37 protein-coding genes, 4 pseudogenes and 1 other annotated feature are annotated in these 50,274 nt (G+C 42.5%); of the genes and pseudogenes, 30 read left to right on the top strand and 11 right to left on the bottom strand.

Annotated features, from left to right (window positions below; genetic code table 11):
- A pseudogene (locus J7E85_RS31275) lies at nucleotides 1-296 on the top strand (IS110 family RNA-guided transposase); the annotation flags it as partial.
- A gap of 10 nt (nucleotides 297-306) precedes the next feature.
- On the opposite strand, the gene J7E85_RS31280 reads toward J7E85_RS31275, so the two are convergent.
- Both J7E85_RS31280 and J7E85_RS31285 read right to left on the bottom strand, forming a co-directional pair.
- Entirely contained in the window at nucleotides 307-492 is a 186-nt protein-coding gene (locus J7E85_RS31280; protein ID WP_215163913.1) for a hypothetical protein, read from the bottom strand.
- A 178-nt stretch (nucleotides 493-670) separates the two neighbouring features.
- Nucleotides 671-1,938, bottom strand: a pseudogene (locus J7E85_RS31285) (IS110 family RNA-guided transposase).
- A gap of 700 nt (nucleotides 1,939-2,638) precedes the next feature.
- Here J7E85_RS31285 and J7E85_RS31290 point away from each other — a divergent pair.
- A complete protein-coding gene (locus J7E85_RS31290) occupies nucleotides 2,639-2,788 on the top strand; it encodes a hypothetical protein (protein ID WP_215163914.1) in 150 nt (49 codons plus the stop codon).
- Nucleotides 2,789-2,965: 177 nt separating this feature from the next.
- On the opposite strand, the gene J7E85_RS31295 is transcribed toward J7E85_RS31290, so the two are convergent.
- Nucleotides 2,966-3,412 (bottom strand): ArsR/SmtB family transcription factor, encoded by a 447-nt coding sequence (locus J7E85_RS31295; RefSeq protein WP_215163915.1) that lies wholly within the window; start codon nucleotides 3,410-3,412, stop codon nucleotides 2,966-2,968.
- Between the two features lie 209 nt (nucleotides 3,413-3,621).
- Here J7E85_RS31295 and J7E85_RS31300 point away from each other — a divergent pair, with 209 nt between their 5' ends.
- From J7E85_RS31300 to xerS, 5 genes and pseudogenes are all read left to right on the top strand, one after another.
- Nucleotides 3,622-3,894, top strand: a complete 273-nt coding sequence (locus J7E85_RS31300; RefSeq protein WP_215163916.1) for a hypothetical protein — start codon at nucleotides 3,622-3,624, stop codon at nucleotides 3,892-3,894.
- A gap of 54 nt (nucleotides 3,895-3,948) precedes the next feature.
- Nucleotides 3,949-4,224, top strand: a complete 276-nt coding sequence (locus tag J7E85_RS31305; protein ID WP_215163917.1) for a hypothetical protein — start codon at nucleotides 3,949-3,951, stop codon at nucleotides 4,222-4,224.
- Between the two features lie 50 nt (nucleotides 4,225-4,274).
- Nucleotides 4,275-4,547 (top strand): hypothetical protein, encoded by a 273-nt coding sequence (locus tag J7E85_RS31310; protein ID WP_215163918.1) that lies wholly within the window; start codon nucleotides 4,275-4,277, stop codon nucleotides 4,545-4,547.
- Between the two features lie 101 nt (nucleotides 4,548-4,648).
- Complete coding sequence (locus J7E85_RS31315) at nucleotides 4,649-13,177, top strand: RHS repeat domain-containing protein (RefSeq protein ID WP_215163919.1); 8,529 nt, start codon at nucleotides 4,649-4,651, stop codon at nucleotides 13,175-13,177.
- Nucleotides 13,178-13,676: 499 nt separating this feature from the next.
- A pseudogene (gene xerS, locus J7E85_RS35220) lies at nucleotides 13,677-14,648 on the top strand (tyrosine recombinase XerS); the annotation flags it as partial.
- Between the two features lie 387 nt (nucleotides 14,649-15,035).
- Here xerS and J7E85_RS31325 read toward each other — a convergent pair.
- Nucleotides 15,036-15,785, bottom strand: a complete 750-nt coding sequence (locus J7E85_RS31325) for an SDR family oxidoreductase (RefSeq protein WP_215163920.1) — start codon at nucleotides 15,783-15,785, stop codon at nucleotides 15,036-15,038.
- Between the two features lie 299 nt (nucleotides 15,786-16,084).
- Between J7E85_RS31325 and J7E85_RS31330 the strand changes: the two genes are divergently transcribed.
- The 11 genes from J7E85_RS31330 (at nucleotide 16,085) to J7E85_RS31380 (ending at nucleotide 26,166) form a co-directional block, all read left to right on the top strand.
- Nucleotides 16,085-16,660, top strand: a complete 576-nt coding sequence (locus tag J7E85_RS31330; RefSeq protein ID WP_215163921.1) for a TetR/AcrR family transcriptional regulator — start codon at nucleotides 16,085-16,087, stop codon at nucleotides 16,658-16,660.
- 231 nt (nucleotides 16,661-16,891) lie between these two features.
- Entirely contained in the window at nucleotides 16,892-17,428 is a 537-nt protein-coding gene (locus J7E85_RS35020) for a transposase (RefSeq protein WP_353049596.1), read from the top strand.
- Between the two features lie 82 nt (nucleotides 17,429-17,510).
- On the top strand, nucleotides 17,511-17,780 hold the full coding sequence (locus J7E85_RS31340; RefSeq protein WP_251036186.1) for a hypothetical protein: 270 nt from the start codon (nucleotides 17,511-17,513) through the stop codon (nucleotides 17,778-17,780).
- 661 nt (nucleotides 17,781-18,441) lie between these two features.
- Complete coding sequence (locus tag J7E85_RS31345) at nucleotides 18,442-19,113, top strand: response regulator transcription factor (RefSeq protein ID WP_215163923.1); 672 nt, start codon at nucleotides 18,442-18,444, stop codon at nucleotides 19,111-19,113.
- Between the two features lie 69 nt (nucleotides 19,114-19,182).
- Entirely contained in the window at nucleotides 19,183-20,928 is a 1,746-nt protein-coding gene (locus tag J7E85_RS31350; RefSeq protein ID WP_215163924.1) for a DUF885 domain-containing protein, read from the top strand.
- Between the two features lie 19 nt (nucleotides 20,929-20,947).
- Nucleotides 20,948-22,219: a sensor histidine kinase gene (locus J7E85_RS31355; RefSeq protein WP_215163925.1), complete on the top strand. Its 1,272-nt coding sequence runs from the start codon at nucleotides 20,948-20,950 to the stop codon at nucleotides 22,217-22,219.
- A gap of 392 nt (nucleotides 22,220-22,611) precedes the next feature.
- Nucleotides 22,612-23,832: a S8 family serine peptidase gene (locus J7E85_RS31360; RefSeq protein ID WP_353049597.1), complete on the top strand. Its 1,221-nt coding sequence runs from the start codon at nucleotides 22,612-22,614 to the stop codon at nucleotides 23,830-23,832.
- 155 nt (nucleotides 23,833-23,987) lie between these two features.
- Complete coding sequence (locus tag J7E85_RS31365; protein ID WP_215163927.1) at nucleotides 23,988-24,323, top strand: hypothetical protein; 336 nt, start codon at nucleotides 23,988-23,990, stop codon at nucleotides 24,321-24,323.
- Nucleotides 24,323-24,508 (top strand): peptidoglycan DD-metalloendopeptidase family protein, encoded by a 186-nt coding sequence (locus tag J7E85_RS35025; RefSeq protein WP_215163928.1) that lies wholly within the window; start codon nucleotides 24,323-24,325, stop codon nucleotides 24,506-24,508. The genes J7E85_RS31365 and J7E85_RS35025 overlap by 1 nt, the downstream gene beginning before the upstream one ends.
- A 204-nt stretch (nucleotides 24,509-24,712) precedes the next feature.
- Entirely contained in the window at nucleotides 24,713-25,216 is a 504-nt protein-coding gene (locus tag J7E85_RS31375; RefSeq protein ID WP_215163929.1) for a hypothetical protein, read from the top strand.
- 143 nt (nucleotides 25,217-25,359) lie between these two features.
- On the top strand, nucleotides 25,360-26,166 hold the full coding sequence (locus tag J7E85_RS31380; protein WP_251036184.1) for an aldose 1-epimerase family protein: 807 nt from the start codon (nucleotides 25,360-25,362) through the stop codon (nucleotides 26,164-26,166).
- 261 nt (nucleotides 26,167-26,427) lie between these two features.
- On the opposite strand, the gene J7E85_RS31385 is transcribed toward J7E85_RS31380, so the two are convergent.
- The gene (locus J7E85_RS31385) at nucleotides 26,428-26,730 is read right to left on the bottom strand and encodes a Rossmann-fold NAD(P)-binding domain-containing protein (RefSeq protein WP_215163930.1); all 303 of its coding nucleotides are present in this window, start codon (nucleotides 26,728-26,730) and stop codon (nucleotides 26,428-26,430) included.
- A gap of 284 nt (nucleotides 26,731-27,014) precedes the next feature.
- Here J7E85_RS31385 and J7E85_RS31390 point away from each other — a divergent pair, with 284 nt between their 5' ends.
- From J7E85_RS31390 to J7E85_RS31425, 8 genes and pseudogenes are all read left to right on the top strand, one after another.
- Nucleotides 27,015-28,754 (top strand): ABC-F family ATP-binding cassette domain-containing protein, encoded by a 1,740-nt coding sequence (locus J7E85_RS31390; protein ID WP_215163931.1) that lies wholly within the window; start codon nucleotides 27,015-27,017, stop codon nucleotides 28,752-28,754.
- 706 nt (nucleotides 28,755-29,460) lie between these two features.
- Nucleotides 29,461-29,751 carry a hypothetical protein gene (locus J7E85_RS31395; RefSeq protein WP_215163932.1) on the top strand — a complete coding sequence of 97 codons (291 nt, stop codon included), beginning with the start codon at nucleotides 29,461-29,463 and terminating at the stop codon, nucleotides 29,749-29,751.
- Nucleotides 29,726-30,208: a YdcF family protein gene (locus J7E85_RS31400; protein WP_215163933.1), complete on the top strand. Its 483-nt coding sequence runs from the start codon at nucleotides 29,726-29,728 to the stop codon at nucleotides 30,206-30,208. The genes J7E85_RS31395 and J7E85_RS31400 overlap by 26 nt, the downstream gene beginning before the upstream one ends.
- The gene (locus J7E85_RS31405; protein WP_215163934.1) at nucleotides 30,208-30,447 is read left to right on the top strand and encodes a hypothetical protein; all 240 of its coding nucleotides are present in this window, start codon (nucleotides 30,208-30,210) and stop codon (nucleotides 30,445-30,447) included. The genes J7E85_RS31400 and J7E85_RS31405 overlap by 1 nt, the downstream gene beginning before the upstream one ends.
- Nucleotides 30,448-30,501: 54 nt before the next feature.
- Nucleotides 30,502-30,745, top strand: a binding site (T-box leader).
- A 121-nt stretch (nucleotides 30,746-30,866) separates the two neighbouring features.
- Nucleotides 30,867-32,747, top strand: coding sequence for an alanine--tRNA ligase (locus J7E85_RS31410; RefSeq protein WP_215163935.1), 1,881 nt, complete (start codon nucleotides 30,867-30,869; stop codon nucleotides 32,745-32,747).
- Nucleotides 32,748-33,188: 441 nt separating this feature from the next.
- A pseudogene (locus tag J7E85_RS34425) lies at nucleotides 33,189-33,354 on the top strand (IS3 family transposase); the annotation flags it as partial.
- Nucleotides 33,355-33,817: 463 nt separating this feature from the next.
- Entirely contained in the window at nucleotides 33,818-34,402 is a 585-nt protein-coding gene (locus tag J7E85_RS31420) for a sigma-70 family RNA polymerase sigma factor (RefSeq protein ID WP_215163937.1), read from the top strand.
- Nucleotides 34,392-35,141, top strand: coding sequence for a DUF3600 domain-containing protein (locus tag J7E85_RS31425; protein WP_215163938.1), 750 nt, complete (start codon nucleotides 34,392-34,394; stop codon nucleotides 35,139-35,141). The genes J7E85_RS31420 and J7E85_RS31425 overlap by 11 nt, the downstream gene beginning before the upstream one ends.
- A gap of 1,045 nt (nucleotides 35,142-36,186) precedes the next feature.
- Here the strand turns inward: J7E85_RS31425 and J7E85_RS31430 are convergent.
- The 5 genes from J7E85_RS31430 to J7E85_RS31450 all read right to left on the bottom strand — a co-directional run bounded on the left by J7E85_RS31430 (nucleotide 36,187) and on the right by J7E85_RS31450 (nucleotide 40,098).
- Nucleotides 36,187-37,035 carry an S-layer homology domain-containing protein gene (locus tag J7E85_RS31430; RefSeq protein WP_215163939.1) on the bottom strand — a complete coding sequence of 283 codons (849 nt, stop codon included), beginning with the start codon at nucleotides 37,033-37,035 and terminating at the stop codon, nucleotides 36,187-36,189.
- Nucleotides 37,032-37,193 (bottom strand): MerR family transcriptional regulator, encoded by a 162-nt coding sequence (locus J7E85_RS31435; protein WP_215163940.1) that lies wholly within the window; start codon nucleotides 37,191-37,193, stop codon nucleotides 37,032-37,034. Before J7E85_RS31435 ends, J7E85_RS31430 begins: the two co-directional genes overlap by 4 nt.
- A gap of 292 nt (nucleotides 37,194-37,485) precedes the next feature.
- Complete coding sequence (locus J7E85_RS31440) at nucleotides 37,486-38,433, bottom strand: NAD(P)-dependent oxidoreductase (protein ID WP_215163941.1); 948 nt, start codon at nucleotides 38,431-38,433, stop codon at nucleotides 37,486-37,488.
- Between the two features lie 63 nt (nucleotides 38,434-38,496).
- Nucleotides 38,497-38,841 (bottom strand): phosphate acyltransferase, encoded by a 345-nt coding sequence (locus tag J7E85_RS31445; protein ID WP_353049599.1) that lies wholly within the window; start codon nucleotides 38,839-38,841, stop codon nucleotides 38,497-38,499.
- 258 nt (nucleotides 38,842-39,099) lie between these two features.
- Nucleotides 39,100-40,098, bottom strand: a complete 999-nt coding sequence (locus tag J7E85_RS31450; RefSeq protein WP_215163943.1) for an aldo/keto reductase — start codon at nucleotides 40,096-40,098, stop codon at nucleotides 39,100-39,102.
- Nucleotides 40,099-40,324: 226 nt separating this feature from the next.
- Between J7E85_RS31450 and J7E85_RS31455 the strand changes: the two genes are divergently transcribed.
- Nucleotides 40,325-40,984 (top strand): TetR/AcrR family transcriptional regulator, encoded by a 660-nt coding sequence (locus J7E85_RS31455; protein WP_215163944.1) that lies wholly within the window; start codon nucleotides 40,325-40,327, stop codon nucleotides 40,982-40,984.
- 143 nt (nucleotides 40,985-41,127) lie between these two features.
- Here J7E85_RS31455 and J7E85_RS31460 read toward each other — a convergent pair whose 3' ends face one another.
- Entirely contained in the window at nucleotides 41,128-41,541 is a 414-nt protein-coding gene (locus J7E85_RS31460; RefSeq protein WP_215163945.1) for an IS3 family transposase, read from the bottom strand.
- 1,001 nt (nucleotides 41,542-42,542) lie between these two features.
- Between J7E85_RS31460 and J7E85_RS31470 the strand changes: the two genes are divergently transcribed.
- The 3 genes from J7E85_RS31470 (at nucleotide 42,543) to J7E85_RS31480 (ending at nucleotide 50,040) form a co-directional block, all read left to right on the top strand.
- A complete protein-coding gene (locus tag J7E85_RS31470; RefSeq protein WP_215163947.1) occupies nucleotides 42,543-46,862 on the top strand; it encodes a cellulose binding domain-containing protein in 4,320 nt (1,439 codons plus the stop codon).
- Nucleotides 46,846-49,032, top strand: a complete 2,187-nt coding sequence (locus J7E85_RS31475) for an RHS repeat domain-containing protein (RefSeq protein WP_215163948.1) — start codon at nucleotides 46,846-46,848, stop codon at nucleotides 49,030-49,032. The genes J7E85_RS31470 and J7E85_RS31475 overlap by 17 nt, the downstream gene beginning before the upstream one ends.
- A gap of 78 nt (nucleotides 49,033-49,110) precedes the next feature.
- Nucleotides 49,111-50,040: a hypothetical protein gene (locus J7E85_RS31480; protein WP_215163949.1), complete on the top strand. Its 930-nt coding sequence runs from the start codon at nucleotides 49,111-49,113 to the stop codon at nucleotides 50,038-50,040.
- The last annotated feature ends 234 nt before the right edge of the window (nucleotides 50,041-50,274 follow it).

A 50,274-nucleotide genomic window follows, 5' to 3' on the forward strand; every position in this document is an offset into this window, starting at 1 on the left:
CAGGGAGATCACGCTCCAAACAGTGGGTGAATGAAAAAGCAACGCAACTGGAACAAATACTTGATCCTTGGAGAGAGAGCCGTTCTAGTTCGTCTCAAAGCAAGGCCCTGCTTGGGATGGTAACTTTATTGCTAACGATAAGGCGGCAGCTTGACGAGTTGGAAAAACAGATGGAGGAAATGGCGGCAAACCTGCCCGAAGTTGAACTCGTGAAAAGCATCCCGGGAATCGGAACAAAACTGGCCGCAGCCATTGTAGCTGAGATGGGAAGCCCTATCATTTCTCCCTCAGAATGATGAGATTTTCTTACGTATGCTCGCTTGTTCGCAGGATTTCACATCTCATAGAAGTGGTGAACGAAAGAATCAGATAGTGGTGGGAGTCCCTTAGAAACATGAGGGCATGCGGGAACAGAGGAATAGTCATCAATTCCCATATCGTTCCATATCCTGCACACTGCTCCATGCTGCCCTCGGTGGTTCTCCCTCCCATGACTCAACGGGTCATTGTACCCTGTCATTCCATCGTTATACCTATCCAAGGGATGGAGGCTGATCTGCTTCGTTCACGGGTCTGTGCCCTTAAGGAATGAGAATTCAGTACTCGGGTGCTTTCTTTGTCCGAAATCCTGCGAACAAGCCAATTTGCGTTATTATTAAGCGCATTCTACTTAAGCTGCAGTTGTAGCAGTAACAACTTTCTCAGGAATGTAAGTTTGTTCTTGACGAACAATGCCTACCAGAATTCGTGCCAGCTTCCCACATAGTTTTATGATAGAATGAACCTTTTTCATCTTATTCGTTCGAGTGTAGTGATGGTGGAGCGATCGAAATTCCTCATTGTTTACAACGAGGTTCAATACAGCTAAGTACAAGAACTTTCGGAGACAGGAGCGCCCTCGTTTGGTAATCCGAACCTGACCCTTATGCTTGCCGGAACTATCTTCACCTAGATGCAGCCCCGCGAGTCGGAGCACTTGTTGGCCATGGCGATACATGCTCAAATCCCCAGTCTCTGCTAAAATGCCGGCTATTGTGATTTTACCGATGCCTGGAATGGTCAATAAGCTTTGAGCTTGAGGAATATCTTTCATAAGGGAAATAGCTTCTTGTTCAAGCTGTGCCAGTTGCGTTGACAATCGTTCATACTGATCTAGTAGAAATAAAAGGGAACGTTTCACTTGCTCTGGAGCGACATTCTGAGCAATGGATTGCTGCGCTTGTTCCACTAGTGCTTTAGCGAACGATATACTTGCCCTGCGTTTCATATGAGGTTTCCACCCGGCATAGATTTCTTCCGGAGAAAGGATCTTTAGTTCTGATGGTAATGGGAACAATCTAAGGGTTACTAGAGAGGTTTTACAGCTCCAATCTTTGAATACTCGATGGTACTCTGGGAACCAGATATCCAGCCAGCGATGAATCTGATTCTGGATCGAGATGAACTGTTTAATGACAAACTCACGGTCGCTCATTAAAACACGTAGTGCTTGATAATCTCCTGTTGGCAACCGTAAGGGTGAGTAATAACCATTCTTCACCATATCGGCTATAACCAGTGCATCTTTCAGATCACTTTTGGTGGGAGAATTATCTCGATTCTCCTTGTTGCTCTTAACGTGATAAGGATTAACGGTCACTACTTCAAAACTTCTAAAAGCCACCAGGCGAGGTTAAACCAGTAATGACCTGTTGGCTCCATACCGATAATAACACCGGTCTTGTTATGTTGTTTTTGTAACGATTTAACCCAACTTAAAAGTTTTTGATAACCCACATCGTCATTTTTAAACGAACAGGGCTTGCCAAGCTCGATACCACGGTAAGTTACAGCTCGAGCAACTTGGGTCTCTTTGGCAATGTCGATACCGACAACAAGGTGATTACTGGTGATACGTTCTATCCGTTGATTTTGAGCATCATGTTGTTTAAACTTCATAGTAGATCCTCCTCCTAGATAGTGAAGGGCAATTGACCCTGTGCACAATTCCATCTTACGAGGGGGCTTCACTTTTTTCAAAGCGGAAAATTAACGCTCTACAGGAATGCTAACGGGACACGAAAGTAATATGCAACAGCAATGGCAGCGATCACTTAGATCAGCTGCCTTTGCTAATTGATTTTTACAATCGGGTAAAGTACGAGTTCTTGTCATCAACCGCCGACAGAGTTGTCGAGTGACAAGAACATATATCGTTTGCCGATTAAGGACAAGAACACATATTGTTTTACGTAAATGAAAATGATTTTCAATTATATCGAATTTTCATGTACCTTTGCTTGAGCCGACCCAATGTGGGGCTAAATATTCATCAATCTTATGCGTTCAAGAGAAGATTGAAATCAGCGTGTATCGCCATGGAGATTATTCTCAGTTGTCGTCCGTCCACTTCGCTATCGCCTCTTTGATAGCGAAACTTTTGAACCTCCGGCAGACGAACGTCTTCGGCTGCTAACAATATGTTCAGGGGCGGGAAAAGGGGCAGCAGTCTTCAAAGAGTCTCATGGATATACAAGCGTACAAGAGATAGAAATCGAAGAAGATTGTGCAGAGGTACTTAAACACAATTTTCCTCACTCCCCGAGGCAGATTATAAGATCATTTGAGACTGTTTATAGCTTAATTATTAGACAACCAGATGGCAGCGAAGTCCTTGATACATAAGGATTTTGCTGCCATCTGGTTCATGTTCTACTGTTCATCGCCTGATTATCTGGCGGAAAAATGCCAGCTATTCGCCATTTGGATTGGCGGAGCCAATGCAAAGCTTTTGCCGACAATAGCCTAATCCCTTTTCTACAGTGACGGGGGATTAGGCTATTGTTGTCAATAAAATAAAAATGCTCTCGTACCTTTGGCGAGGAACAGCGGGAGCATTAACGAACATGACTAAAATAATTCAATTTGGTCGTTCTTGCAAGGCTTCGAAACGTGGTCACAAAGTTGAACTGTTCGTTTCAACAACTTAAGAACGTGAAATATTTTTTTCCTCTTCCAGCATAATTTTAAGCCGCTGCAATCGTTGGTCCCACTTCACTCCGATTTCTTGGATCCATTGCTCGAGCTCGTTCAAAGGCTCCGTCCGGAGTAAATAACGTTTATCCCGACCTTTCTGGTCTACATACACCAACCCAGCCTGCTCCAACACTTTAAGATGTTTGAGAATCCCCTGTCGAGTAATCGTAAACTCATTTGCTAGTTGAGTAGCCGTTTTCGGGCTGTTTTTTACGAGGTTTTCCATCAACCGCCGTCGGATTGGTTCTGCATGCACGGTGAAAATCGGTTCAGCGCTCAATGAGGAATTCTCCGTCCTTCCAATAGGTGCTTTGAGGTTCTCGAGAGACAAGGTATAACCTTCACCCTCATCTGTGTCAGCAGCAGGAAGTGTATCGTAGCGACCCTGGATTCTCATCAGGTACCTCCGTACAAAATTTAGGTGTCAAAGTCAGGATGTTCTGTCATAAAATCACAAAAAATCAATATGATTATTGTATGTTTTATGATACAAAAATGGCCTCTTAACGTGTGATAAATTCGTTTGAGGTATTATGTTTCATAAAACAGTCGTTTTTGGAATATGCCCAATTTGTGGCAAATTATGAAAAAAGGAGTGATGTTTTTATGGCGTTAGTATTCAATAATGCAAATGTCGAACATGGGAAGTCTCACACTTTCACGTTCAACCAGAGGGTTACTAATGTAACCGTGGGAATTCAGGGTTATTCCGTGAAATATCCTAATAGTGACAACCATGTTAGGGCAATCGATGTCAACGCAAACATTGCAAGTATATCTGGACAACAGGTGACAGTAACTGCAAACTGTGTAATGTATGACGATTCCAAAAACTATGCCTATGGAAGTGTTGATATTACATGTATAGCAGTTGTATGATACCTCCAGCATGTTCCTCGTTTATGTATAAAATCAGAAAAGGAGTGGAGTGAAATGACCTTTAAGAGTCTGAGTAAAACAGTATCAAATGGTACCACACATACCTTTATGTTTCCATCAAAGGTGTCAAGTGCCAGTACATTAGTGCAAGGATATACGATGGAATATTCTGATAGAGACCACCATGTCAGAGAACAGAAAGTCAAAGCATCAATTACTTCCGTATCGGGAAATACTGTATCGGTATCTGCTACATGTGAGATGTTTGATGATTCCAACAAGCGTGCCTCTGGAAGTGTTGATATATTATGCATGGCTGAGCTTGAATAAACAAGGGCGGCCTAACCTGCTATAAATAACAAGTAAAGGAGTGGAATATAATGGCGATACAATTTGCAAGTCAGACTGTAAGCAACGGAAATTCCCATACATTTATATTTGAAAAAAAATTGATAAGCGCAACGGCATTTGTACAAGGGTATCAACTTTCATATCCTAACAGCGACAACCACTTAAAAAAGGCAAATGTCAAATGTGAAATTACTAATATAAATGAAAATAAAGTAACAGTAAAGGCAATATCTGAGGGAAATGATAGCAGCAGCAACAAGGCAACCGGTACTATTAATATAACGTGTGTCGCAGAGATGTAATTAATAAATAAGGTTCACAGCGAATAATTTATAGGGCTTCTTATGTAATTAGCATATGGAGCCCTATAGTATTATTTCCAAGCTAAAGTAGGAGGCTTGACATGGGAGAAAAAAATAACACAATGAATCAAATACAGATACCTGAAATACGAACATTCCAATTTGACAGCAAATCGGTCGGCGATATAAAAAACAGTGTGAACCTTTTTCGAGGAGATGTCAATTTCAGTGAGAATATAGTCAGCCTGAGCGGCAGAAATGGATTGGATGTCAATGTGACCGCTATTTATCTAAGCAATGTCCAATCACAGATAAACAAAACAAATGAACAAGCCCCTACCGGAATAATGGGGTTGGGCTGGGAAATGCCATATGACAGGATTTACAGGGGAAACAGCAATGCCTATGAGATTCCTGACATCAATTATACACTGGAAACGGGCGGAAATGCCCTGTCGTTGGTCAGGACAGCAGTAGAAATATCTTTGTTTGATTTGCCTACTACTTCAAAGTTACTTCTGACAGAGGGAAAAATATCACATGAACTAGCCGGTCTATTTCATAAAAACGGGATACGTATAGGTACTAATGCCACGGTACGTTATCGGCAGGTAGATGAAAATTGGCTTGTAACCGACTATGCGAATGAGATGCAGTATAAAATCCTACCGAAGGATGAGAGGTTGCTGGTATACAATGGAGGACTGGGATATGAAACAGTAGACTATCAATTCTGGAAGATATCCTATTATCCCGACTTTGAACGCTGGGTTGTAATAAAAGAGAATGGAATAACCTATTCCTTTGGCGGAGGGGTGTGCATAGACAATAATGGCAATAAGTCCTGTGGACAGAACCAGATACAATGGGGGGTGCGCTGGGGCAACTGGATAGGAAGCAGCAGTCTTACAGATGGCCAGGAGCAGTATCCCAGAGTATGGAATATGCATATTGCATCAAGCCTTTGGGGTGATACAATTCAGTATGAGTACGAAACTGTAGAGCAAAAGGTTGGAAGCGAAAGTGGCAGGGGATATACAAAGGCGTGCTATTTGAAAAGTATAACTGACGTATTTGGGAGGAAGGTCATTTACTTTTATAGAGACAAGGAAATCACTGAGTATGCTGATCCTCATAAGGAAGTACCGGATAACAGTCCCAATCCCTATCAGGATTGCTATGAGACCAAGTATCTTGAGAGCATCCAGGTTCATGGCGTAAACGGGCACCGTCTTTTCTCGGTGCAATTTGATTTCTGCATTAAAAATGTATCGGATGACAGCAGTAACCCTCACTTCAATAAGCGCTATTTGACAAATATGGTGAGAAAAAACCCTGATGGAAATTCACTGCCGGGCATCCTATTTGAGTATACCTGGACGAATGACCCCAATCAGCATAGAGGGGGCGTCAGGAAAATCACATATCCCGATGGAGGAAGTGTTACGTACACATACGAAAAAAATTTTTTGAAGCAGTGTGACAGGAGCATTCAGATTGATAACCCATGGCCGGGCAAAGGTTCTCCAAGAATATGGTATGGCAGCGATTATGCTGTAGTGATATGGTACAGTGAGGACGACAGCAACATGCGCTTGACGGTATATTCCTGGGTAGGAAAATGGTATGGATGGTCATGGGCTGTTAATGGCAGTGGAGATATTCAAGAAAACATAGATATTGAAAGCTTGAATGTGCAAACGGGAGATGATTTTTTTGCATTGCTGTACAAAACGGATGGCACTTCGTTTCCAGTGAACAAGGTCTTTGTATTTCACAAAAACGAATGGTGCCAAGGACAGTGGCATCTGCCTTATGAAGCGAATTTTAATTACAATAAATGGCTTCCGCAGTCTGTTGCGGGAGACAGCTTCGTTATTGTATATAACGCGTCAGAGAATGCCCCGGATAACAAAATGACAAGACTTAGTTGGGATACGTGGCAAAAAAAATGGATAGAGGAAGATTTGGGAGTATGCCCCGATCCTAATCGCAGTGATGTTTCTTTGACCGCAGGAAACGGGTATTACATCGTTATGGACTGCCCACGATATGATTCGCAAAACAACAGAATGCAAATGTTCTACCGGGATGGTAAAGGCCTGTGGCATTATGGTCCACAGTACTCTCCTACCCAGATTACACTGGCCAGAAATTCATCCGGCAGTCCTTTTTACCAGTGGGCAGCAGGGCAGTCAATGGCAGCGTTTGCATATATAAACTATTATTATAACACCGGTTGTGAATATAATCTTTTGATATTCCAATGGGACGAAGGATTTACAACGATCCGGCAGCAGACGCAAGCACAGAAATATTACTTGTACACCTCCATACTGCCTTGGATTTCGACCGGGATTATCGAGGACAGTCTTGTTGCCAGTGGCCCGTTCCTGTACCGCTATAATGGGGCTGAGTGGAAAGGGAAAAGTATTGATCAGGGCTATTCGGACAGCAATACGGTATTTAATTGGTATAGCTATGCCGAGGATTTGATTTTGTCTTCAAGAGTGGATCAAGCCTACTATACCGATCCGGTAGCTAAGTACCATTTGTACCAGCCTGCATCAGGCACCGGTTCATTTGATAAGCCTGGCGATATGCCGTGGCATGACAAATATAAATATAAGCTGCAGTACTACCCCACAGCTGGTGTAGATTATGTTACTTTCGATAAGGAAATTTTTTACCGCGGCACAAACTGGGTTAAGCCGGACGGTAATAATCCCATACAGAATCCTATTTATATCATGCCCAATATAGTGGATACCCGGGCGGTAATCAATTTTGCCCCTGAGATTATAATAGCCCTGAACTGTAACGATGAGGGTAATCCCATAAGCACTACGGCTTATTACTTGTCGGATGGAAAGGTAAGCAGAAGTGAGAATATCTATATCAATCGGAATGGCAGTATGAAAGATGCCGTGTATTACCAGATTGTTGGGAAAATAGCCGAAAGCATACAAACAGGTCTTGAAGTAAATTTAAATGGCAAAGCACCTTCAAAGGGTGGAATGCTTGCGCTATATGCCAAAGGTGAAAAGTTTGAAGAAGCCGGCAGCATACAGATTAATAAATATATCAGTAGCCATATAGCAGGATGTATCGAGGATTACCCGATAACTTCCATTGCGATCAATGACGGATATAACACTGATTATACAAGCTACCAGTATAATTTCCAGAGTGCTTTGGCAGACCCCTCATGTACGGTTGCAAAATACTATGAGGTAAAAGCTCTATACGGAAGCGGAACCGGCAAATATGGATATACGGTCTACAATTATTTCAATGGCATTATGCCTGATGTGAACACCCATGCATATCCATCCAATTTGGAAGGAAATGACGAGCAGAATTATTACAGCTTGTTAGATGGCATGCTATATAAGAAAAAGTCATATAACAATGAAGATAAGTGTGTGGAAGCTGTCACCACTTCGTGGAGGGCATATACAACAAGGTCGGATGGACAGAATCTATATAAATTGGTTAACGGGTATGTCAGGATGCGTGGTGAAACGGCTATAACGGATGGGGTAGAGAACACTGCGGTATACCAGCAAAACCTTGTAAACGGTCAGGATTCACTTGTGCAAACAAGCAATTATAATATAAATGGGCAAGAGGAAATCATCCGCACAGAAAACAAATACCTTTTTGAAGGATATGAAATTGCGACAGGTTTGAACTATCTTACTCCTGTGATCCAGGAGAAAAGCATGATAAATGGAATTATAACCGGTGTGAAAGTGGAAATGTGGAAATTATGGGAACAGGATACAGGCGAAGAAATCCTTCAGATTCCTGCATCATGGAAACAGTATATGCTGAGTACATATACCGACACACCCGATTTCCCATTCCAAAGTGAAAGCATACCTACCCAATGGGTGCAGGTGGCTGAGACGGTAAAACGGACCCGTAAAGGTTTGCTTAGCGAAATGATTGATATTGACGGCATCAGACAGGTTGCCAAGTATGATGAGAAACAAATGCTTGCCATTGCAGGTTTTGTAAATGCAAATGCTGATGAGGTGCTGTTCTGCAGCTTCGAAGGATATGAGAATACGCATGACTGGCAGTTTGATGCCAATGCCCAATTGGTGATAGGTGAGGGCCACTGTGGCAAAAACAGTGTGGAAATAAGGCCGGGAGCAGCTTTGGATGGTCTCAAGACCAAGCTGGAAATAGCCAGGTGCAGCAATGCTTACCTTGTGAGCTTTTGGATAAAGACACCGGATGGCTTTGATGGCGACACAGGAGAAGCGGGCTGCCATGTCATACTGAAAAAAGATCAGCAGGAGATATCAAGACAGATATCGGTCATACCACCTACAAGTATGGAGTGGAGCTATATAAGCAGCAAGATCACTGTTCCACAAACGGAGGAGGGGGGAAGACTTGAGATTGAAATCTACTTTGATAACAACAAAACAACCCAAAGTTACCTGTTGGATGATATAAGGTTTTCACCTTTCCTGTGCACGTACAACGGCATGGTGTATGATCCGGATTACTGCCTTACACTTGCCCAGTTGGGTTCAAACAGAGAAGCAAATCGCTATATATTTGATGAATATCAAAGGACGATAGGCATACAAGGGCCTGACGATAATATGGCGAAGGTTTCCAGTTCAGCTTATTCAAGGCAAAGAAACAATTCATTTGATCCATCGTATCCCAATAGCACCTTGGAAGTTAGCGCACGTTTGGGAGGCAGGTACATTGATTTCTACAGCTATCCTGACTGGCAGCAGTTCTTTGAAGCGGATGCCCCTGGGCAGTTTGAAATAAACGAAGGTACACTTTGCTATCTCGGACATGAAAGCATGAGCCTTGATATGATAAGGCCAGACTATCAGAATAACTATTGTGTCTGTTTTAGTATGGAAGGATTGTCACAAAAGGAAAGATTACAGATGGACAAAGATCGTATAGCACAAATGAACAGCGGTGGAATGCCGCCAAAGCTGATGGAGAAATTTGCTTCACTGGCAGCTAAAATCAGAATACATCCTGTGATCATGGACAGAAAATGGCAGATACAATTATCCGACCGTCCCGTCCTAGGCATAGACTATGATGGAAAAGAATTTATCATCACCAGAGAAGCCCCCATCATTACGGATGTAGGGGTACGTATAGGCGATAGTATGCAGATATTGTGGAATGCTGCCTTAGGACAGTGGGAGCTGTACGACTATTCTGTATCAAGCTCATCTGTTATGACAAAGCTGCAGCCGGAAATGGAAATAACGAACTGGCTGGTCATTGTGTCTCAAAATACCTTATTGTTTTATGGAGACGGTATCCAGATATTTGGGTATAACGCGCAGCAGCAAATATCCGGAAGGTTTGGCTTTTTGCTGTCCCAACCTGTTGCGCTGAGCAATATCATGGCTGTAAAAGAGCCAATTACAGGTATAGTCTATACAGACGGATCAGGCAAGACAAGGCAAACCCAACAGCTAATCGATGGAAAATCTCTTGTATCGGGAGTCGTTTATGATGATATAGGGCAGGAGGCATGTACGACAAAAGAAGCACAGCTGGCACCAGAAGAGGCAATACCCGTATTAGCCTATCGCAAAGACTTTGCTGTCATGAACTGGGATAATGGCACTATGGGAGGAGAAGTAGGCCTTTATTACAGCCCAGGTGGTGATGGCTACTCTGACGATGAAGGCTATCCATTTTCACGAAAAGTCTATGAGGCATCACCCTTGGGACGTGAAGTTGCTGTAGGAAAGCCGGGCAGCACCTATGCAGTCAACCTGGCGAGCAATCATTTCAAGACCATCACCTATCAGGCAAATACAGGGCAGGAACCGCTCCAATTGCCGGTTGGACAGTATCTTGTCCAGACAACAACGGATGAAAATGGCAGGGTACAAATGATTATAACAGATAAGCGCGGAACCCAAATTGCTGAGATTAAAAACGCGCAGCAGGCCGATTATGCCATAAGCACCTATGGAGAGCATTATTCCTACACAGCAGAGTTTTCTGGAGTTACAAGAACAATTTTGCCGCCTAACTGGTATCGTTCATCACAAGATGAGAGCAGCAAAGCTGTCATGAAAATCCAAAACAAGTATAACCTGCTGGGTCAACTGGTAGAAAAAAGGATGCCGGATGCCGGTTCTGAGCCTGGAAACGGTATGTATAATTATGTATACACCACTTCTGGAAAGCTGCGATTTATGCAAACCCCGGAGGGCTATGCAGCAGCCAGGCCATATATTTTATACTGGCTGTATGATACTATAGGCCGTGTTCTCGCTATAGGAGTTTCATATTATAATGGCAGCCTTGATACACTTTGGCAGTATGCTGATGAAACGGGATGGCTTCCCCCAGATACAGAATACCTGCATTTCAAGCAATACGTATATGACAGCAATCCCGGTTGTCCCGATGGAAATCCAAATCCAGATCAAATAGGTAGGATGACCGAAGTTACTGTATATGAACAGGAAAGTAATGGTGAGATCATGTCAGTGGAAGAATTCATCTATGATATACACGGCTATGTGACCGACTATACCATATACGCTCCGTCCTTTGGCAATGAGAAGTATTTGACAAAATACCAATACGATAACCTTGGAGATGCAGTCAACATACGGTACCCCACAGGGGATATCAACATCTGCTACAGCTATGACAATATAGGCAGGTTGTGTGCGATAGGAACAGAAGAGCAACCGAATTGCCATGCTGAACTTGCTTATTCCGCCTATCAAATGCTCGGCTCTGAAACCATACACGGAGCTGGGAATTTGAAAATCCAGAGGAATTACAGCTACAATTCTCCAGGGTGGATAACCGGTACGGAGGACAGGTATTTTAGTGAAAGAATCTATTATAGTGAAAATGGATACAAGGGTGCGGCATACTACAATGGAAGGATTGCCTCAGTAGAAAGCCGGTATTTGATGCTCGATACCGAAGGAGTATTTCCGCCATCCTATGAATACCGTTATGCCTATGATGGATTAGGGAGGCTGGGAACAGCACAAAACACAGCCGACGATGAATGGAGTATAGGAACTGTAACTCCTACAACTTATGATGCCAATGACAACATTTTGGCAATAAATGATGGAGTAACAGAGAATACTCAATATATATACCAGGCCGGAAGCAACAAAGTGATTGAAATGATTGGCAGTAACAGTGGGCGCTGTGAATATAATCTTGACGGAGCCATAGCAAGAGTACCGGGCAGATTTGAACAGCTACAATATAACAAATTCAACAGTCAAGTGACCCGCATAACTGACGCCGACGGGGATACAGTTTCTCTTGGATATGCCGGAAGAGATCAGAGGGTATTGAAAACCACTGCTGCATGTAAAAAACTTTACATCCACGGCTTAAACAACTATCCATTGGTTGAATTGACCAAATTTGGGGACGGCAGCACAACAGTGACCAGTCATATATATGGTCCGATAGGGCTTATTAAGCAGTACAAAGATGCACGGGAGCTTTTATTTATTAATGACCATCAAGCTTCGGTAAGGGCTGTCGCAGATGGCTTATCCGGACAGGTACTGGCTGCCTATGCATATAGTCCTTTTGGGGGTATGATGTGTACGCCATATGGGGAGGGCAGTATTTCGGATTACCTGTATACGGGACAGGAGCTGGACACTCAAACAGGGCTTTACAACTACCGATCCAGGATGTATGACCCTTCATTTGGACGTTTCTATTCAATGGATTCTGCCGGGCAGTATTTCAGTCCATATATATATGCAGGAAATGACCCCATTTCTCTGGTTGATCCTGACGGACAACTGGCTTTTGCTACAATTATGGCCATAGGTGCGGCTACAGGGGCGGCATTAGGGGCTGTCGGAGGCGGAATATATGCAGGTGTAAGTGGACATTCAGGAGGGGAGATAGCCAAAGATGTCTTTGCGGGACTTGGAATTGGTTTCCTTGCAGGGCTGCTGGCAGGCACAGGTATAGGGGCTTATGCCGCTACAGCAGGTGCAGTTGCGTCTACCACTGTTACATCTATGCTGACAGGTTCGGTTATTGCTGCTGGTGTAAACGCGGGAACCTCTCTGATTAAGGCAGGTGTTAGCGGTGATTGGTCTGTGACGGATATATTTGCGTCAATAGGAGTTGGCGCTGTGTCAGGTGCAGTAGCATGGGGGGTCGGATCTGGTATAAGCAGCAAGCTGACTTCAGCAGCAGCATCCAGAGTTGGAAAAATGTCCTCGAAACAGCTTTATGCCCTGGGCAGCGGTATAGGCGCCGTATCTGATGGGGTAGGAACTGTAGTGGGGCAAACTGTGGCAAATATGTTGGATATGGCACAGGGAAACGATGTAAATTGGGGTAAAAGCCTTGGTATAGCGGCAGGAGTAGGCGGTTTCTTTGGGGGTATAAACGGCGCAGCGGGAGCAAGGTTCATGTCCACCAACCAAGCCAGCATAGCAAGAAGGGTTAGCTCACTTGATGAGATATATTTCAGCTTTGAAGGGAACGGCTTTTTGCAATTTACAATAGGATATGAGAACTTTGCCCAAAAATATGGGACAGCAATATCTAGAGGTATAGGATTTTTTGCTGGCTCTACACAAAACACAGTGTCTGAAACCACCTGATGATTATGCTGAGCCAAAACTTTTTCACCGCCTAATTGAAGAGCTAGGAAGCAGAGGAGCTGTTTCCTAGCTCTTTATGTTGTACGTCCGGCAATCCAACCGGGGATGTGCATTATTCTGTAATATTGTGTCCTTATAGGTTTTGCCATTGTCTACATACAGTTGGGTGTAAGCGTCAATAGCCCACACCTTGTCTTCAAGATGCTTTTAGTCGGCCTTAAATACCCGACAAGTTAGTGGTAGCGAAGATGACCATGGCAGCAGTTTGTCTAGCAAAGAGATTAGCGTCAAAAAATGATACCTACACATACGTATGTTCGGTAATCTCTATGCTTTGAGGTTCTAAAATACATCACTAACCATTAGAAAATGCCGAATTACTATCATTGATTCAGTAAAGTACAATAAGAACGCGGATTAACCCCTAGTTTTAATTACGTAAGATAACGAATAATTATTGATTTGAATATAATACTTAAAGGAAGGTGAATGAACCATGGTGGATAAACATGCAAAATTGCATTATATGAACCGAATAGATGAAAAATTAGCTGATCTCCCTTGGTATATTACAGAATACATAGACAGTCGTAAACGAAAGTTATCGCACACAACTCTTTTGAATTATTGCCATGACTACATCATATTTTTTGATTGGTTGGTATCGGAAAAATACGCTGCTGATAGTCGTAAAGGAATTAATTTAGAAACGTTGGAAAGGCTGACGGTCAGGGAGATCGAGAATTTTCTGTCTTTTCTTGAATATCAGTTGAACAACTCCAAGCATACTATTAACCGTAAATTATCGGCTCTGAATCGTTGTTTGATTATCTGCAAAACAAAGCCGAAACCCCTGACCTAAAGCCATATATATTACGTAATGCAATGGCTAAGATTGAGTTTAATTCAGTCAAAGAGACACAAGAAACCATTGCGAACCGGATTGAAGGAAAATACTCTGTCAGGATGATTTTGAGTTGTTTCGTCAATTTGTCGCCCATGACTATGGTGCTATTAACAAAGATAACAGACGGATCACACACTTTCATGAATTTAATCGTGAACGAGATACAGCCATCGTATCTTTGATTTTAGGATCAGGATTGCGATTGTCAGAAGTCGCTGGAATAAACATTGAAGATTTAGACGTAGTTAAAGGTAATGTTCGAGTATTGCGTAAGGGAAACAAAGAACAGTATGTATATTTTAGCAAGCATTGTGGGATTTGGAAAATTACCTTGATATACGGGAAAAAAGATACAACGCAGAGAAAAACGAAATTTTTTTATTTATAGCAGCACCAATTGGTAGAAAAGGAAAAAGTCGACGATTAACAGCAAGAGCCATTGAGAGATATGCCTCAGCTTTTGGGAAACCAGCTTTAACTGTACATTCATTGAGACATTCATTTGCAACAAGATATCATATGGAGAATAATGATGTACCAAGATTGAAGAATCAATTAGGACATTGACACAAAGTTACCATTTTGATTGGAAGCTATGACGCAAAAATACCCTTTTGCTAGATTTCCTTAATAATTTTGAAAATAATCATAGGAAAAATAGTGTTACAATAGTGTAATACAACATAAATGTCGAGGGACAAGAACATATACCCATTAAAGTCGCTATTATAGCGGCTTTTTTTGTTTTATCGGTACAAGTTCGTGTCCCAAGCTAAGGACAAGAACTTGTACCGATTGCCGGAATGGACAAGAACTTGTTCCCATTACCGAATAGTTTCACGCCGGAACTCATATTTCTTTCCATCCCACTTAATTGTTACTCCAGATGATAATACAAATCTGGCGACACGACACATAACCTTATGAGCAAAACGCTGAATTATAGGTAAATTAATGAATCTTTGGAGGTTCAGACTTTATCGTATCGTTAAGGTGGGTCACAAAAACACCTTCGTTCGGGCCAGGGTTATTTCGAAACATTTTCGCTTCTTCGACCAGAACTTCGTCTGTATCAGTACCAAGTACCTTTATCGTCGCATCAATGAATGACGAAAGTGGCATCGCACGCGGTTCATCGTTGTTGCTTTGAACCCACGGTGGCACCATTTCTATCACTTTTACCGAAGTGTCTTTAAGCATGTATCTTTGGGACAGCGTATAGGTATGAAGCGCTGCCTTCGTTGCGGAATATATAGCAGTTGCGGCTAACGGTACAAAACCAAGGATCGAAGTCGTGTTGATGACAATAGCTTCTTCTTTGGACTTCAAATGAACGATTAATGCAGAAGTCAACCGAATTGGGCCTAACAAGTTTGTCTCGACCGTCGAAATCAAAACATCCTCATCGATCACGCCCGCCGCGTCATCGGGCTGTATGATGCCGGCGTTGTTAATCAAGACATTCAAATCCGGGAATTCTTCGATTAGCTGCTTGGCAACCACCTCTATGCTGGCAGGATCTTGTACATTCAATTCCACTGCGGACATACCGGGATTCGCTTTGATTGTCTCATCCAATCGCTCTTTACGTCGACCAGAGATAATAACTTTGTTTCCAAGATGGTGGAGAGCTTCTGCTAACGCACGTCCAATTCCCGAGCCGCCGCCTGTAATAAAAATCGTGTTTCCTGTAAGTTTCATGTTGTAAACCTCCTGAATTAATTTAAATTAAATTATCGATTATTTTGTAATAAATAAAATACATAAACATTTTAGGTCCTATAGTTTTTCGGGAGTTTCAAAATTGTCGAATTAATAACTTTCATGGATAAGCCTCCTCTTGAATTGATCACATGTTGATCTATCAACATGAGTTTTATATAGTGAATGTATCAGGGCGATAAATGGGGTTCAATGGTTAAAACAAGCTCAGTTGTTGATTTTTCAACACAGGACTTCAAAGTGACCATTTTTTGGATGGGATAAAGGGGAGCTGGATTATGGCCAAGCGTATTCAAAAATCAAGGCAAGCGATTAATGATGCTTTTATGAGGCTAATGTCAGAAAAGGAATTCGAGAGCATAACGATTAATCAAATTGCGGCAGAAGCGAATGTCAATCGAGGAACGGTGTATCTGCATTTCGATGACAAGTACGATCTGCGCGAGCAATGCATAGCAGCTGAGATTAACCAGTTGCTTCGACATTGTATGTCTGGAGATGACCTGGTTCATCTTCCTTCCAAAACCGCACTACTTCACACTTTTGAATATTTGGAGCAGCATGCTTCTTTCTACTCGATTATGCTGAAGAGCAAGGGAAGCATGGTATTTCGAAACCAAATGGAGACCATGTTCAGAAAAAGTCTGATGGAACATCTGGATTCAATCAATCTCGATCAGGACAGGAACAGGGACATTACAGTACAATTTTTAATTTCAGCATCAGTGGGTGTATTGGAATGGTGGATTATCCGTTCGATGCCGTATCCGCCATCCATCATGGTTGAACAATTTTGGAATTTGCTGAACCGAGTTGTCGAAGGACACGAACATCGTTCCATTGGAAGTCGCTAATTTGGCGGCTTTTTTTGTGTTTTCTTATGTTTGAGAGGATAGGAGGTGATAATTGATATGTCAAATTAGGTTATTAGGAAACTTTGTCGAGGGACAAGAACATATTCCCATTGAAGTCGCTATTATAGCGTTTTTTTATCCGATCTACAGCAAAGGCCGAGGAGTATTGGAGAACGTTTCCGGATATTTATTGTTAAAAAGGGGATTAACAGTAGAGTCTTACTGGAGCAAGTGTTTCCGACAAATGAGCAGGTATTCTACAATGTGTTTTCGGCAACGTCATTGACGGTACTGGCCCGTTGTTTAGAAGGAGATGCCGAAGATTGGAACGAAGTCATTCAAGGAAGCGCAGGAAGATCCCACTCCAAACGTTGGGCAAATGAAAAAGCTAGGAAACTGGAGGAAGTGTTGGATCACTGGAAAGAGGCTCGGCGTAGTCCGTCTCAAAGCAAGGCATTGCCCGGGATGGTATCTTTATTGCTGACAATGATCCGGCAGCTGGACGAGTTGGAAAAGCAAATGGAGGACATGGCGGCAAATCTGCCCGAAGTTGAACTTGTGAAAAGCATTCCGGGAATCGGAACGAAACTGGCCGCAGCCATTGTAGCTGAAGTGGGTGATGTCAAGCAGTTTAGCGATGCAAAGCAACTCGTGGCGTATGCGGGTCTTGACCCAGGGATTTTCAGTTCAGGGAAGTTTACAGCAAAAAAACTAATCATCATGCTGCTACAAAACGCTGTGAAGATATTGAATTTGAACAACGGATAATGTTTTGGGAAAGTGGTGGGGGTGATCGGTAGCCCGTTAATGTCCTTTTTTTGTGTAAATGAAGGTGGAGGTTGTGGAGGAAATGGCTTCGTTTTTTCATGCATATTGTCCTGAAGGAGTGAACAGTAAAGTTGAAGGGAATTTTTGGGATAAATATCCGGATATCGTTAAGGTGTATACAATCAAAGATAACGAAGGGAAAGTTTGGAGTCGAGAAGTATGTGGAGGACCTCATGTAGAAGATACAACAAACTTAGGAAAGTTCAGTATTAAAAAAGAACAATCTTCTGCTGCTGGAGTTAGAAGGATTAAAGGAGTAATTAATAAATATTTCCAGAACGCGGAACAATAGCTGATGTTTTAGGATTGCCATTTGTAACAACGTTATGAGTTGCCGGGAATCCAGGATGAATGATAAATCCGTCAATCGAAGAGGGTTTGACATCGCTTGGCCTTTCCGTTGGCGGTACCGGAGCACAGTATTCAAAGAAAAAGCAATTCGGATTTAATTCGGATTAAATCCGAATTGCTTTTTTACTGCAAGAAAGGGGAACTTATAAAAAAACAGAACGAAAATCGAGCTATATGGTGTATGACACTGCCATACACATGTCGAGGGACAAGAACATGCTCCCATTGAAAGTCGCTAATTTAGCGGCTTTTTTATTTTATCGGTACAAGTTCGAGTCCCGAGCCAAGGACAAGAACTTGTACCGATTGCCGTAAAGGACAAGAACATGAGCCGTTTACCGATTAGATAAGTATCTAACTGAAGTTCACAGCTATGCATTAGCTAACGGGCAGGGTAATTTGAAGTGCTGGTTATGTTTTGATTGCTTTTAATGGTATTCGAAATAAATATTGGTGTTATCTAGTTGTATATTAAAAAAATCCCGGCTAAGCATAGGAAAACTAGACCGGTAAGAATAAATGGGAATCTTATCAGCAGTCGACTCACAAACCCATTAAAATATGTTACACTATTCCATATTTGTTCATCCATGGAGGAACTTATGAAGCTGTTGATCGTAGAGGACGATATTGAGATATCGTATACAATTGCAAGAGTTATGCAGGATGAAGGGCATAAGGTTACGGAGTGTCATAACGGAGAAGAGGGCTTGCATCACGCATTGTACGGCGAGTTCGATTTAATTATTTTGGTGCTGCCTAAGATTGATGGATTTACGTTCATCCAAGAGCTGAGGAAGCAAAGAGTGGATACCCCAATTCTTTGTCTGACGGCAAAAGACGGATTGAACGACCGGGTAAAGGGGTTAACGATCGGTGCGGACGATTATGTGGTGAAGCCATTCGAGATTCCAGAGCTGATTGTCAGAGCTAAAGTGCTGCTGCGCCGTTATGGCAAGGTTAATCAAGAAGAGCAGATTAGCTACGGGCCGATTGCTATTCAAGTTAGAAATCGAGCAATAACGGTCACAGGAGAAGAGCTGACTTTAACAGAAAAGGAATATGAACTGCTTGAGTACCTGCTCATGAATAAAGAGCAGATCGTGACGAAGGAGCAAATCTATTACCGAATTTGGGGCCTTGATTCGGAAGCGGGAATTGGCATCGTTGAGCTCTATGTCCATCATCTTCGGAAGAAGCTGTCATCATGTCATGCCGATCAATATATCCAAACCGTAAGAGGTTTGGGCTACATACTCAAAATAAACGAGTAGTTTTTCAAAGGGAAATCAAAGGTTCATCTTATATATTCTTCTTATACTCTACAAAGGGGAGATTAATGCATGAACCTTGTGAGACAGCTGTTTAAGAACACCAGATTGACTATTATATTGGCAGCAGGGCTACTTGTTTTGCTGACTGTAGGTGGTTTGTTATGGCAGACCCAACATCAGTCAGAGAGTTTCGACGCATTGCTCCAGAAGATGGCGTTTGTTACGCTTAAGGGTGACCCTGAGAAACAGCTTTATTATGGTGTAAAAAATGTGGAGGGAATCCGATGGGATCCCACTAAGCTTACGGACCTGTCGGATGCCGATTACGAACAATTAAACGAAAAGAGAAATGGTTTTCTTGAAAAATTGAATGACTATGATGCTGCCAAACTTTCCCCGGAAGACAAACTCACCTACGATATCCTCAAATGGAACCTAAGCGCGGAGCAGCAAGTATATAAATATTGGGATCTGGACACGAATGATTACCTTTCCCTATCCACTTTTCCGGCGTTTTTCGCGAACAATTATCCGATTCGCAACCAAGCAGATGCAAAGAATTATATCGTTGCGCTGAACGGGTTTTCGGATAAAGTCGCGCATGTCATAGATAGAATTCAAGACAGACGGGAGAAAGGTATTGTCCCTGCTTCTGAATTTCTTAAGGAAATGCTTACGAGTTACAGCATTTTGCGGAATACGAAACCGGAAGAAACGATTCTGTACAGTTTATATGCAGAGAAATTAACAGAGTTAAAACTCGATCCCTCCGAAGAGGAGAAGCTAAAAAAAGCGTTAGCGCAAACCCTAACCGATCATGTACTGGCTTCTTACGGCAAACTTGCCGATGTGATCAAGAACGATCTTATAAAACAAGCATCCGTGAGCCAAGGAATCTGGAGTCAGCCGGACGGCACCGAGTATTATTCTGCAAGGCTCAAACTTACTACGGGTACGGACCTCAGTCCTCAGGAAATGCACGAGATCGCTAAACACAAGGTAGAAGAGATCGTGAAGGAGCTAAGAAGCGGTGCTTCGGGTCAAGCACAGACTACATTTATAACCAGATTCCTAACCGGAGATGAATTGCTGCAAGCGTTAAATAGCAGTCTGTCGGATGCCACGCCCTACTTGTCCGATTGGTTTGAAGACGAGCTTATCCCGAACCATCCCGTGGATGTGCGGGCGTATTCGGCTCTTATCGCATCGGCAGGTGGAATGTATATCCCCTTATCTATAGATGGTGATAGGAGCGGGAGATTTGTCATTCCGCTCGAAAACCCGACCTCCGAAGAAATGGTTAAAATGCTTGCGTTGCATGAGGGTATTCCAGGACATCACTTTCAATTTTCGATTCAATATGATCAACCAACCATTCCATTAATCCGCAAAATAACGATGACGCCTGGATACGTAGAGGGATGGGCGGTCTATATGGAAAGCTTATGTGCGGAGAAGGGCTTGCTTGATCGGAACACCGTACTAATCCGTTTGGCGAACCTTTCAATAGGTACCGTGATAGATACGGGTATCCATGGGCTGAAGTGGACAAGAGAACAGGCTAATGAGTATCTGATGAGTGTCACTGGAAGGGGGGACGATGCTTTTATCGACAGTGTTATTGCCTATCCAGGACAAAGGGAATACTATGCGATCGGATCGGAGCAATTTCAATCCCTTCGAGAGAAGGCGAAAAGGGAACTCGGGGATCGCTTCGATATCAAAGCATTTCATTCCGTTCTTCTTCGAAACGGTAATATGCCATTTCCGATATTGGAGCAGCAAGTGAATCAATACATCAAGTCCGCCAAATAAAAGGAGAGCAAACCCCAATATGATTAAACGCACGCTAGTACGAATGACGATATGGAATAGTACGGTCGTATTTTGCTTGCTCATCATGCTGGGGGGAGCGTTATACGGGCTGGCGCGTTATCGGATCTATTCCGACATTGACCGTCAGCTGGTGTTTAATATTGACCACATGTATCAAACTTCTCTAAATAACGGGGAGAAAGTCACTAGCATTGATTCGAAGGATCCGGAACGTTTTATGATGGCATTTTATTGGAATTCCAACGGTACCTTGATTCAAAGCGTATATTATAAATGGCCATATATTCTATTGAGTTCAATGCTTCGGGAAAAACAAAACCACATGGGACCCGAGTCGATACGCGTGGGTAAGAAAACCTATCGATTCGTGAGCAGACCCTATCAAGGCAATTTGCCAGTAGTCGAGAAGCTGTCTAACACGCCTTTGAAAACAGTTCAGATATTTACGGAAATTTCTGCCGAGATGTATTATTTGAATCGGTTATTATGGAGTATTAGTATCGGAATCGGCATCGGCGCGTTATTATCTATCATCTCAGGTTACGCATTGGCTAGACGGGCGCTCATTCCGATTCAGAAGGCTTGGGACAAGCAGCAGCAATTCGTTGCAGATGCCTCTCACGAGTTGAGGAGTCCGCTTTCGGTCGTCCGAGGGCAAACGCAAATCTTGTTACGCCATCTCGATCATACGATTGAGGAAGAAAGCGCTCCAATTTCAGCCATTCTGAAAGAAACCAAAAGAATGAGCAACATGGTAGACGGGCTGCTTCTTCTGACAAGAGGCGATTCTCATGAGGAAGTCATCTTATACAACCCTGTGCGAGTTGACGGGATTATTAAAGAGATTGCAAAAAATATGGAACCGATAATGGATTACAAGCAGTTGCGGTTACAACTTCATGTCGAAGGCTCGGAATTTCTCATAAATGGAGATGAGGATCGTCTCATACAATTGTTCATGATTTTGTTGGACAATGCTATTAAATTTACACAGTCGGATGGGCAAATCGATCTTGAGTGTCTTAGGCAGGGGAAATCAGTTCTCGTAACCGTCAAGGATAACGGAGTGGGTATTTCGGAACACGAATTGCCACTCATCTTTAATCGCTTTTACAAAGGAGATTCCTCTAGAAATAGAGGAGATCATGGAGCGGGTCTAGGGCTATCGATCGCGCTTTGGATCGTTGATCAACATCAAGGTTCTGTCCACATTAGCAGCGGGGTAGGGTGTGGTACGACCGTTATGATTCGTTTTCCAGAGATTAGTTAAATAATAGAGTTGAATAGGAGCCGACCAGACAATCGGCTTCCGTTTTCATTAAGCTAAAGGGGAGTATCTGGGGTAATGCTGTCGGGTAGGTGACAAAAACATAGTGACATTAGAAGCCGCTGATTATGCGGCTTTTTATATTTATGTTATCAAGTTCATGTCAAAACATAATGACAAGAAGTTGATAACATTCCCGACTGATGACAAAGAACATGGTTACATACCCAGGTTTGCATTCCGCAAGAGAACGGTAAAACTCGTCGGCCTCTTGTGTATGTGACACATCATAAATCTGTCGAGGGACAAGAACATGGTCCCCTTTAAAGTCGCTATTTTAGCGGCTTTTTTATTCTATCGGTACAAGTTCTTGTCCCGAGCTAAGGACTAGAGGAGTGGTATTAACAATTGCATCAACACGGGATACGGGACTTCTACCTTGGCAAGCTGATCCGATTCGAATACGATGCGAACAACTTTCATTGGATGGTCTTCTCGTAATTGTAGCGTCGGGTAACACATTGGAATTAACATGCAGTGGGCCAGCTTCGTCACCGTCTGTACTGTCGGTTGGTGGCGTGATTATCTCAGAGGATGTAGAAATTAATCAGGCAAAACCATACCACGGTTGCAGGGGCATGACCTTTGAAGGTAAGTGGGTACCTGAGATTCTAGCCCCAGCTGAAAATCTGGTTTTACCAATGCCCTTTCAGACACTTGAAGAGAGACAAAGTCATTATACAGCGTCTAACGATAACCTGCCTGAAGATTATGCAAGATCAGAAGGCACTTCATTTGCAGGTCCAATTATATTGGGATGTGCAGCATGTATCTGGCAAGCACAGCCCAACTGGACTGCGAACCAAGTGAAATCTGGAATGATTAGCAGCTCGATAAGGAAAGAGAGGTGGGATGATTTGAATGCGGGTTTAGTTGATGTTGCGGGAGCTGTAGAAGCGGTACCCCCAAACGAGAATATCATTAAACCGTATTACGAATGGAATGATTGGAGAAATAAAGACCAATCAGCGCGCTTAGAGGCAATGAAAGATCAGGATGAGGAAGTCATTACTTCTGTTTCATTGTCTTTCTGCGGGGAGCCGCTTTCTGATGAAATTGCGGTACAACTGCTTTCATTATTGAACCACAAGTCCCAAAAGATTCGTGCAGCTGCAATATCTGCTTTAGGATTTCACTCAGGCAAGCTTTCGAGCAGTGCCTTACGTCGGTTACTTTTCGATGACTCTAGTTATGTTCGAATGGCAGCACTATTTGCTTTGAATAATTGTCCCGAAATGTGGCATGGGTTAACTAATGAAATCATAAAGCTATTTCAGGATCCTGATGTGAACATCCGATACTGTTCAGTAAAGCTCGCCTCAACGATAAAAAATCATGGTTTTATCGAACCGCTTATTTCTGGCCTATATGAAGATGCGATTTTCCAACGAGTTTCAATATTCGGAGCGAGGTGCAATGCTCTCGAAGCGATCACAGGTATTGCCTTCGACCCGATGCCAGAATGGCGAGAGGGCCAGTGCTTTTACTCGGATCGGAGTAAACAAGCAAGGTTACATATAGCCCAGAAATGGGCTCAATGGAATGTAACTCAATGATCAAATGAAGAGTCTTTGTTCAACTAACGGGAGACTATAGCTTAATAATGACACGACGGCTGCCGGCAATTTATCGGCTGCCGTCTTCGTGCTTCCAGGCAGGAAAGTAAGGGGAAGATGGAATTAAGTACACTATCAAAGGGGGGAGTGCGTATATGGCTGGGATTTCTACAATTCATCCTGTACACAGACATGCCTTTTCAGTATCTGAGCATCCTGAAGGTCAATTACATGGGCTCGGTGACGCTTTAGGTTGCGACTGCATAATAGAACGATTCGCGGACGGCTGGATGAGAAAACACCGAAATGATGGTCTTCGAAACGACGATTGGTATGGTTGGGGCGAAGAAGTTCTCGCTCCATTTGATAGTAGTATTGAAGCTGTTTACATCAATGAACAAACAAACGACCGGGTAATTTCACCAATACTAGAGCGAGTTCGATTACATTTCTGCGTCCAGATGGGGTTCGAGTTTGCTACGCGCACGTAATGGATGAAGGTGATAAGGTAAAGGCTGGCGATGTTATTGCAAGAGTTGGAAACAACGGATACGCAAGACACCCGCACATTCATATCGGTGCATGGAATGATGAAGGACCGCTACAGATACGTTTTGATCTGAAGGCAATGGGAGACTATCTAAAAGTCCATGGAGACGAGGGGTATTATCTTTAGTTGGCCCATTGAATTATTAAGGCAGCCGGTCATTGTTATCGGCTGCCTTTGTTCAACTAATTGGCAGTTTAGTTTAATGACGACGAGACGGGATTTTAGAAAAAGGTGCGCCATAAAGGTTGCCTACTACTTCCTCATGCAACATAACTACTTGTTCTTTCGTTTGAACAGTAAACGTCGTTATTTAAACTGGGGGTGTTAAATTTGAAGAAATTTCTACTGCCTTTTGTAATGACTCTCATTCTCATGGGCTTAGTTGGTTGTTCTAGCGTTCAACCAAATGGTGATGATTTAGTGCCAATGGACAAGGTGCTTGAGGGAGAGCAACCGCCTAAGGCTGAAATTCAGATTGGTGAACAAATGTATGAGACAAAACTCGGCACATATTGTTGGGACTCAAAAAACCAAAGCAGATGTGTGGATACAATTGGTCCAGTTGAGCTTTTAAAAGGTGAAAATACAGTTACTGTACAGCCTGGTGAAGTTATTACATTTGTGATGAATTATGGGCCGCAACCGAACAAACACCATGTCAACCAAATCTATGAAGACATATCTGAAGAAGTTGAAGTGAAAGAAAATAGCTTTCATGCACCTACACAAAAAGGGACATATTTCTATTCATACGGGGTATGGTGGATGGATGAACATGTAGAGAACCTGTCTCACGGTGATGCTTTTTATTATTTCGTCCTAAAAGTTGTTTAGATGGATTCAACTAACGGAGAACGATAGCTCAATAAGCACGAAGAAACGGCAGCTGCTGAATTGGTTGTCGTTTTCTCAACTCCCTCAAGAATTTTGATATAATATGGGTATCTGGACTATAAGTATGAAAGGGGAGTACAACAATGAATAAAATTTTGCGTAGCAGCTCGGCGGAAGCTGAGATTAATACCCTTGGGGCGGAACTGATCAGCTTCAGAAAGCTGGATCCGGAAGCTGAATACATCTGGAGCGGTGACGCCACGTATTGGACAGGCCGTTCTCCGGTGCTGTTTCCCATTATTGGTGCGGCCCGGAACGGAGAGATTAAGGTGGACGGCAAAGCCTATAAGATCGGCAATCACGGATTCGCCAGACGCAGCGAATTTACGCCGGTCCAAGAAAGCGACACCCACGCGGTTTACCGCCTCTCTTATGATGAGAAAACCCTGGCCAGTTATCCTTTTAAATTCAACCTATATATTACATATAAACTGAATGCAAGCACACTGGAACTTAGTTACCGGGTGGAAAATAGCGATGAACAGGATCTCTTCTTCCAGCCCGGGACCCACCCGGCGTTCAATTGTCCGCTTGATGACAACGGTAGCCTGAGCGATTACTATCTGGAGTTCGCTGAATCGGAAAACCTTGAAAGGTTGTTCTTGAATTCGGACGGCCTGCTGATCAGCGGCAAATCGGAGCCCGTTCTGAAACAAGAGACCATCCTGCCGTTATCCCATGAAATGTTCGCCGAAGGAGCATTGATTTTCCGAAATGTGAGCTCTCGGCAGATTTCGCTTAAAAGCAACCACTCCGCCAAAAGCGTAGTTGTCACCTATAAGGGTTTTCCCGACCTCGGCATCTGGCAGCCTTTGAACGCTCCCTTCATATGCATCGAGCCTTGGCAAGGAGTAGCGGATATGGACGTCTTCGAAGGAACTTCAAGCTAAAGAGGGAATAATCACCCTGGAGCCGGGGGCGAATTTCACAAGCTCCCTGACCATAGAAATCAACTGACCATCCGAAGGGAGCTGCAGGGTTCTCAACTGGTTAAGCTCGGCTCCATACCATTGCAAAAAGCTTCAATCTATAGGAGAGGGCACTGAAGAACTTACGTTTTTCTTAAGGAGTATGTATAAACTTCAAAAAAGTAGTCATTCAACCCCATTTTTAGGAAGAATGTCTTCTTTTTTAGCTCTATTTTATTCAATTTATGGGATGGTCCTATTTGTCGGGTGACAAAAACATAGTAACTTGGGGAGTTCGTCGATTCTATGTCCGCGACCCATAGATTTCATCAACGCAATGTTCATTGCCGCTGCGTCGCGCACATCAACCCAATATAGTTGTGAATCTGCCATAGCTCTATCGTCGCGAAGCATGGCATAAATCATATCATTGTGCCAAGGCACAAAGCTTGGTCCCATAATATGCGTAGGGTGGATCATTGTCATGATTTTGTTTGATGTATTTTCATGGGATTGGATAAACGTCCAGGCTGCTTCTTCTTCCATCGATTTTGAAACCATATTGTGGTCGAACAAGCCTTCCCTGTCTTCATTGGTTCAGTCATCCTCTGTAAACGTCGTTTTTGATGGATCTTCATTATAGTAAGCAATGGTTGATTCTGAAAATCGTCCAACAAGCCACCATTCTAAAGAAAGTATTAGAATTTCGAAGTGAGGGTAAGGGCTGAAAATGGATTGAACTTGGTAGTAAAGAGTGTTACTCTAAAAGTCTGTGTTCGACAATACATTTAATAATAGTCACCATTTTAGTTATAAAGAAAGGCACTACTATGATAAAAGTTGAAAACATATCCTTCTCATTTCCACAAAAAGAACTATATAAAGACATTTCATTTACGTTAGAAGAGGCACAGCATTGCGCTTTTATTGGAACAAGTGGCAGTGGTAAAAGTACACTGATCGATATACTGATGGATCCAGAAAGATATTTGTTCGAAGGCACGTTAGAGATAGATCCAACCTGCAAAATTGGGTATGTAAGTCAGTTCTCCCAACTAGACAGAACTAAAGAAACAACTGTTTTTGAATATATCGGAGAAGAATTTATTAAGCTACAAAATGAAATAAAATCTATTTGTAATGAAATGGAAACATCATCGGATATTGAGCCGTTACTCGAAAAGTATCAATTCGCTTTAGACGCATTTGATGCAATGGGCGGAGATAATTTTGAGAGTAACATTAATAAGAAATTAAATCTAGCAAACCTCTTGAAGCTAAAAGATGTTAGGGTATCCGACCTGAGCGGCGGGGAACTCAAACTTATTCAAGTAATGAAGGAAATGCTTAATAGTCCAGACTTAATGATCATGGACGAGCCGGATGTATTTTTAGATTTTGAGAACCTAAATGCGCTTAAAAAACTTATTAATACTCACAAAGGCATACTGCTAGTTGTTACGCACAATCGATATCTATTGAATCATTGTTTCAACAAAATTATTCACCTTGAAAACACGGAGATCCAAGAGTTTGATGGGCGATATATTGAGTATAATTTCTCATTACTTCAGACAAAAATTGAGTTGCAAGAAATCGCAGTCGCTGAAGCTGAAGAAATTGAGAGATACGATAACATTATTGATAATCTTAGAGCTATTGCAACTATTAATTCAGAAGCATCTAGAGGTAGAGCGTTAAAAGCTAGAGTTAGATTTCAAGAGAGATTGGAAGCGCGTAGAATTAAGGCCCCATTTGTTGATATTAAGCAACCGAATATCAGTTTCGGTATTGAGAATGAAATTGAAGACAGCATTGTTGTAAAAGTCAATAATTATAGTGTTGCCTTTGATGAACTGCTTTTAGAGAATGTTAGCTTTGAGATAAAATCTACGGATAAAGTAGCCATTATTGGTCCAAACGGTACAGGGAAAACGACTTTACTCCGAGATATCTTTAACAATAATCATGATTCCATTGAAATAAATGATGATGTTAAAGTGGCTTATTTATCTCAGAATCAAGGCGAAATGCTAAAGGATTCTAATACAATACTAGAAGAATTCATCGATGCTGGGTTTAAAACTTATGATGAAGTTAGATCGTATATTTCAAACTATGGCTTTGAAGGCGAAATCGTTAATCAAAAGATTGAATCACTATCTGGTGGAGAAAAAAACATACTTCAATTGGCTAAAGTTTCTGCTAGTAATGCAAACGTATTGCTTCTTGATGAACCGACAAGCCATTTAGACACATATACACAAATTGCACTGGAACAAGCCATTGAAGACTATAAAGGTGCAATTCTCATGATATCTCATGATTTCTATTCTGTTGTAAATGGTATGGATTATGTATTAATCATTGACAATAAGACGATTAGAAAAATGACTATGAAAAAATTTAAACAGATGATTTATGCTAGTCACTTTGATAAAGACTATTTAGAAGCGGAACAAAACAAAAAAGCAGTTGAAATGAAAATAGAAATGGCTTTAAAAGATACTAATTTTGAATTTGCAAAAGTATTGGTTGATGAGCTAGAAGAACTAATTAAGTTGCTTTAATTTACAACTCTCTGATTGAAATGATTACAAGAAAGTGAAGTCAGTTACAGCGAATAGGGCTAATGTGAATCAGTCTGAGTTCAACGATGAAACATGATGTTGGTGGAAAAGTATCAACAAAAAAGACACTGATGAATAGTACTGCATTGATTTCTTGATAGCTCTTGCCTGGGGGGCTTTTATTTTATTTCATTGTAAACAAAAATTTCGCCGTTATGACCGTTATGGTGAACCGTGTCACAAGTAACGGCAAGTTTTTTCAGAGATTCCACCAAAAAAACTTGGTAAGGTTTTTTTGGGGAGGGGGAGAGATCTATACATGAAGGAGGACACGACAGAACAGAAATCAAAATAAACATAATGTCGGGCGACAAGAACATGGTCCCATAGAAAGTCGCTAATTTAGCGGCTTTTTTGTTTTATCGGTACAAGTTCTTGTCCCGAGTCAAGGACAAGAACTTGTACCGATTGCCGTAAAGGACAAGAACATGGTCCGTTTACCGATTAGATACATATCTAATTAAAATTCTACAGCTATTTCATAAAATCTTACGGGCAGGATAGAGGAGATAAACATAATAAAGACATATGTAGGCAACTGTCTTTCTCAGCTATCGGGCGCTGGGCAGGTATATGCAAATTGTCAGTACTTAATTAGGTACGACGCATATATTAGAATAATTATTTGAATTGAGAAGGGTGTTAAATGCAACCTCAAATTCCTAAAGATCCTGTGGTTCCTGAATTAACGGAAGTTCAGATAAACGAGTTAACTGATATCGTTTTCTTATCTAAGGAAATATCACCTTGCGATGCTATTTTTGTTTTCGGAGGTACTCATCCAGGGCATTGGGAAGCCACGATTGACGCTTATAATAGAAGCTTGGGAAAAATGATTATTATCACAGGAGGAGTCAGCCCTACAGGAATTAAGCATGAGAACTGGGTCGATAAAACTGTACCCGAAGCACATGACATTGTTAAAAAATCTAACTGAGGCAGGTATTTCTTTAAATGTAATCATGTATGAGGATCGCTCAAGGAACACTTTAGAGAATGTATTATTCGCTAAAGAAGTATTTAACTTCAATGCTATTGAGTCACTTCTAAATAAAGCAAGGCACTGGTTTGTGACCTCCATGTTGCGCGGCATTTATGAGCAATCTGATACAGCTGCCCAAATCGAAGATAAGAAGAAGCAGCTTATTGAATATATGAAATGGCGAGACCCAGAAACATTAAACGTGTATGAGCATTATTACGATGAACAGAAATTCCGTGATTTGCATGAGAAGCTTCAGGAGAGCTACATGCAACGCGAGAAAGAGTACTTCAAAACAGCTAAGAAGCGCTCAGTGATCAAATCACCTGAAAAACTTACTGCTTTTGAGCTTAAGAGCTCCGAGGAGAAACAAGACTGGTTAAATGAATTTTTTGAAGGGATGGAACCGTAGTGTCTACAGCAGTGCAATTACAAGAGGAAATCCAAGACAAAACCTGGGGAGCCCTTCTTTGCGGCAAAATATCAGAGGAACTGTTACTTTTGTCTGATCCAAACGGGGATTACTACTGGGATAAAGTTGAGGAGAAAAATATCAAATATTTTGTTCGGCAATGTGCAGGTCATCCGTGGGCAAACCATTTTGCATTAGCGCTTATATGTTTGTCCGACCTTATACCTTATAAAAAATAGTGGAATAAATTGACAGAGCAAGTTGAGTGTGTTAGAATTGCTTTAATTTAAAATGAAAAGGCTATGATGAGAAATAGTAGGTATTAGGGATCTCACAGAGAGAAGATGGTTGGTGCGAATCTTCATTGATCTAATAGTGAAGCAGTCTCGGAGCTGTGAACCGAACAGAGGAATCTTAGTAGGCTTCAACGGAGTTCAACCGTTATTCAGGAAACAATATCGGAGATATCCCGTATTGATAGAGTGCAGAGAAATCTGAAATTAGGTGGTAACACGGACATAATAGTTCGCCCTAAGTTGACAAGAAATATGTCAGCTCAGGGCTTTTTTTGTTTTATTTCTTTTCGTTTGAATATTCGCAGAATAAAGACTTTTGGATTTTCCAAGAATAAATAATAATTAAAATGGAGGTATTGAGCATGGTGAAAATGACACCAGATGAGTTAAGAAAATCATATATTGATTTTATGAAAGGAATAGGGGCTAGCCAAGTGCCCTCTTCTAGCTTGTTACCAGAAAATGATCCCTCAACGTTGTTTACGGGAAGTGGAATGCAACCTATGGTTCCCTATTTATTGGGGGAAAAGCATCCGATAGGTAATGAGATAACTAATATTCAGAAGTGTTTAAGGACAGTGGATATTGATGAAGTAGGAGATACGTCGCATCTGACATTTTTTGAAATGATAGGTCGATGGGAGTTTAAAGCAAATGAAAATAACTATAAGAAAAAGCAAATCGATGCCATTTGGAATTGGCATATTATCGAATTAGGAATTGATCCTGGCAGGCTGTATATCAGTGCTTTTATAGGAAGTGATGATTTGAATATACAGAAAGATACGGAAGCCATTCAAATCTGGTCAGAAAAATTTAAATCAGTTGGTATAGAACCTATCATTGAAGATGACCCCTATCAATATGGGGCATCTAGAGGTGGGAAAATATTCCTATACGATGAAAAAGAAAATTGGTGGAGTAGAGCCGGAAGTCCATTAGATATGCCTGTTGGTGAACCAGGTGGGCCTGATAGTGAAATGTTCTATGATCTTGAACCAGGCGGTGATTCACTGGATCATCCTGCTTCTGTAAGCGAGAGATTTTTAGAAATTGGGAACAACGTATTTATGTGTTACAAAAAAGAAGACACAGGATTTGTAAAAATGCAAAATCCCAATATTGATTATGGAGGCGGATTAGAAAGGGTTGCAACAGCCCTTAATGGTGACAAGGATATTTATAATACGGCTTTCTTCCTTAATCCCAAGAAAAAATTGATGGAGTTAAGTGGTAAACAATATACTGACGATTTAAAGTCGTTTAGAATCATACTTGATCATGTGAGAGCGGCTACTTTTCTAATTAATGATGGTGCGGAGCCAGCTAATAGTGATGCAGGGTATATAACAAGAAGGTTATTAAGAAGGGCGATTCGTGCAGGTAAAAAAATAGGTATACAAGGAAGTTTTGTGGGTGAGTTGTCTGAAGTTTATATAGATGAAGCAACAGCTTATGAAGATTTGATCGGTAATAAAAAGAAAGTTATCGAAATAGTAAATAAGGAAGAAAATCTTTTCTATAGAACTTTACAGCAAGGAGAATTTGAAATACAAAAACATCTTAAGAATAAGGGTAAAGTTACAGGTGCAGATGCCTTTTATTTTTACGAAACATATGGGTTTCCCTTGGAGTTGACGGAAGAGTTTCTAACTGAAAGTGGATATAGCATGGAGGACAAGGCCTCTTATATAGAGGCGGCAAAGAAACATGCTGAAAAGAGCAGAACTGCTTCTGCGGGTAAATTTAAAGGTGGATTAGCTGAACATTCAACAGAAACAACAGCGCTGCACACGGTATCTCATTTATTACTTGCTGGTTTAAGGGAAGTTTTAGGTGATCATGTTCATCAACAAGGAAGTAATATTACTTCAGAACGATTACGGTTTGACTTCAACCATGATGAAAAACTTACGCCAGAGCAAATAGCTGAGGTGGAAAAGTATGTGAATGATGCGATTTCATCAAAAGCAGTTACCTATATTTCAGAGATGCCTAAAATTGAAGCGAAAGAAAGTAAAGTTGAAGGGAATTTTTGGGATAAATATCCGGATATCGTTAAGGTGTATACAATCAAAGATAACGAAGGGAAAGTTTGGAGTCGAGAAGTATGTGGAGGACCTCATGTAGAAGATACAACAAACTTAGGAAAGTTCAGTATTAAAAAAGAACAATCTTCTGCTGCTGGAGTTAGAAGGATTAAAGGAGTACTTAATAAATATTTCCAGAACGCGGAACAATAGCTGATGTTTTAGGATTGCCATTTGTAACAACGTTATGAGTTGCCGGGAATCCAGGATGAATGATAAATCCGTCAATCGAAGAGGGTTTGACATCGCTTGGCCTTTCCGTTGGCGGTACCGGAGTACAGTATTCAAAGAAAAGCAATTCGTATTAAATCCGAATTGCTTTTTTACTGCAAGAAAGGGGAACTTATAAAAAAACAGAACGAAAATCGAGCTATATGGTGTTGTCGGGGGACAAGAACATGGTCCCATAGAAAGTCGCTAATTTGATATTATCCCCTTTAAGTAGACAGTGTGTAAAAAGCGCATTAAAGTCTACTTGGAGGGGATTTTTTCATGGGCGAAATACGAAAGACATATGACATCGAATTCAAGCGTAAGGCTGTTGCGATGTTCCTGGAGGAAGGTCTTGGCTACCGTCTTGTAGCCAAGACCTTGAGCTTCTTTGGACACCTTAAGTCGGAATGTTTTCGACTCGACACGTTCTCGACCGAGGAAGAGCTTATTATGGCGATTGAACAATATTCATTTTTACAACCACCAACGTTTTCAACAAAAACTAAACAACCTTAGTCCAATTGAGTACCGAACTAAGGTTGCTTAAGGCTGCTTTTTTAGGGCTGTCTACTTTTTGTTTTAACGATATAAGTTCTTTTCCCGAGCTGAGGCAAAAACTTATATCGTTAGCCGAAATAGACATGAACTTGTAACCATAGCCGATTGTGTGAATAATATTATCTTCTTTTGCTTTTCCGATATTGACAACACAACTGTCAAGGGACAAGAACATATACACATAAAATTCCACTTAAATAGCGGGCTTTTTGATTTATGAATATAAGCTCTTGTCCAACGGCTGTGATAAGAAATTTTATCCTTAACCGCGGTAGATTTTCTTATATAGTAGCTTGGGGTTTCACAATAACGACAGCGGATATTCCGATAGGACAGAAACAAACCATTTTCCGGACACAGCTGAATTCTTGTCCTATATTTTGAAATAATTCGAACGATATCTATAATTATTACCAATATATACAGTAAGACCGAAGGGGAGGAGGTAGCAGATGAATCATCCATCTGAATATGCAAGGCTTATTTCGCTTACGTTGGCCGGGAACCGTGATGCGTTTGGCGAGTTATATGAAGCAACCATTAAGGACGTTTACAATACTGTTTATTTCCTTATTCGGGAACCATCAGATGCAGAGGATGTCATTCAGGAGATTTATATTCAATTATACCGGTCTCTTGAAAAGTTTGACGTAAGCAGGCCGTTTCGGCCTTGGTTAATGGGAGTGGTCATGCGGCAAATTCAGGCTCATCGCAGAAAGAGTTGGACACATATGCGGATCATCAAAAAAGCTGAACATATTGATCAAGCCGTGGTCTATGATATCTCAAGTGAGGTGGTCAACAAACTATCGAATCAATCGCTACTTGAAAGCGTAGATCGACTTCCTTATAAGCTAAAGCTAGTAGTTATTCTGCATTATATGAATGATTACACGCAAGAAGAGATTGCAGCCACATTAGAAATCCCTCTTGGGACGGTAAAATCACGGATTCATGCTGCTCTGCAAAAGATGCGCAAAAAACAGAAAATTAGCATTCTGGCTATGGGAAAGGTGGAGGGGCAAAATGAGTTTTGATGAAAGATTGAAAACCGCTTTTAAGGAAGAGACCAAAGAATGGAACGCACCAACGGAGCTCAAGGAAAAAATACTTAACAAAGTCGTACACATTCAAGAAGGAAGACGAATGAAAAAGTGGGTCGTTGCATGTATTTTGGCCGCTACATTGTTAATCCCAACAGGTGCTTTTGCCGGTTATAGCTATATAGCTGATTCCATCTATGGTTCGCGGGACAATATCGGAGTAACTCAAAAGCAATATGATGAGCTGGAGGCAAAGCTGCAGACCGCCAAACAAAACCTCAGTGAAGAGGAGTTTACAAAATGGATGTCCTTACTAAAAGAATGGGGCCTCCTTAATTTGAAAATTGCTGATACAAAAGGGGATTTTCATATTGAGAGATTGAGCGTAGGAGAGCAAAAAAACTATAGAAGGTTAACCGCAGAGCTAGAGCCACTCTTTCGCAAATTAAATGAAGTTCAATCAACGAAGGGAGAAGTTAAACTTATAGATAGCACTACTTTTTGGAATGGAGTGCTAGATGAAGCAGGGCAAATATTCAGCAAAGAAGAATTTGATGAGTTTCAAAAATTATTAAATGAATTGAGGGCTTATGACGAGAAAAAATATGATCCGGATGGTAGTGTTCATATTGAACGGCTGTCAAAGGAAGATCAAATGAATATAGAGCAATTGTTGCAGCAGATACAACCTTTTTATAAGAAGTTGGGCATAACAGTTAAGCCGGAAGCTTGATCTGTCGAGGAACAAGAACATGTAAAACTCCACGTTAACGAAACGTTAGGAGCACCCTAGTTCACCTAACTCAAGAAAAACTGAAGCCTTTTCAAACATGATTTTAGAATTGTAAAGCCACTCAACTAACGGAACTCTATAGCTTAATAAACTAAAACGCGGCTGTCGGCATAGATGGGTAGCCGCGTTAAGCTAACGGGCAACTTCAGGTACTAATTGATCAATCTGTGCAACAAACGATCGATCAAGGTAAAGTAGATATCAACGTTCTTCAATGGATCCTGAAAAAAATAACTTCACAATTTTGCAGGAATTTCTTTAACAGTTGGTTAGAAATAGCAGAGGAGGGTAGTGAAAAAAATTGTGCACACCATTATGGACTGAAATGGTGTATGACTGTCGGGGGACAAGAACATGTTCCCATTGAAAGTCGCTATTGTACCGATTGCCGTAAAGGACAAGAACATGAACCGATTACCGATTAGATAAGTATCTAACTATGTTTCCATGCAATTTCATTAAGCTAACGGGCAGGATATAGCAACAAATTAACTGTTTTTACATATAGGATATTATTAGAACATAAAACTCAATGAGAATTATAGCCAAGGGGCAACATTTACATGGGAGCGAAATTAGTGACAAATAAAAAGATCGTTTGGCACTGGGTCATTTGCAATAGTTTTTCTATAACGGTTCCGCAAACCAATGTCGCAGGACCAGCTTAAATCGTGGCGAAACGAGATTTATCCGAAGCTTCAGACCGACCTAGACGTCGAGGTTGTCATTTCGTAACACGTGCAGCATCAAGCCGGAGAAGGACGAGACTACAAGCAATCGACTTTTGCTTTTTTTCACTCGTAAGCTTCCGTTTGTGGATACCAATGACACGAATGACTTAATCTCCACAGGAAGAGCAGATCATGCACAACTTACAAAATAAGACCGGTTCTCCAATCAACCAGTGCATACCTTGATGTATAAATGAAAACATCCGCCCAACAAGTTCATGGGCAGATGTTATAATTTTTATCGAATATTTCAATTAGTTATTGCTTGGGAATCTTTCTAGCACAGCTTGTACATTGGAAGTAATTTCAGCTGTGTCCGTATGGGACAATACACCTTTGGGATTAAACAATTTGTAATCAGATAATTTGACAGTCCCCAGAGAGACCGCTAACTGAATGAAGCCCTGATTCGAACTATCCACTTTATCCAAATCCTTGATTTCGATTACTACCGGCTTAATCATAGGCAGCTTTCCACTAGACTTTAGCGTTTGAACGAGCAAGCTTACGAACGATTCACGAGTCATTATCGCATTCGGATCAACCTTAATTGCAATATCTTCACCTGCTAGACCGAGAGTTTTCGTAATCAATTGCGCCCCTTCCGCATAAGTAACGGCAGTGGATGGATTATGACGTGCTTTAAGATAATCGGAAGCTTTCCCGATAATTTCGGTTGCGACAGCACGAGTTAATTCACCTTTCGGATTGATCGTTCCTTTTTCAGAAAGCTGAACGAAGCCTAACGCGATTGCCAATTGAATAGATCCCGAATTTTCGATGTCGATTTGGTCTTGATCCTCGATGTCAACCGGTTGAATCTTAATCATCGGAAGTTTTCCGCTTGTTTTGAGGGTTTGCATAAGCAGGCTGACAAACGACTCACGGGTCACTTTCGCATCGGGATTGATTTTGATTTGGATGTCGGTGCCATCTCCGCCCAGCAGATCCGCAATGAGCTTCGCGCTTTCAGAGGCGGTCATGATCTCCGATGCGGCCGGATTGGAATGAGCTTTCAAATACTCAATGGCATTGAAGATTTCTTCAGCCGCTTGTTCGCGGGTAATAATTTGTTTCGGATTGAATGAACCATCTTCATTCAACTTGATAATGCCATACGAAAGGGCTCATCATAATAACGATCCGTTTTTACTGTGGAATCTATCATTTGAGCTGTCTCTCCAATTGAGTATAAAACTTCGGCTTCCGTTTCTTGTTCTGATGGCTGTATAGTGGATAGCAGAATTGTGTTTTGCTTCATGTACTTCACCTCCGATATTAAAGTATATCATCTCCTGTAAGAGGTGATTCAACACGATAACTTTTCGGGCTCTGATAGGAGCAAAACAACGTTAATATTGGATAAAAACAAGTGACAAGAACAAATGGCTTGATAGCAATGAAGGTGAAGGAGCCTGGAAGAATGCACATGAACTGATTGAACATTTCATTGAAGCGGAGAAGCATAATCGGCTTCCACGAGTGGAGGCCATTATCGGGAAGCACCAAATACACGGAGCTGCGTCCGATAGCTCATTTTTATTGCACCAAAACTATAATAACTGATTGAGCTTGCTTTCAGGCTCTTCACCATTTTCTACACGTTTTATATTCTTTATAAAGAAATCATATCTTTTTTTATGAAATTTCCGACCATCAGGCATTCCTGCTGTATGGGGAGTAAGTATCACATTACCCAGATTCCGAAGCTCACTGTCCATAGGAAGCGGTTCAGATGCAAACACATCCAGGCATGCGCCTGAAATATGCCCGTTTTGTAATGCATCAATCAAGTCTCTTTCGTTGACAATCCCGCCGCGGGCTGTATTGATAAAAAGAGAGGTATTCTTCATTTTCTTAAAAACCGCTTTGTTGATCACCTGTTTGGTTTGCTGATTCAATGGAATATGTACACTGACGATGTCCGATGTGCTTACAAGAGTATCGAAATCCGTCATTTTCACAAAACCGTCCGATTGTACATTGGCATTTCTCGCATAAGCCAGCACATTCATATCAAAAACCCTGCAAAGCGCAGCTACTTTTTTTCCGATAGCGCCCAAACCGATAATCCCAATCGTTTTGTCCTTCAATTCACTCCCTGTATAGTCCAATTGATTTTCATCCATCTTGTTTTTCATGAAAGTATCAAGAAACGGTATGTTTTTATAATAAGACAATATCAGTGCCATTACGTGCTCGGCCACTGCCTGTGCATTCACTCCTGCAGCATTGGCCACCCAAATGCCTAGCTGTGTACAGGCAGCGACATCTACATTATCAAATCCTGCACCCGTCTGTACCAATTTTAATTTTTTTGCGATAGAAAGCAGGCTGTGATCCACTTTAATATGTTCAGGGATGATTACCTCGCAATCTTCAATATGATGCAGCATTTCTTTTCCGGGCGGGACAACTACAACCTTCCAGTCTTGCGGAAAATACCTTGCAATATTTGATTTTGAGGTCTCGCTAAAATAGCCAACTATGAGAATCTTCATTGCTAAACCACCTTTCATAACCTATACAATTCTTCGAATAAAACCCGTTTGATGCTCGTCATTTTATCCTTTTAAAGAAGCAGTAATTATTGCCTTATTATAAACTTCATCGGCAGTACAACCTCTTGAAAGGTCATTGATCGGTGCATTTAGCCCATGAAGGATCGGACCATATGCTCCAAAGTTTCCAAGACGCTGCGCTATCTTATAACCAATATTACCGGCATTAAAATCTGGGAATATGAAAGTGTTCGCTTCTCCAGCCACCGGTGAGTGTGACGCTTTTATTTTAGCAATATCTTTGGAAAACGCGGCATCAAACTGCAGCTCACCGTCAATTGGAAAATCAAGATTCATACTCTTTAATTTTATGGCTGTATTTCGCATTTTATCAACTGATTCTCCTATGTCTAAAGATTATAAAACAACTTTTGGAGCAATGGAAAAGACTTTGCTGTTCTTGCTGTTCAACAGCAACGGGTGGCCTTTGGTTGAGCGAAGAAAAGGGGCACCCAAAATGAGCCTGACCCTAATAACCCCGTCAATCCGACTGCAAAATTGTACACAATATACTCAAGAAGCTAGTGTGTTGAATAAAAAACAGCTAACTATGACTATGTCCTTAGTTAGCTGTTTTTTATTCATTTTTTTAGTTTTCTATAAAAATTATGAATCTCTTGTGAAATTCTCCATCATTCCAGCTGGATACCGGCTACCGGCTGATCCGTGTGGAAGGATCTCTTTAATACGTTGAAGATCAGCTTCTGTAAGTTTGACGTTAGCAGCAGCAACGTTTTGCTCAACCCGCTTAGCACTTCGTGTACCCGGGATCGGAACGATATCTTCTCCCTGGGCGAGAAGCCAAGCCAGTGCCAATTCGGCTACAGAAATACCTTTGTTAGAAGCCAGTTCATTAAGTTGTTCCGTTGCTCGTAAATTGTAGATATAATTTTCGCCTTGCCAGCGCTCGTCGTAACGGCGCATATCGTCTTCCGCGTACTCTTGGGCTGGTTTAACAGCACCTGTCAGGAACCCTCTGCCTAAAGGAGCGTAAGGCACTAAACCTATACCGAGTTCATTCAATGTCTTTCGTATATTGTTGTCCTCAATCTCACGTTCGAATATCGAGTATTCAGTCTGAAGCATAGAGACCGGGGTAACCGCGTGAGCTTTACGAATTGTGTTTGAACCGGTGTTGCTCAAACCGAAATATTTAACTTTGCCTTCTTTGATAAGGTCTCCGACGACCCCTGCTACTTCTTCGATAGGAACATCGGGATCTGGGATATGCTGATAGAACACATCAATGTAATCAGTCTGCAGATAGCGAAGACTGTTCTCAGCTACCTTACGAATATTTTCTGGCCGGCTGTTAAAACGTGTTCCAATCTGCTCGGCTGTCATATCAAAGCCAAACTTGGTAGCCAGTACTACCTTGTCACGAAAATCCTTTACAGCTTTACCCAGTAACTGTTCATTGTGACCATTTCCATATCCATATATTTCTGCCGTATCAAAAAAGTTAACTCCAAGCTCATAAGCTCGACGAATAGTTGGTATTGCTTCATCTTCATTTGAAGGACCGTATGCCATTGTCATCCCCATCGTACCCAAACCAATAGAAGAGACTTTTAAACCTTGTTGACCCAGACTTCGGGTTTGCATTTTTATTCCTCCTTAAATAATTCTATCACCTAAGTGTTTAAAGCCCAGATAAAAAAGGAATCCAATCTTAGTTCGTTCAATATGGATTTTCATCACTGTTATTCAAAAAACATAATATCATGGGAGTTGAATAAAGTAAACAAAAAGTATATAAAATGTCTATTTGGTATAGTTTGTTTAAAATGATGATTATGAGATATAATATAATTTATAAGGGGGCAGTTAGATGGAACGGCAGATTGAAAAACAACATCAGATGAGACAAAAGCTTACTAATAGATTGTTACTACACGTTAGAAAAAATGGGTTTCAAGGTTTGAAAATGGATGAAATCTCAAAGATTATGGATATAAGCAGGGCGACTTTATATAAATATTTCTCTACCAAAGAAGATATTATTTCGTTTATTGTGAGTACATTTGTCGAATACATCCACGAAATTATTGAAGATTCTGATGCTGATCAAGTATTTGTTCAGCGATTTCAGCAAACATTTGAACAAACAATCTTATTAAAAGAGTTCATCACAGACATTTTCTTAAGGGAACTTGAAAATAGTTATCCTGAGAACTATGAGCGACTAAAAGAAGCCATGAAGCAACGAGAATATCAGGAATTGGCTTTTTATGATGAAGGAATAAAAGAGGGTATTTTTAATAAGATTGATGGTAGGCTTATCATTATGCAAGATGAGATTCTAAGTAACGTTTTAGATGTAAAGTACCTGATGGAGAACCATTTGACTGTGTATCAGGTGCTATTTGACTATTACAATCTAAAGAAATTTCAGTTGTTTAAACCTGATAAAATTAAAATGATAGATGACAACTTGATGATCCCTAAAATTGAGTGCATGGCACAAAAAATTTCAAAAAACTTATATTAATCTTAGCAATTTGGATTATCTGATTTTCTATAAAGTGAACACGCCTTAAGCTTAAGTTGGGCATCATATGGCGGTTTTTCCGTGATATATTTTAGGAGCATAGAAAAAGGCGCGAATGAAACGCACGGCTGCACAACGCAGCATTAGACCGGAGCGTTCCCCATCGCACACTTTTCCTTTCTGTACGCGCTTAGTACCTCTGTACTGAATTTTCCAAAAAAATTTTTGTAAACCATCAGTTTGATGATGATAGGCCCCCAACGGTCGTTTAGTTTTTTCTGAAATCGATTTTGGTTGTAGAACAGAATGTATTCACTCACTTGCTGTTCAACCTCTGTTTTGTTTGCTGCCTTATTCAAGTATATTTTCTCGGTCTTTAAATGAAAGAAGAACGACTCGATACAGGCATTATCTAAACCATTTCCACGCCTGGAGTGACTACCTAGCATGCCGAGTTGTTTCAGTTTACGGTTAAATGGCTTCGAAGTATATTGAAATCCTTGGTCCGAGTGCAGGATTACGCCACTCAGATCCAGATGCTGACGGAGTCTATCCAACGTGTCATGAACCAAAGCGAGGTCATGTCGTTCAGGATTTATACAATTTCGTTATTGTATAAATCCTGAACGACAGAGAGATATCAAGTTTAAATTTGCACCGTTAAGTTAAGTAAGGACAACAGGGCACAGTTTCACGAAAGTAGGGAGGAAATTCATATGAGTCCGATGTGGCAATGATGTACCCGCCTTACCTTAAGCCACAGGAGTGTGGAAACTTAACCAGTGTGCTTGGCTGGAGGTTACTGACGAGAGTGGCAGAGGTATACAATTCACCTCCAAACCAAATGTGTCGGGGGACAAGAACATATTCCCTTTGAAAGTCGCTAATTTAGCGGCTTTTTTTGTTTTATAGGTACAAGTTCTTGTCCCGACTCGAGGACAAGAACTTGTACCTATTGCCGTAAATGACAAGAACATGAGCCGATTACCGATTAGATAAGTATCTAACTATGTTTCCATGCAATTTCATTAAGCTAACGGACAGTATAGCGAACACTCACAGACTAAGAGGGATTCAAGTAACACCGCTTATAACGGATTATTTAGAACAAAAAAAGAGAAAGTGAGAGCTAAGTAAGTGTCGTCGGCTTTGGTTGTAATCGTTTACATTCCAAATATAGTCGCATCCTACGCGGATGGATTAACTTTATAAATTTGGAGTAAGTTGCTCATTCCAGCTTTTTTCATTTATTTCTGCTTAGACTCTAGCTAACAAATTTGATTCAATGGTTCCTTGCATCACCGATTTCCGAATTCATTCGTTTTCATATTTCGCTTCACGCCAACACTGAAGAACGCCAATCCCCCCCTATAAACTAGATGAAGCAGTGCCCGTTGTTTGTCGTCAAATAAACTATGGTAACAAAATATGACAATAAAGTGGGATTATAGGAGGGAAAAATGGTTATGATGTAGAATTTTGGGATTATGAGTCTTGTGTCCTAATTCTACTTGCATCTAAAGAAAAGGCTCTCTAATTTTATTAGGGAGGGTTTGCAATGAGGAAGTTAAAGCGGTTGAAGCAAGTATGCGCGGTAATGTTGGTGCTGTTGCTCATCGTGCAGATGCTGCCGTTACAGCCGAAGGCGTTGGCGGCGGCGATGGGGGATAAGCAGCGCTATATTCGTGTTGAACCGGCGGTGTTCCAGCCGAGCCAGGGCGAGACGACGCGCATCCGCTGGAACTGGGAGGTCGATCACCCGACCGTCATTAAGCTGATGAGCGGCGAACAAACGGTGACGATCATTCAGGGGGAGAAGAATTATAGCGGCGGCTATGTTCCGCATGAATACGTGTGGGACGGTCGGGATGAGCAGGGGAATGCGGTGCCTGCGGGAACATACCGCATTGTCGTTGAACCACAGGATCGGTATAAACCATATGCATCTGTACATCCGGTCACGATTTTGGACGGGGCGGCCAAGGATATCGCGATTAGCCCGAACTTGCAGGGCGATCGGTTTACCGTGTATGGGACGTCTGGAAAAGCGCAGGGCGTGACCGGGGTCATGTTAACTCTCACTTCGGACGAAGGCACATCCAAACAGGTAGAGGCGACAGTAGAAGAAGGACGCTGGTTCGCGCCTGTGAGTTTGACGCCTTATATGGAAACGCGCATTGAGGCGGACATTCGCGGTGCAGGTACAGGCAAACCAAGCTTGAAGGTGACGAACCATCCGTTCCGTTTTTTTGACGAGCTGTCTCTGTTAGGGCTGCAATACTATGGGGATGCGCGTCAGAAGAGCGAGATCATGGGGGATAATGAAATACTGGCTGCCAGCGCGGAAGCGCAGCTTGTCGGCAAGAACATCTTGCTGATCAACCAGACCGAGCGCGTTCGCATCGTGGATCAGGAGTCGGTGCTGGGCGGCAATATAGGATTGGCGGACTTATTCGCCGGTACGAATACGAATACGCCCGCTCATATGGGCATGGGTAATCAGGTAGGCCTTGCGAGCGATTTGTATATAGGCGGCAGCTTCCCGTTATCCTTCACGCGGACGTACAATTCGCGCGACGTTTATTTCTCGGTGCTCGGAAGCTATTGGAGCCATACCTATAGCGAGCGATTGCGGGATTTGGACAAAGCGGTATTAATTCGCTTCGAAGACGGACATATTGAGCGTTACGACAAGCAAAGCAATGGCAGTTATCGCGCGGGTGAAGGCATATATAACACGTTGACCAAACAAGGCGACGGAGGATTTGAGTTGAAGCTGGCGGATCAGACGAAAATGTACTTTTCCGCACAGGGCTTGCCTGTCCGATTCGTCACAGCGAATGGCATAGAGACGCACCTGCACTATAATGGCGATCAGTTGGAGCGAGTAGAGCGGGAAGGCAGTAAGCTACAGTTCCAGTATGATGAAGCGGGCTGGCTCGTGCAAGCGAGTGATCATACCGGACGCAGCTTCCACTATACGTATGAAGGCGGCAAGGTGGCAAGCGTGACGGATGTGGAAGGGCATCGCTATGATTATCAATACGATGAATCCGCCCGGCTGACTGAAGTGAAGGATGCCGACGGCACCGTGCTGCGGCATACGCGATATGACGACAAAGGACGGCTCACGGACATCCGGTTGGCTAATGGCAAGCATCGCCAGTATGCGTACGACGAAGCGAAGCGCGTCGTAACAATGAAGGAAGGCAGCGGCCTGGAAACCCACTATTACTATGATGCGGACTTGCGGTTGACCAAGATCGTGGATCCTGCGGGGGAACGGACTTTCCGCTATGATCAAACGAGGAAGACGAACGCTTCGGCTGCGGATGCAGGAAAGCAGACAGCGGCTACCTTGCAGGCTAATGATGAAGGCGGCAGCTATAACGCGGAGCAAGAAAAGCAAGCTTTGTATGCAAGAGAAGAGGCGTCCAAGCAGAAGCGGGTAACAGCTGCTGGCGTTTCAAATCTGGGGCTGGCGTCGGAAAAGGTGGTGGCTCCAGAGGCGGCCGAAGCTGATAAGGCAGGGTCGGAGCCAAAGTTGGGTAACACGGATACCGCGGGTCAAGCTCCGGGTAGCGAAGGCAGCGATACTGGAAAGCAAATCAATCCGGCCACTGGTGCGGAAGCTGACAATGAAGCGAACAAAGACACTGATGCGAACAAAGACAAGGAAAGCGGCGAGGAGACCAAAGCAGGCGATGATGCGGCGGTAGATGCCGACGAAGCCGTTAAGAAGCCAGACTCAGAGCAAGACAAGTCTGCCGCTTCACAGGCAGTCCCTTGCAGCGCGGTTTGGGATAAGCAGAAAGTGTACGTCGGCGGGGAATTGGTCAGCTATGACGGCCATATTTGGCGTGCCAAATGGTGGTCGCTTGGCGAAGCGCCGGGTTCAACCGGGGAATGGGGTGCTTGGGAAGATAGAGGCACTTGCGATGGCGACGAGCCAGCCCCGACGCCTGAACCATGCAGCGCCGAACAATGGGACAAGCAAAAAGCATATGTCGGTGGCGATATCGTCAATTATGACGGCCGTACCTGGAAGGCAAAATGGTGGACGCAAGGCGATGAGCCGGGTAAAGCGGGTGGAGCTGGCGTCTGGGAAGTGCAGAGCGATTGCGGAGGCAACAACGAAATACCGGAAAAGCCGAATCCAGAGCTGGATGAAGCGATCACGGCCCCGGACAACGGAACGAAGGTCATTCGGGCCGAAATGTTCAATGATAATCGCAGCGATACCTACAATACGATCTACCCATGGTACCGGCTGCATAACGAATCCGATAGACCAATTGCGCTCTCCGATATTCGCATCCGATACTTCTTTACGGCGGACAGCGCGGAACGGCTCATTTTCTGGAACGACTGGGCCAGCATCGGCAGTGTGCATATGGATGGCGAACAGAAGTTTTCCGGGACATTCACGTCGCTGAAAGCGCCGGGAGTTAGCGTAGATACCGTGCAGGAAATCAGCTTTGAACCCGGATCGGGAATTTTGCAGCCAGGAGAATACGTAGAGCTGCACACCCGGATGTCCAAGGAACGGTGGACGGACTTTACGCAAACGAACGACTTTTCGTTCAATCCGGAGGATACCGATTTTGCCGACTGGGATCGCATTGCCGTCTTTGTGGACGGAGAGTGGGTGTGGGGCAGCATGCCGCTTGCGGCTGCACAGGAAGTCGGTCCGCCAGATACCGACCATGAGCTGAAGATCCCAGACTATTATTCGAAGAAAACATTTGTCGAGAGCACGGACGCGAACGGTGCGAAGACTCAGTACGTGTACGATGAGCGCGGCAATCTGCTGGCACAGACAGATGCGCTAGGTCATACGACCACTTTCACCTATAACGATCAGAATCGTCTCACGTCGGTCACGGATCCATTGGGTCGCACCACGGCCTTTACGTATGACGAGCACGGCAACTTGTTGACCGCAACTGACGGCGAGGGCAACAAGACGCAATTCGCGTATAACGAGAAAGGGTTGCCAACGCAAATCCTCATGGCTGATGGCACCCAAGTGAAGCTGGAATATGATGAGCATGGCAACGTCATTCAGGCAGTGGATGGACGGGGCGCGATTCATCGGCAGATCTATGATGAGTTGAACCGATTGTTGACCGAAATTGATCCCCAAGGCAACGAGTACCACTATGCATACACGTCAAGCGGTTTGATTCAACAAGTGACAGATGCGCTCGGACAGAAGCAGCAAATGCGGTATAACGCATGGGGCAACATTACAGAGATAATCGATGCCGCGGGCGGCAAGACGGTGTATCAGTACAACGAACAGGGCTTGCTGCAAGAAGTGGTCGATCCGCTCGGAAACGCGACACAGTACCGTTATGATGAACATGACCGTTTGCAGAAGCTAATCGGGCCGAATGGCGGCGAGACGAGCTACACCTATGACTTATGGGAGAGGGTCATTGCGCAGACCGATGCGGAAGGAAATGTGACCCGGTATGAATACGACGCAGTCGGCAATCGGATTCGCGAAACGGATGCTCGCGGCAATGTGGCAACGAACAATTATGATCTGTTGAACCGTCTCATCAAGACCGTGCAACCGGACGGCGCAGCCACAGCCTGGACCTATGATGCGGCGGGACAGCTAACCGAATTCGTGGATACGGCTGGAGGCGTAAACCGCTATACGTACAACGGTAATGGGCAACTGCTCAGTGAAGCCGATGCGGCCGGAAATATAACGCAATATTCCTATACACCGACTGGTCAGCGAGCAAGCTATATGGATGCCACTGGTCAGGTGACCCGGTACGAGTACAATGCGAACGGAAATATGAGTGCAGTTATCGACGCGCTGGGGAACAAAACGAGTTATACGTATGACCCGAACTTATGACAAGTTGCAGCACCGGACGGAAATGACGAATCCGCTTGGGAAGAAAACTCATTACAGCTACGATTCAAACGGAAATCTGTTGGAGGTGACCGATCCTTCCGGTCAGACGATCAAGCAGAGCTATGATGCGAATGATCAAATGACGCAAATCGCATATAGCGCGGAAAAGCAAGTGAAGTTCGCATATAATCCGCGCGGCGAGCTGGCACGGATGGAAGATTGGAACGGAGTCACGGAGATCGAGCGCGACGCGCTGGGACAAATGACCCGCGTCACCGATCCGAAGCAGCGCACCGTCAGCTACACCTGGACGCCGAATGGACAAAAAGCAAGCCTGACGACGCCGGACGGTAGACAAACGGAGTATACGTACGACGCACTGCAGCAATTGACCAAGGTAAAAGATCAGGTTGGAATCACGACCTATGAGTACAATGCAATTGGCCAACTCGTCAACAAAACAGCGGCCAACGGCAGCACGACCCAATACAGCTACAATAAGCGCGGTTTGTTGGAACAGTTGCAAGAGAAAAATCAGGCAGGTAGCAGCATCAACCAGCACGAATACCAATATGACGCAGCCGGAAATGTACTGAACTGGATGGAAACGGTTAGCGACAAAAAGCGCGAAAAGTCCTACACCTATGATGAGCTGAGCCAGTTGATCCAGGCAATCGACAACGGCAGCAACCGTACCTATCGTTACGACAGCTTTGGCAACCGGATCGAGAAAGCCGGAACAGACGGCCCGATCACTTATTCCTACAACGCAGCGAACCAACTGCTGGAGGAAAAAAAAGCCGGAGAAGCACTGAAGAAGTATCAGTACGATCCGCGCGGGAACCTAACCCAGGTCACGCAGGGTAGAAAAACGCTGGAAAGCTACACCTTCGACGAGACGAACCGACTTGTAAAAGCAGTGAAAGACGAGAAAACAGCAGAGTATCGCTATGATGGCCTAGGTGCACGCATCCAGAGCAAAACAGTCGAGAAGACATACGACTTCGTCATCGACCTGACCTCAGCATACAATGATTTGCTGGCGGTATACGAAGGACAAAAGCTGGAGGAAAGCTACAGCTACGGTCTGGAACGCTTGCATGTTAAGTTCAGCAATGGGCAGAACGGAATCTATTCCTATGACCATCTGGGCAGTGTCATCGGGATTCAGGATCCGGAAGGGAAACTGACTGGGATGAACGCTTACGATGAATTCGGCGTATTGCTGACCCAGCCGCAAACCGACCGAGCCGTGAACTTCGCTTATACGGGATATCCGTATGAAGAGAACGGGCTGTACTTTGCGCAAGCACGGTATTATAAGCCGGAGATTGGGCGGTTTATAAGTGAGGATACGTATAAAGGGACATTAGGAAATCCGTTGAGCCAGAATGGGTATACTTATGTGGAGAATAATCCGCTGATTAATATCGATCCAACTGGATTTGCCCCGGTACTGATTGGTTACATTTATATTATTGAGGGACCGTACAATGGTAAAAATGAAACATATATAGGATCTACAGCGCAGGATATTAAGAAACGGATGGGAAATCATAAATGGAAACAAATGGTTAAACATCCTGATTCCACCGTAAAAGCTATTGAAGTAAATGCTGAACTTGACATAAAAGGTTCGGGTAGAGGCACCTATTTTAGTGCTAGAAATGAAGCATTAAGGGCTGCCGAGCAAGAAGTAATTAATAAGTATAGAGATCAAAAGATAGACTTGAAGAATGTAGATGAAGCCGCTACACCAAAAAATCAACCTATTTGGAAAATTCGTCATTCAGTTAAAATCGATATGAACTCCGTAAAAATAGCTTTAAAAGGTGGTAATAGAGTAAATTCTGTCTTTGGAGTATTCGATTTTTATAGTTTGGTTATGGATGTAAGAAAATCACAATATGAATACGCTCCTTATTATATGCAGGACGAAGGGGGAGTGTTTACTATTGGGTACTCGAAAGGAGGGTGGTTTTCCAAAACTAAATATCATAAAACCTATCAGTCAGGTCCGTCTAAAGGAAATAAATTGTATATTGATAAGGAAGAATACAATTTCTGGAAGCGTGAGGGAGAAGCGCTTTGGGGATATTTGGATGCATGGGGGTATTTTGTTCCAGGACTATTCAACCCCGTACTACCAGGTGCAGAAATATTTATATAGTGGTGTGAAGAAATGGCCCAAATGAAACCTAGTTTCATTTGGGCCACCAAATAACTTTGATCAGAAAGGATGAACATCATGTCAGAAGAGCTAATAGTAGATGAGTCTCGATTTGCACAACTCACATCTATAGAACCGCAATATGACAGCTTGAGGGTAACCAATCCATCGGAAATACAAGTAGATGGTGAGGCTTTGATTGAACATCTGAAACGGGTGAAAGGCATTGATAAATTTGAAAAACTAATAATCGACTATAATTCTTCTTTAAAAAATCTTAGTATAGTAAGCGCATTTACTAATCTGAAGATTTTGTATGTATATGGACAACATATTCAATCATTTGATGGGATTGAGTCGTTTACTAAAGGTGAATATATTAAAGTTCAAACCTACTCCAATCGTCGCAGAGATATCTCTCAACTTTCTAATACAACAGTAACTGGCATTGATCTTTATGTAGAGCGAAAAGAGGATTTAACTGCTATTGCTGGGTTCAAGTATCTTAAAACAATAGACATCTACAGCTCGATGGAGCCTGATTTAGAGGAATGGAAAGACGTTCATTTTGAAAATTTGTCATTTAAGAAATGCAAATTTAAAGAATTAGGAAATACAGCAGCAATATCAGGTTTAACTACTATAGATGTATTAGGTTGTCGTAGTCTAGAACGTTTTACAGGGAATAACCGGAGGATTAAAAGGCTGGTTGTAGATGGCTGCAAAAAGCTGGATTTACGTACGTTAAAGACTTTTGAGGGAATAGAGACCTTAATAGTAAACAGCTGCCCGAATGAAATGAATCTAACAGAGATCGGCGGGCTAAAGAATGTTAAGCACATTGATTTTATTTTATGCGAAGTTCAGGTTGATCTAATTCATCTAAAGGAGTTTTTTCCTAATTTAGAATCACTGCATATCTCACAGATGAAAAAAGACTATGGAATGCGATTGAAGGAACTAAATCCTGATGTGGAGATTTCAAGTAGATCTTTTAGTCTTGTGTAGCAAAATGGACGAAGATTGGAAAAGGTCCCCGTCCATTTTTTCTTTACAGAGTCGCTTTATAAACTAGGATACATGTCGGAGGACAAGAACATATATGCGTAAAGTCGGAAGAGATTAGCTATCCCAATGCACTGTTGATGTCGAGGGACAAGAATATAGGCCCATTGAAAGTCACTATTTTAGCGGCTTTTCGTATTATTAGGTTAGCCAGTCATTACTGGTTGGCCTATTTTT

The sequence above is a fragment of the Paenibacillus sp. ISL-20 genome (genome assembly GCF_018613005.1).
GTDB lineage: Bacteria > Bacillota > Bacilli > Paenibacillales > Paenibacillaceae > Paenibacillus_AQ.

Excerpts from the sequence above, each read along its gene's own strand:
- J7E85_RS31280 (WP_215163913.1), bottom strand. The coding sequence starts at position 492 with ATGGGAGGGAGAACCACCGAGGGCAGCATGGAGCAGTGTGCAGGATAT.
- J7E85_RS31290 (WP_215163914.1), top strand. The coding sequence starts at position 2,639 with ATGGCAGCGAAGTCCTTGATACATAAGGATTTTGCTGCCATCTGGTTC.
- J7E85_RS31295 (WP_215163915.1), bottom strand. The coding sequence starts at position 3,412 with ATGAGAATCCAGGGTCGCTACGATACACTTCCTGCTGCTGACACAGAT.
- J7E85_RS31300 (WP_215163916.1), top strand. The coding sequence starts at position 3,622 with ATGGCGTTAGTATTCAATAATGCAAATGTCGAACATGGGAAGTCTCAC.
- J7E85_RS31305 (WP_215163917.1), top strand. The coding sequence starts at position 3,949 with ATGACCTTTAAGAGTCTGAGTAAAACAGTATCAAATGGTACCACACAT.
- J7E85_RS31310 (WP_215163918.1), top strand. The coding sequence starts at position 4,275 with ATGGCGATACAATTTGCAAGTCAGACTGTAAGCAACGGAAATTCCCAT.
- J7E85_RS31315 (WP_215163919.1), top strand. The coding sequence starts at position 4,649 with ATGGGAGAAAAAAATAACACAATGAATCAAATACAGATACCTGAAATA.
- J7E85_RS31325 (WP_215163920.1), bottom strand. The coding sequence starts at position 15,785 with ATGAAACTTACAGGAAACACGATTTTTATTACAGGCGGCGGCTCGGGA.
- J7E85_RS31330 (WP_215163921.1), top strand. The coding sequence starts at position 16,085 with ATGGCCAAGCGTATTCAAAAATCAAGGCAAGCGATTAATGATGCTTTT.
- J7E85_RS31340 (WP_251036186.1), top strand. The coding sequence starts at position 17,511 with ATGGCTTCGTTTTTTCATGCATATTGTCCTGAAGGAGTGAACAGTAAA.
- J7E85_RS31345 (WP_215163923.1), top strand. The coding sequence starts at position 18,442 with ATGAAGCTGTTGATCGTAGAGGACGATATTGAGATATCGTATACAATT.
- J7E85_RS31350 (WP_215163924.1), top strand. The coding sequence starts at position 19,183 with ATGAACCTTGTGAGACAGCTGTTTAAGAACACCAGATTGACTATTATA.
- J7E85_RS31355 (WP_215163925.1), top strand. The coding sequence starts at position 20,948 with ATGATTAAACGCACGCTAGTACGAATGACGATATGGAATAGTACGGTC.
- J7E85_RS31365 (WP_215163927.1), top strand. The coding sequence starts at position 23,988 with ATGGCTGGGATTTCTACAATTCATCCTGTACACAGACATGCCTTTTCA.
- J7E85_RS35025 (WP_215163928.1), top strand. The coding sequence starts at position 24,323 with ATGGATGAAGGTGATAAGGTAAAGGCTGGCGATGTTATTGCAAGAGTT.
- J7E85_RS31380 (WP_251036184.1), top strand. The coding sequence starts at position 25,360 with ATGAATAAAATTTTGCGTAGCAGCTCGGCGGAAGCTGAGATTAATACC.
- J7E85_RS31385 (WP_215163930.1), bottom strand. The coding sequence starts at position 26,730 with ATGGAAGAAGAAGCAGCCTGGACGTTTATCCAATCCCATGAAAATACA.
- J7E85_RS31390 (WP_215163931.1), top strand. The coding sequence starts at position 27,015 with ATGATAAAAGTTGAAAACATATCCTTCTCATTTCCACAAAAAGAACTA.
- J7E85_RS31395 (WP_215163932.1), top strand. The coding sequence starts at position 29,461 with ATGCAACCTCAAATTCCTAAAGATCCTGTGGTTCCTGAATTAACGGAA.
- J7E85_RS31400 (WP_215163933.1), top strand. The coding sequence starts at position 29,726 with ATGACATTGTTAAAAAATCTAACTGAGGCAGGTATTTCTTTAAATGTA.
- J7E85_RS31410 (WP_215163935.1), top strand. The coding sequence starts at position 30,867 with ATGGTGAAAATGACACCAGATGAGTTAAGAAAATCATATATTGATTTT.
- J7E85_RS31420 (WP_215163937.1), top strand. The coding sequence starts at position 33,818 with ATGAATCATCCATCTGAATATGCAAGGCTTATTTCGCTTACGTTGGCC.
- J7E85_RS31425 (WP_215163938.1), top strand. The coding sequence starts at position 34,392 with ATGAGTTTTGATGAAAGATTGAAAACCGCTTTTAAGGAAGAGACCAAA.
- J7E85_RS31435 (WP_215163940.1), bottom strand. The coding sequence starts at position 37,193 with ATGAAGCAAAACACAATTCTGCTATCCACTATACAGCCATCAGAACAA.
- J7E85_RS31440 (WP_215163941.1), bottom strand. The coding sequence starts at position 38,433 with ATGAAGATTCTCATAGTTGGCTATTTTAGCGAGACCTCAAAATCAAAT.
- J7E85_RS31450 (WP_215163943.1), bottom strand. The coding sequence starts at position 40,098 with ATGCAAACCCGAAGTCTGGGTCAACAAGGTTTAAAAGTCTCTTCTATT.
- J7E85_RS31455 (WP_215163944.1), top strand. The coding sequence starts at position 40,325 with ATGGAACGGCAGATTGAAAAACAACATCAGATGAGACAAAAGCTTACT.
- J7E85_RS31470 (WP_215163947.1), top strand. The coding sequence starts at position 42,543 with ATGAGGAAGTTAAAGCGGTTGAAGCAAGTATGCGCGGTAATGTTGGTG.
- J7E85_RS31475 (WP_215163948.1), top strand. The coding sequence starts at position 46,846 with ATGACCCGAACTTATGACAAGTTGCAGCACCGGACGGAAATGACGAAT.
- J7E85_RS31480 (WP_215163949.1), top strand. The coding sequence starts at position 49,111 with ATGTCAGAAGAGCTAATAGTAGATGAGTCTCGATTTGCACAACTCACA.